Annotated in this window: 47 protein-coding genes and 4 pseudogenes (1 of these 51 only partly in view); 20 read left to right on the top strand and 31 right to left on the bottom strand. The window is 71.0% G+C overall.

The annotated features are described in order from the left end of the window. The first annotated feature begins 183 nt into the window (after window positions 1-183). The gene (locus EF387_RS46715; protein ID WP_155589771.1) at window positions 184-327 is read left to right on the top strand and encodes a hypothetical protein; all 144 of its coding nucleotides are present in this window, start codon (window positions 184-186) and stop codon (window positions 325-327) included. A gap of 186 nt (window positions 328-513) precedes the next feature. On the opposite strand, the gene EF387_RS18350 is transcribed toward EF387_RS46715, so the two are convergent. Beyond that, window positions 514-1,173 carry a TOPRIM nucleotidyl transferase/hydrolase domain-containing protein gene (locus EF387_RS18350; RefSeq protein WP_128377619.1) on the bottom strand — a complete coding sequence of 220 codons (660 nt, stop codon included), beginning with the start codon at window positions 1,171-1,173 and terminating at the stop codon, window positions 514-516. Window positions 1,174-1,313: 140 nt separating this feature from the next. On the opposite strand from EF387_RS18350, the gene EF387_RS18345 reads away from it, so the two are divergent. Together EF387_RS18345 and EF387_RS18340 are read left to right on the top strand one after the other, a co-directional pair. After that, complete coding sequence (locus tag EF387_RS18345; RefSeq protein WP_128377618.1) at window positions 1,314-1,898, top strand: hypothetical protein; 585 nt, start codon at window positions 1,314-1,316, stop codon at window positions 1,896-1,898. 143 nt (window positions 1,899-2,041) lie between these two features. Continuing rightward, a pseudogene (locus EF387_RS18340) lies at window positions 2,042-2,203 on the top strand (helix-turn-helix domain-containing protein); the annotation flags it as partial. 116 nt (window positions 2,204-2,319) lie between these two features. Here the strand turns inward: EF387_RS18340 and hemC are convergent. The 6 genes from hemC to EF387_RS18310 all read right to left on the bottom strand — a co-directional run bounded on the left by hemC (window position 2,320) and on the right by EF387_RS18310 (window position 7,138). Continuing rightward, window positions 2,320-3,267: a hydroxymethylbilane synthase gene (hemC, locus tag EF387_RS18335; RefSeq protein WP_128377617.1), complete on the bottom strand. Its 948-nt coding sequence runs from the start codon at window positions 3,265-3,267 to the stop codon at window positions 2,320-2,322. Window positions 3,268-3,325: 58 nt separating this feature from the next. After that, a complete protein-coding gene (locus EF387_RS18330; protein ID WP_420802590.1) occupies window positions 3,326-4,231 on the bottom strand; it encodes an RNA polymerase sigma-70 factor in 906 nt (301 codons plus the stop codon). A gap of 8 nt (window positions 4,232-4,239) precedes the next feature. Further along, window positions 4,240-5,454 carry an NAD(P)/FAD-dependent oxidoreductase gene (locus tag EF387_RS18325; protein WP_128377615.1) on the bottom strand — a complete coding sequence of 405 codons (1,215 nt, stop codon included), beginning with the start codon at window positions 5,452-5,454 and terminating at the stop codon, window positions 4,240-4,242. Between the two features lie 88 nt (window positions 5,455-5,542). Continuing rightward, window positions 5,543-6,004: a hypothetical protein gene (locus EF387_RS18320; RefSeq protein ID WP_128377614.1), complete on the bottom strand. Its 462-nt coding sequence runs from the start codon at window positions 6,002-6,004 to the stop codon at window positions 5,543-5,545. Window positions 6,005-6,126: 122 nt separating this feature from the next. Beyond that, a complete protein-coding gene (locus tag EF387_RS18315; RefSeq protein WP_128377613.1) occupies window positions 6,127-6,330 on the bottom strand; it encodes a DUF397 domain-containing protein in 204 nt (67 codons plus the stop codon). Beyond that, window positions 6,290-7,138, bottom strand: coding sequence for a helix-turn-helix domain-containing protein (locus tag EF387_RS18310; RefSeq protein ID WP_128377612.1), 849 nt, complete (start codon window positions 7,136-7,138; stop codon window positions 6,290-6,292). The genes EF387_RS18315 and EF387_RS18310 overlap by 41 nt, the downstream gene beginning before the upstream one ends. Before the next feature lie 78 nt (window positions 7,139-7,216). Here EF387_RS18310 and EF387_RS18305 point away from each other — a divergent pair, with 78 nt between their 5' ends. Further along, window positions 7,217-8,449, top strand: a complete 1,233-nt coding sequence (locus EF387_RS18305; protein ID WP_128377611.1) for an amidohydrolase — start codon at window positions 7,217-7,219, stop codon at window positions 8,447-8,449. A gap of 16 nt (window positions 8,450-8,465) precedes the next feature. Here EF387_RS18305 and EF387_RS18300 read toward each other — a convergent pair whose 3' ends face one another. Genes EF387_RS18300 through EF387_RS18285 form a run of 3 tightly spaced genes read right to left on the bottom strand, consistent with a single transcriptional unit; the run spans window position 8,466 to window position 13,155 of the window. Beyond that, window positions 8,466-9,962 carry an extracellular solute-binding protein gene (locus EF387_RS18300; RefSeq protein WP_238431574.1) on the bottom strand — a complete coding sequence of 499 codons (1,497 nt, stop codon included), beginning with the start codon at window positions 9,960-9,962 and terminating at the stop codon, window positions 8,466-8,468. Beyond that, entirely contained in the window at window positions 9,962-12,787 is a 2,826-nt protein-coding gene (locus tag EF387_RS18295; RefSeq protein ID WP_238431573.1) for a vWA domain-containing protein, read from the bottom strand. The genes EF387_RS18300 and EF387_RS18295 overlap by 1 nt, the downstream gene beginning before the upstream one ends. A gap of 5 nt (window positions 12,788-12,792) precedes the next feature. Next, window positions 12,793-13,155 (bottom strand): effector-associated constant component EACC1, encoded by a 363-nt coding sequence (locus EF387_RS18285; protein WP_128377610.1) that lies wholly within the window; start codon window positions 13,153-13,155, stop codon window positions 12,793-12,795. 183 nt (window positions 13,156-13,338) lie between these two features. On the opposite strand from EF387_RS18285, the gene EF387_RS18280 reads away from it, so the two are divergent. Next, on the top strand, window positions 13,339-15,309 hold the full coding sequence (locus EF387_RS18280) for an Ig-like domain repeat protein (protein WP_128377609.1): 1,971 nt from the start codon (window positions 13,339-13,341) through the stop codon (window positions 15,307-15,309). Here the strand turns inward: EF387_RS18280 and EF387_RS18275 are convergent. The 5 genes and pseudogenes from EF387_RS18275 to EF387_RS18250 all read right to left on the bottom strand — a co-directional run bounded on the left by EF387_RS18275 (window position 15,299) and on the right by EF387_RS18250 (window position 20,540). Continuing rightward, a complete protein-coding gene (locus EF387_RS18275; RefSeq protein WP_238431586.1) occupies window positions 15,299-16,654 on the bottom strand; it encodes a hypothetical protein in 1,356 nt (451 codons plus the stop codon). The genes EF387_RS18280 and EF387_RS18275 overlap by 11 nt on opposite strands. Before the next feature lie 108 nt (window positions 16,655-16,762). Next, a pseudogene (locus tag EF387_RS18270) lies at window positions 16,763-17,590 on the bottom strand (integrin alpha); the annotation flags it as partial. A gap of 139 nt (window positions 17,591-17,729) precedes the next feature. After that, window positions 17,730-17,923 (bottom strand): annotated as a pseudogene (locus EF387_RS50035) (hypothetical protein); the annotation flags it as partial. Between the two features lie 407 nt (window positions 17,924-18,330). Next, entirely contained in the window at window positions 18,331-19,059 is a 729-nt protein-coding gene (locus tag EF387_RS18255) for a response regulator transcription factor (protein WP_238431572.1), read from the bottom strand. 251 nt (window positions 19,060-19,310) lie between these two features. Then, on the bottom strand, window positions 19,311-20,540 hold the full coding sequence (locus EF387_RS18250; protein WP_202918307.1) for a PP2C family protein-serine/threonine phosphatase: 1,230 nt from the start codon (window positions 20,538-20,540) through the stop codon (window positions 19,311-19,313). A gap of 267 nt (window positions 20,541-20,807) precedes the next feature. Between EF387_RS18250 and EF387_RS18245 the strand changes: the two genes are divergently transcribed. Both EF387_RS18245 and EF387_RS18240 read left to right on the top strand, forming a co-directional pair. Next, window positions 20,808-21,221, top strand: coding sequence for a hypothetical protein (locus EF387_RS18245; RefSeq protein ID WP_238431571.1), 414 nt, complete (start codon window positions 20,808-20,810; stop codon window positions 21,219-21,221). 201 nt (window positions 21,222-21,422) lie between these two features. After that, window positions 21,423-22,301 carry a hypothetical protein gene (locus EF387_RS18240; RefSeq protein WP_338058112.1) on the top strand — a complete coding sequence of 293 codons (879 nt, stop codon included), beginning with the start codon at window positions 21,423-21,425 and terminating at the stop codon, window positions 22,299-22,301. Here the strand turns inward: EF387_RS18240 and EF387_RS18235 are convergent. Further along, window positions 22,282-23,277: an endonuclease/exonuclease/phosphatase family protein gene (locus EF387_RS18235; protein ID WP_420802589.1), complete on the bottom strand. Its 996-nt coding sequence runs from the start codon at window positions 23,275-23,277 to the stop codon at window positions 22,282-22,284. The genes EF387_RS18240 and EF387_RS18235 overlap by 20 nt on opposite strands. Window positions 23,278-23,748: 471 nt before the next feature. Next, complete coding sequence (locus EF387_RS18230; protein ID WP_128377604.1) at window positions 23,749-24,528, bottom strand: alpha/beta fold hydrolase; 780 nt, start codon at window positions 24,526-24,528, stop codon at window positions 23,749-23,751. A gap of 304 nt (window positions 24,529-24,832) precedes the next feature. Between EF387_RS18230 and EF387_RS18220 the strand changes: the two genes are divergently transcribed. Continuing rightward, the gene (locus tag EF387_RS18220; protein WP_128377602.1) at window positions 24,833-26,173 is read left to right on the top strand and encodes an aminotransferase-like domain-containing protein; all 1,341 of its coding nucleotides are present in this window, start codon (window positions 24,833-24,835) and stop codon (window positions 26,171-26,173) included. Window positions 26,174-26,396: 223 nt separating this feature from the next. Here the strand turns inward: EF387_RS18220 and snpA are convergent, their stop codons facing one another. After that, complete coding sequence (snpA, locus tag EF387_RS18215; protein ID WP_128377601.1) at window positions 26,397-27,089, bottom strand: snapalysin; 693 nt, start codon at window positions 27,087-27,089, stop codon at window positions 26,397-26,399. A gap of 233 nt (window positions 27,090-27,322) precedes the next feature. On the opposite strand from snpA, the gene EF387_RS18210 reads away from it, so the two are divergent. The 4 genes from EF387_RS18210 to EF387_RS18195 all read left to right on the top strand — a co-directional run bounded on the left by EF387_RS18210 (window position 27,323) and on the right by EF387_RS18195 (window position 33,450). Continuing rightward, the gene (locus EF387_RS18210; protein WP_128377600.1) at window positions 27,323-28,267 is read left to right on the top strand and encodes a LysR family transcriptional regulator; all 945 of its coding nucleotides are present in this window, start codon (window positions 27,323-27,325) and stop codon (window positions 28,265-28,267) included. A gap of 208 nt (window positions 28,268-28,475) precedes the next feature. Further along, on the top strand, window positions 28,476-30,395 hold the full coding sequence (locus EF387_RS18205) for a VWA domain-containing protein (protein WP_128377599.1): 1,920 nt from the start codon (window positions 28,476-28,478) through the stop codon (window positions 30,393-30,395). A 160-nt stretch (window positions 30,396-30,555) separates the two neighbouring features. Beyond that, the gene (gene metG, locus EF387_RS18200; protein ID WP_128377598.1) at window positions 30,556-32,274 is read left to right on the top strand and encodes a methionine--tRNA ligase; all 1,719 of its coding nucleotides are present in this window, start codon (window positions 30,556-30,558) and stop codon (window positions 32,272-32,274) included. A gap of 318 nt (window positions 32,275-32,592) precedes the next feature. Next, a complete protein-coding gene (locus EF387_RS18195) occupies window positions 32,593-33,450 on the top strand; it encodes an MHYT domain-containing protein (RefSeq protein WP_128377597.1) in 858 nt (285 codons plus the stop codon). An 8-nt stretch (window positions 33,451-33,458) separates the two neighbouring features. On the opposite strand, the gene EF387_RS18190 is transcribed toward EF387_RS18195, so the two are convergent. Both EF387_RS18190 and EF387_RS18185 read right to left on the bottom strand, forming a co-directional pair. After that, window positions 33,459-33,962 carry an ABA4-like family protein gene (locus tag EF387_RS18190; protein WP_128377596.1) on the bottom strand — a complete coding sequence of 168 codons (504 nt, stop codon included), beginning with the start codon at window positions 33,960-33,962 and terminating at the stop codon, window positions 33,459-33,461. Beyond that, window positions 33,959-34,876, bottom strand: coding sequence for a hypothetical protein (locus EF387_RS18185; RefSeq protein WP_128377666.1), 918 nt, complete (start codon window positions 34,874-34,876; stop codon window positions 33,959-33,961). Before EF387_RS18185 ends, EF387_RS18190 begins: the two co-directional genes overlap by 4 nt. A gap of 264 nt (window positions 34,877-35,140) precedes the next feature. Between EF387_RS18185 and EF387_RS18180 the strand changes: the two genes are divergently transcribed. After that, window positions 35,141-35,800, top strand: a complete 660-nt coding sequence (locus EF387_RS18180; protein WP_128377595.1) for a MerR family transcriptional regulator — start codon at window positions 35,141-35,143, stop codon at window positions 35,798-35,800. A gap of 258 nt (window positions 35,801-36,058) precedes the next feature. Here EF387_RS18180 and EF387_RS18170 read toward each other — a convergent pair. Together EF387_RS18170 and aspS are read right to left on the bottom strand one after the other, a co-directional pair. Then, window positions 36,059-36,406: pseudogene (locus tag EF387_RS18170) on the bottom strand (pectate lyase family protein); the annotation flags it as partial. Window positions 36,407-36,474: 68 nt separating this feature from the next. After that, window positions 36,475-38,238 carry an aspartate--tRNA ligase gene (gene aspS / locus EF387_RS18165; RefSeq protein ID WP_128377593.1) on the bottom strand — a complete coding sequence of 588 codons (1,764 nt, stop codon included), beginning with the start codon at window positions 38,236-38,238 and terminating at the stop codon, window positions 36,475-36,477. Window positions 38,239-38,915: 677 nt separating this feature from the next. Here aspS and EF387_RS18160 point away from each other — a divergent pair. After that, the gene (locus EF387_RS18160) at window positions 38,916-41,093 is read left to right on the top strand and encodes an ATP-binding SpoIIE family protein phosphatase (RefSeq protein ID WP_128377592.1); all 2,178 of its coding nucleotides are present in this window, start codon (window positions 38,916-38,918) and stop codon (window positions 41,091-41,093) included. A 132-nt stretch (window positions 41,094-41,225) separates the two neighbouring features. On the opposite strand, the gene EF387_RS18155 is transcribed toward EF387_RS18160, so the two are convergent. Beyond that, a complete protein-coding gene (locus EF387_RS18155; RefSeq protein ID WP_128377591.1) occupies window positions 41,226-42,203 on the bottom strand; it encodes a pirin family protein in 978 nt (325 codons plus the stop codon). 877 nt (window positions 42,204-43,080) lie between these two features. Continuing rightward, window positions 43,081-43,569 carry an SseB family protein gene (locus EF387_RS18150; RefSeq protein WP_128377590.1) on the bottom strand — a complete coding sequence of 163 codons (489 nt, stop codon included), beginning with the start codon at window positions 43,567-43,569 and terminating at the stop codon, window positions 43,081-43,083. A gap of 212 nt (window positions 43,570-43,781) precedes the next feature. On the opposite strand from EF387_RS18150, the gene EF387_RS18145 reads away from it, so the two are divergent. The 3 genes from EF387_RS18145 to EF387_RS18135 all read left to right on the top strand — a co-directional run bounded on the left by EF387_RS18145 (window position 43,782) and on the right by EF387_RS18135 (window position 47,342). Next, window positions 43,782-45,608, top strand: coding sequence for an acyl-CoA dehydrogenase (locus EF387_RS18145; RefSeq protein ID WP_128377589.1), 1,827 nt, complete (start codon window positions 43,782-43,784; stop codon window positions 45,606-45,608). Between the two features lie 94 nt (window positions 45,609-45,702). Beyond that, entirely contained in the window at window positions 45,703-46,995 is a 1,293-nt protein-coding gene (locus EF387_RS18140) for a M18 family aminopeptidase (protein WP_128377588.1), read from the top strand. Window positions 46,996-47,096: 101 nt separating this feature from the next. Next, entirely contained in the window at window positions 47,097-47,342 is a 246-nt protein-coding gene (locus tag EF387_RS18135) for a DUF6458 family protein (protein WP_128377587.1), read from the top strand. Window positions 47,343-47,377: 35 nt separating this feature from the next. On the opposite strand, the gene EF387_RS18130 is transcribed toward EF387_RS18135, so the two are convergent. Together EF387_RS18130 and EF387_RS18125 are read right to left on the bottom strand one after the other, a co-directional pair. After that, window positions 47,378-49,222, bottom strand: coding sequence for an NHL domain-containing thioredoxin family protein (locus EF387_RS18130; protein WP_128377586.1), 1,845 nt, complete (start codon window positions 49,220-49,222; stop codon window positions 47,378-47,380). 29 nt (window positions 49,223-49,251) lie between these two features. After that, window positions 49,252-49,644, bottom strand: coding sequence for a cupin domain-containing protein (locus EF387_RS18125; RefSeq protein WP_128377585.1), 393 nt, complete (start codon window positions 49,642-49,644; stop codon window positions 49,252-49,254). A 51-nt stretch (window positions 49,645-49,695) separates the two neighbouring features. Between EF387_RS18125 and EF387_RS18120 the strand changes: the two genes are divergently transcribed. Then, window positions 49,696-50,703: a helix-turn-helix domain-containing protein gene (locus tag EF387_RS18120; protein WP_128377584.1), complete on the top strand. Its 1,008-nt coding sequence runs from the start codon at window positions 49,696-49,698 to the stop codon at window positions 50,701-50,703. Window positions 50,704-50,809: 106 nt separating this feature from the next. On the opposite strand, the gene EF387_RS18115 is transcribed toward EF387_RS18120, so the two are convergent. After that, the gene (locus EF387_RS18115) at window positions 50,810-51,613 is read right to left on the bottom strand and encodes a carbon-nitrogen family hydrolase (protein WP_128377583.1); all 804 of its coding nucleotides are present in this window, start codon (window positions 51,611-51,613) and stop codon (window positions 50,810-50,812) included. A 145-nt stretch (window positions 51,614-51,758) separates the two neighbouring features. On the opposite strand from EF387_RS18115, the gene EF387_RS18110 reads away from it, so the two are divergent. Then, window positions 51,759-52,583: a maleylpyruvate isomerase family mycothiol-dependent enzyme gene (locus EF387_RS18110; RefSeq protein WP_128377582.1), complete on the top strand. Its 825-nt coding sequence runs from the start codon at window positions 51,759-51,761 to the stop codon at window positions 52,581-52,583. 177 nt (window positions 52,584-52,760) lie between these two features. Here the strand turns inward: EF387_RS18110 and EF387_RS46710 are convergent, their stop codons facing one another. The 3 genes from EF387_RS46710 to EF387_RS18095 all read right to left on the bottom strand — a co-directional run bounded on the left by EF387_RS46710 (window position 52,761) and on the right by EF387_RS18095 (window position 56,050). Further along, window positions 52,761-53,597, bottom strand: a complete 837-nt coding sequence (locus tag EF387_RS46710) for a hypothetical protein (RefSeq protein ID WP_155589770.1) — start codon at window positions 53,595-53,597, stop codon at window positions 52,761-52,763. A 402-nt stretch (window positions 53,598-53,999) separates the two neighbouring features. Continuing rightward, entirely contained in the window at window positions 54,000-55,379 is a 1,380-nt protein-coding gene (locus tag EF387_RS18100) for an MFS transporter (protein WP_128377581.1), read from the bottom strand. Beyond that, complete coding sequence (locus EF387_RS18095) at window positions 55,376-56,050, bottom strand: GntR family transcriptional regulator (protein WP_128377580.1); 675 nt, start codon at window positions 56,048-56,050, stop codon at window positions 55,376-55,378. Before EF387_RS18095 ends, EF387_RS18100 begins: the two co-directional genes overlap by 4 nt. Before the next feature lie 264 nt (window positions 56,051-56,314). On the opposite strand from EF387_RS18095, the gene EF387_RS18090 reads away from it, so the two are divergent. After that, window positions 56,315-57,220, top strand: a complete 906-nt coding sequence (locus tag EF387_RS18090; protein WP_128377579.1) for a D-alanyl-D-alanine carboxypeptidase family protein — start codon at window positions 56,315-56,317, stop codon at window positions 57,218-57,220. Window positions 57,221-57,404: 184 nt separating this feature from the next. On the opposite strand, the gene EF387_RS18085 is transcribed toward EF387_RS18090, so the two are convergent. After that, a protein-coding gene (locus EF387_RS18085) for a dihydrolipoamide acetyltransferase family protein (RefSeq protein ID WP_128377578.1) crosses the window boundary here: on the bottom strand, window positions 57,405-57,671 show its end. Its footprint extends 1,260 nt past the window's final position; the window shows 267 of its 1,527 coding nt (coding positions 1,261-1,527); its start codon lies off the right edge, out of view — the gene reads right to left on this strand; the stop codon is at window positions 57,405-57,407.

Here is a 57,671-nt window from a genome sequence, read left to right as displayed (position 1 = left end):
TTAACCTGGATCTTAAGCTCACTTCTGTCCTAGGAGCGGTCAACTCCCCAGACGTGACAGTCCAGTTAAAGCATCCGACATGGCACCGGATTCGCGACACGCCTTGCCGCTTCTGCCCGCACGCCCTACGTTTAAGTCACACGTTAAACCTACTTAATCGGTCGCTGACGCAGGGGGTTACTCGTGATCCGTCGCCTGTCCACGCGCTACCTCACCGCGCTGTGTGCCGGCGTGCTGGCCGCCGTCGCCCTGATCACGGCGGCGAACACGGGCCCGGAGGCTTCCGCCGACCCGGCGAAGGTCGACTCGGCGGTGCAGGAACCCTAGGGCCGGGTCTGCGGGGCGCCCGCCGACGGGGCCTCGGTTCCGCGGGCGGGGCCCTTGTGCCGGCCGCCGCGTTCGGGGCCCGCACACACGGCACGCCGCACGCGCCCCGCACCGGGCTGACCATCCGGCCGGCTCCGGGTGGGAACCGTCGCGCCTGATGCGGCACCAGGAACCCGGCTACCGGAATCAGACGTGCGCGAGGAGCCGTTCCAGGGGCCGGGGTATCCGGCCTGAGTCCAGGGCCTCGACGAGTGAGCGCGCGTACTGCGCCTTGCGGCCGGCGTGGGTGCCCATGAAGCGCCGAAGGTGCTGCTCGACGGTCCGTTCCCGCTGGGCGGGCTGGTTCTGGAAGACCCGGAAGGAACGCATTTCGCCCTCCGCCTCGATGACCTGCTGCACGGCGGAGACGCCGAGGGAGCGGATCAGCTCGTCCTCGAGGTCCGCGACGCACATGTGGAAACCGAGCGGTTCCAGGTCGTCCGGGGTGAGGCGGGCGCCGAGACCCACCCGCTCCAGAGCGCGTCGGAAGAAGGGCTCCTCCGCGATGTCGCACAGGCCCGCCAGCTTGAGGTCGAGCCCCGGAGGGCCGCACACGTCCAGGAACCGCCCGATGTTCGTGGCACCTCCGAGCGGCACGACCGCGATGCCCTCCGCCCCCAGGTCGCGGCCGTGCCGCACGGCCAGCGCTTCGAGCGCGGCCTGATCACTGCTTCCTTCGACCAGCACGACCATGCGCACGGTGGCGTCGACCGCCAGCTCCTGTGCTGCTTCGGCGGCCGCCGAGGCCCCCGCACCGCCCGCCGCCCACGCGACGACCGCCCGACGGAATCGCCCCATGTCATCCATGGGCCCAGTCTCGCAATGCGAGCCGCCTGCGGCACCGGATTTACGGGCCGGCGTGATGAAGCCGCCCTTTGACCGGCGTCTACCGGAACCCGCCGACCACTCTCCCGGGCCCCAGTTGCGAACCGGGCAGGAAAGCCGCCGTGCATGACAAGGGACTTCCACCGGCCGCGGCCTTCGACGTCCCGCTCGGGCCGATCATCGGCACCAACATTCTGGAGCGCTTCCTGACGACGGTCGACGCGCCGAATCGGCGTCTCGTACTGTCCCGCCGTGGCGACAGCATCGCCCGTGCCCGGCATCTGGCCCGCCTCGGTGCGGCACAGCACGTGACACCGTTCGGCCTGTGGAGCGATCATCTGATGATCGCCCGCGGTCGCATCGACGAGATCAGTGGCGTCAACCTGTTCGTCGACTCGGGCCTGGTGGCACTCACTCCCGATCAGGGACAGGTGGCGATGCTCGTCCCACGGCGCACTCTCGCCCGGTGGGGAGTGGCCAGGCCGCAGACCGGCCGGTTCGCCGAGCTCCCTGGCACGCTTGCCATCGGCACGGCATCGAGAGAGGGAATGACCGCCTACCCCGTAACGGATCGCGTCTGGCGTGAGTTCGGCCACTGGGGCGGGATCCGCGTGGATGCGCTGATCTCGTGGGGGTACCTCAGCCACTTCGCCTGGACGATCGACTTCGAACGCAGGGAGTACCTGTTCACAGAGGACCAGTCCTGACCGGGATTTCGCGGGACCATAGCCGGATCACAGCCGGGGTCTCGACAACGGCCGAACGCTGACCCTCTGACGACGGATCAAAAGTGACCCACTTGGTGATCTTCGTCTGACCCTGACCTTGGTGATCAAGGTCAGGAGGGAAGGTGATCCTCGTGGAGGACTGGTCAGAGATCCGCCGCCTGCACCGGGCCGAGCAGATGCCGATCCGGGCGATCGCACGGCATCTGGGCATCTCGAAGAACACCGTCAGGCGGGCCCTGGCCAGCGACCGGCCGCCGCAGTACCAGCGGCCGGCCAAGGGATCGTGTCGACGCGGTTGGAGCGTGCCGGGCGTCGCGACGGGGCGCACGTCGCCTGTCGGGGCACTAGAGCGGCTGAGCGCCGGGCGGAGTGACCGCCCGGCGCTCAGCCGTCCGTGGGCTCAGTGGGCGATGCCGTCGATCAGGTCGCGGGCGCCCTGGCGGAGGAGGGCCACGGCGACCGAGGTGCCGAGGGTGGCGGGGTCGAGGCGGCCCGCCCACTCGTGGGCGTTCAGGACCGTCTTGCCGTCGGGGGTGAAGACGCTTGCGCGCAGAGAGAGTTCGCCGCTTCGTGCCGTCTTCGCGTAGCCCGCGATGGGGGAGTTGCAGTGGCCCTGGAGGACGTGCAGGAACATGCGCTCGGCGGTGGCCTCGCGGTGCGTGTTGGGGTCGCCGAGGTCGCTGACCGTGTCGATCACGGCCGTGTCGCCCTCGCGGCACTGCAGGGCGAGGATGCCGGCGCCGATCGGCGGCATCATCGTCTCCGTCGACAGGACCTCGCTGATCACGTCCGTGCGGTTGATCCGCTCCAGGCCCGACACGGCGAGCAGCAGCGCGTCCGCCTCCCCCGCCGCCAGCTTCTCCAGGCGTCGGTTGGCGTTGCCCCGGAACGGTACGCACTCCAAATACGGGTGCGAGGCGGCGAGTTGGGCGATCCGGCGCACGGAGGACGTGCCGATGCGGGTCCCCGCCGGGAGTTCGTCGAGCGTCAGCCCGCCGGGGTGGACCAGCGCGTCACGGATGTCGTCGCGCTTGAGGAAGGCCGCGAACGTCGTCCCCGCCGGGAGCGGGCGGTCGGCGGGCACGTCCTTGACGCAGTGCACCGCGAGGTCCGCCTCCCCGGCGAGCAGCGCGGCGTCCACCTCCTTGGTGAACGCGCCCTTGCCCTCGACCTGGGACAGGTCACCCATCCACTTGTCGCCGGTGGTCTTCACGGGGACGACCTCGGTGCGGATACCCGGGTGCAGCGCGGCCAGCTCGGCACGCACACGCTCGACCTGCGCCAGCGCCATGGGCGAGTCACGGGAGACGATGCGGATGAGTTCGGGGGCCGTTTCTGAGGCGGACATACCGTCCACGATAGACCCGTGCGGCCGGTGCTCCGGACCGTCCCGGCGAAGTCCCCGGCTACGCACCGATGTCGTGCCTGGTCCCGTCGGCGACTGCCCGCAGTTTGTCGGGGTTGGCGACGTTGTGGATGGCGGTGATGCGGCCCTCGGTGTCGAAGTCGAAGGTGACGGTGGCGATCACACGGTCCGGGGCGCTGAACAGCAGGCCCGGACCGCCGTTGATCTCGACGAGTTCGGCGTTCATGTCGGCGGGTTCGACGCCCTGGTAGGTGACGGTGCCGATGGCCCCGAACCAGGCGGCCACCGTCTGTGCGCCCACGACCGGACGCAGGGCCTGACGGACCTTGCCGCCGCCGTCGGTCCACAGCGTGACGTCCGGGGACAGCAACTCCATCAGGGTGTTGATGTCACCGCCGGTCGCGGCGGCGAAGAACCGCTCGGTGACCTCGCGTTGCCGGGACCGGTCCGCGGCGAAACGGGGCCGGCGGGCCCGTACGTGCTCGCGGGCCCGGTGCGCGGCCTGGCGCACCGCGGCCTCGGACCGCTCCACCGCCTCCGCGATCTCCGCGTGGCTGAAGCCGAAGACCTCCTTCAGCACGAACACGGCACGTTCGAGCGGGCTCAGCGTTTCCAGCACCACCAGCATCGCCATCGACACCGACTCGGCGTCCATGACGTCGTCGGCGGTGTCGCCGCCGGTGAGGATGGGCTCCGGCAGCCACGGGCCCACATACGTCTCCCGCTTGTGCCGGGTGGAACGCAGCCGTTCCATCGCCAGGTTCGACACGATCCGCGTCAGATAGGCCTTGGGGTCGGCGACCTGGGAACGGTCGTCGGCCGACCACTTGATCCAGGCGTCCTGGACGGCGTCCTCCGCGTCAGCGGCGGTGCCGAGGAGGCGGTAGGCCACCGAGAACAGCAGGCCACGGTGGTCGTCGAACACCTGCTGGTCCTGATCCGACAACGGACGGCTCACCGCGTCCCCCGCACCCGGGTGAAGCGGCCGCCGCGCGGCCAGAACGCGCCCGAGGCGGGCATCTTCTTCATACGGCCGTAGGTCGGCCAGGGAGAGGCGCTCACCGTCTCCTTGTACCAGGCGGCCTTACGGCCGGTCAGGCAGATTTTCCGGGGGCTGTCGTCGGGGTGGGTGAACTGGACGACCGCGTCGCCCCGCCCCAGGCTGACCGGCGTGTGGTAGTAACCGAAGCGGAACGGCTTGGGCTCCTTGCCCTTCAGCGCCCGGACGATCGACACCGCGGCGTGCACACCGGTCGGCATGCCGCCCTGGCAGGTGCCGTGCATGACGCCGTAGGCCTGCCGGATCGCTGCGGCGTCGCCGACGGCGTACACCTCGGGGTGCGACACCGACCGCAGCGTGGTGTCGGTGATGATGCGGCCGCGTTCGTCGACGCTCAGCCCGGCGGCCGCCGCGAGTGGCGACACCCGGGTACCGCTCGTCCACAGGACGACGTCGGCGGCCACGCTCTCCCCGTCCGCCAGCTCCACCGAATCGGGAAGCACCTTCACCACCTCGGCCCCGGCGCGCACCCGGACACCGAGCCGGTCGAGCGCGGACCGCAGATACGCCCTGGCCTTGGGGTTCATGGCCGCGCCGGGCTCCTGCCGGCCCAACAGCACGACGTCCAGTTCCGGGTACCGCTCGGCGATCTCCGCGGCCGCCTCGACGCCGGTCAGCCCACTGCCGCCGACGACCACGGTGCCGCTCCCCAGCCGCGCCAACCGTCCGGCCAGCAACTCGGCCTCCTGTGCGCCGTTCAGCGTGTGCGCGTGTCCCTCCACTCCGGGCACCGCCGTGTCGGCCACGCTCCCCAGCCCGTACACGAGCGTGTCGTAGTGCAGCACCCGCTCGTCGTCGATCCGCACGGTCCTCGCGTCCGCGTCCACCGCCGTCACCCAGCCGCGCACGAACCGCGCGCCCGTGCCCCGAAGCAGCTCCGGGATGCGCATCTCGGCGAGCTGCTGCCCGGTCGCCGCCATGTGCAGCCGCAGCCGCTCCGTGAACGATTCCTGCGGGTTGACCAGGGTCACCTCGACGTCCTCACGTCGCCCGACCCTGGCCGCGAGCTGGATCGCCGCCGCCATGCCCGCGTACCCGGCCCCGAGGATCAGAACGCGGTGGGTGGTCGCCGTACCGGCCTCGGCTTCGTGCTCATGCTGTGCGCTCATCGTGCCGCCCTCTCCGCTCTCCGCTTGCTGACGACCCCCAGACGCAAGCTGATCGACGGTTCGTGACACGAGAGCGATGTGATGCGCGTCACGCGGGGCGGACCGCGTTACGGGGATACCTCGTGTGGGTCAGGAACGCCTCGATCACGTCCGGTGCGGGACGGTGCGGGGGTGCCGCCATCAGGACGGCGTCGTCCTTGCCGGGCAACGGCGGTGCGAGCAGGGCGACTTCGTCTCCGGACCGCAGGGTCAGTACGAGTCCGCGCAGACCTGACTCGTCCCCGGGTACGTCGCGCAGGCGGGCGAACAGCGGGTACTGCGGCGACAGGCGTACATGGGCCAGGAGCGTCCCGCGCCGGAACTCCTCCCAGCGGTCCAGCCCGAGGGAGCGGTAGGGCGGCTCCTGCCAGGGCCGGAGCTCGTCCAGCCGTTCCAGGACCCGCCGCAGGAAGTCCCGGATCTCCGCCTCACCGTGCGGCTGCCAGGACAGGTCCTGCTCCCAGACGTCCGCGTCGAGTGCGGCCTTGATCCCCTCGTACTGCTCCCGCACGGTGAGGTCGTAGATGGGCCGCTCCAGGATCGTGCGGCTGGTCGACTCGACTTCCTCGTCCCCCAGTTCACGCCGGAAGATCAGGCCGTAGAGGACCCCGGCGACCAGCCCGGAGTGCGTGCTCAGAGGACGCCCTGCGCCGCAGCCGCCACGAAGGCCCCGAACGCGGTCGGCGAGACGACGAAGGTTCCGACTTCGGGGTTCTTGGAGTCGCGGAGGGCGATGTGGGCGGGGAGGTGTGCGACTTCTACGCAGTCGCCGCCGCTGGTACCGCTGTAGCTGGACCTACGCCACACCACGGACGTCAGGTGCTCGCTGGTCTCCATAGCGTTCCTCCATCACGCGGGCGATCAGGCTTGCCGAGTCCTCGAGAGAGTGGGCCGTGGCCTGCAAGCGAGCGTATCCGACCGAGCGCTCCCTGATGACCTGCGAATTGGCAGTCATGTGACCGAAGTCGTACGACTCGGCGTAGAAGAGGTCGGGGTCGCTGTCGAAGCGCAGGAGGTTGAACGAGCCCATCAGTCCGGTATGAGCTCCGACCGCGAAAGGCAGTACCTGGATGTTTACCCAGGGCCGCTCGCTGAGCGCCAACAAATGGGCCAGTTGGTTGCGCATGACCTCCGAGCTGCCCACTTCCCGGAGCAACACGGACTCGTCCAGCACCACCCATAGAACAGGCGGATGTTCGCGCTCCAGAACGCGTTGACGATCCAGCCGCGCGGCGACCATCTCGCTGACCTTCTCCGGGTGATCAACATTGAGCAACGCCTGTGCGTACTCCCGCGTCTGAAGAAGCCCGTACACCAACTGAGCCTGATACGTGGAGATATAGGTAGCCCGCGCCTCCATCTCCGCGTACTGCTGGAACCAGGCCGGCAGTTGGCTGCGCAGCACCAACCCCACCAACCGTGAGAAGAACCCCTCCGTCAGCAGCGCCGCGTCCGCGCGTTCCGCGAAGTCCCGGGTCGGTACCTTGTGGGCCGTCTCGATCTGGCCGACCAGGGAACCCGTGCAGAACATGGACCTGCCCAACTCGCCCTGGCTGAGCCCCGCCGCCTCTCTCAGGCGGCGCAGCTCCGAGCCGAAGTAGTCCAACGGGGATGCGCTGGGATCGAGTTCACGAATGCCGGGCACATAGCTGAGCGTAACCGAGCAGATCCGCTCCGGAGGCGTCATTCACGGAGTCGGGCGAAGACACCTACCCTGACCGACGTGACCCCCGCACGCATCGCGCAGGACCTCACCGCCGACCTCCCCGTCCCCGCCCTCGAGGACCTCTACCGCGACCTCCACCGCCACCCGGAGCTGTCCGGCCAGGAGCACCGCACCGCCGCCGTGCTCGCCACGCGGCTTCACGCCGCCGGTTACGACACCGCGGAGGGCGTCGGCGGCACCGGAGTCGCCGCCGTGCTGCGCAACGGTGACGGGCCCACCGTCCTCCTCCGTGGGGACATGGACGCCCTCCCGGTCACCGAGGAGACGGGGCTCGAGTACGCCTCGGGGACCCCCGGGGTCATGCACGCCTGCGGTCACGACCTGCACATCACCTGGCTGACCGGTGCCGCCGAGGCGCTCGCGGCGGGGCGTGAGACCTGGTCCGGCACGCTGGTCGTGGTGGGCCAGCCCGCCGAGGAGACCGGCGTCGGTGCCCGCGCGATGGTCGCCGACGGACTGTACGAGCGCGTCCCGCGACCCGATGTGCTGCTCGGGCAGCACGCCGCCCCCGGCCCGGCCGGGCTCTACGCCCACGTACCGGGGCTGATCATGTCGGCGACCACCGATGTCGACATCGTCATCCACGGGAAGGGCGGGCACGGTTCGCGGCCCGAGTCGACCGTCGACCCCGTCGTCACCGCCGCCTACCTCGTCACCCGGCTCCAGACGGTCGTCAGCCGGGAGATCGCCGCCCGTGAGTCCGCCGTGCTGACCGTCGGGCGGATCGAGGCGGGCGCCCGGCACAACATCATCCCGTCCGAGGCCCGCATCGGCCTGAACCTGCGGACGCAGTCCGTCGCCGTCCGCGACCGGATGCTCGCCGCGATCCGCCGTATCGCCGAGGCCGAGTGCATGGCGGCGGGCTGCCCGCGGCCGCCGGAGATCACCGCGAGCGGTGACTTCCCGCTCACCGTCAACGACGCCGAGACCGACGCCAGGATCGCCGCGGTGCACCGGGAGGTGTTCGGCGAGGGGACTGTCATCGACCCCGGTCCGGCCATGGGCAGCGAGGACTTCCCGCACCTCGCGGAGGGCGGGATCCCCTACTCCTACTGGTTCGTGACGAGCACCCCGCACGAGGTGTGGGAGCAGGCCTCGGGCGCGGACCTCCACGAGATGCTGGCCTCCGTCCCGGGCAACCACAGCCCGCTCTTCGCGCCGGACCTGTCGACGGTCGGGCCGGGCGTGCGGACCCTGGTGTCCGGAGCGCTCGCGTACCTGGCGGCCTGATCCCGGCCGCGGGTGATCAGTCGGGCAGTGCGCGGCGCAGCGCCCGGTCCAGCCGCTCGGCCAACTCCTCGTCGTCCGGGGGGTCTTCGCCGAACAGCGCACCCAGTTCCGCGCTGAACGTCTGGGTGAACGCGCCGTAGAGAGGGGTGCGCGGGCGCTGCACGGCACTGCGGAGGGACGGCAGCAGGACGCTGCGGGCGTAGGCGGGGCGGCCCTGCTTGTCGCGCGGCATCCGGTCGGCGCCCTCGCCGGTGGGCGAAGCCGAGGGCGAGGCGGAGGGCGAAACTGAGGGCGAGGCGGAGGGCGAGGTGCCTGATGCCCGGGCGGACTTGCAGGTCAGGTCGTCGTCCAGGTACGCGGACTGGCGGGTCGCCGCGAATCCCGCGTCCAGCAGACAGCGTTCGCTCTCCTTGCTGGTGAGGAACCTGATCAGCTCGGCCGCCTTCCCGGCCCGCTGCGATTCCTGGGTCACCGCGAGGTTCTGGCCGCCGAGCACGGCGCGGCCGGGCAGTGGTGCCACGCCCAACTGGTCCTTGGTGAGCGACTGGTGCAGGGTGCGGTACGCGTACGGCCAGTGCCGCAGGAACGCGGTGCGGCCCTCGGCGAAGTCGCCCAGCGAGGTGGCCTCGTCGGAGCGGACGGCGTCCTTGAGCATGTACAGGGGGTCGGTGCGCCGGCGCAGCTCCGCAAGGCCGTCCGCCAACTCCCCGACCGTCGCGGTGTAGTGGCCTTCGGCGTTCGTGAGGGCGAAGTCGTCGTCGTTGGCCGACGCGAACGCCTCGACCGCGTTGACGGTGCGCCCCTCGTACGCGCGGAGCTGCGTGGTCCAGCTCCTCACATACCCCGGGGGCGGGCGCTCGCCGAGGATCTCGCTCAGTTCCTGGAGCCGCGACCAGTCGGCGCCCTCGCGCAGGTCCGCCTCCTGGACATCCGCCTCGACGCCCGCCTTGCGCAGGTGGTCACGCCGGTAGTAGAGCAGCCCGACATCGCTGTTGAACGGCACCGCGTACACCTGGCCGTCCCACTCCGCGGTCCCGGCGACGGATTCGATGACGTCGTCGCGGTCGATCGCGGAGTCGGGCAGCCGCCGGATCAGCCGGGCGGCGGCGAACTCCGGCACCCAGGTCACATCGAGGTTGACCACGTCGTAGTCGGCGCTGCCGGACTGCAACGCGCCGAGGAGCTGGCTGCGTTGTTCGTCGGCGGAGCCGGGGAGTTCGACCAGGCGGGCGCGGTAGCCGGTGCCGTCCTGGTCCTGCTGCTGGTTCCAGGCGTCGATGAGCTGCTGCCGGATGCCGTTCTTGCCGGTCACGTCCCGGCCGCTGGCGATCACGATGTCGCCGGGGGCGTCGTCGGCGGGCGTGGGCGTCGCGCCGGGGCCCTCGCCCGTGCAGGCGGTGACCGCGGTGGCCATGAGCAGCGCCAGCGTGCCGAGCAGGCGCAGACCGTGCGGGCGCCCGCGGTGGCGCGGGCGGCGGCTCCGCGTGGTGGCCGGCCGTCGTGCCGTGCCCATCAGTCGTCCCCCGTTCCGGTGCGGGCGACCTCGTCCTGGAGCCCCGCGCCGAGGTCGTCGTCGGTGTCCAGGCAGCGTCCGCCGCTCGCCTCGCTGATCCGGGCGTCCGGCCGGCCACTGTCGCACCCGCCGTTCTCCAGGGACACCATGGTCACCGGCACCTTCGCCGAGCGTGCCCGTTGAAGCACCTCGTCCAAATCGCGGCCGGTCATCCTTTCGTTGTCCTCGTCGTCGGTGAGGTACACGATCAGCTGCGGGCGTTCGTCGTCGTTGCCGCGGCCCGACATGTCGTCGAGCGCCGCGAGCAGGGCGGCGTGCGGATCGGCCTCGGCGTCCCGTACCACTGCCTTGTCGTCGATGGTGCGTTCCGCCGCGTCGCGCGGGTGGCGGCCGAAGGGCAGCAGGACGCTGTGCGGCCGGTCGGCCCCCGGCGCGGACGCCACAGCCCACACGCCGTACTCGTCCTGGTCGCCGAGCCCGCCCAGTGACTGCTTGAGGATGCCGGGGCCGCCGCTCGGCCCCTCCCACAGGCTTCCCATCGAACCGGAGCTGTCCAGCAGGAACAGCACCCGGCCGGACCCGCCCGCGCTGCGATACGCGTCCAGGGCCGCGTCGACCGTTTCCGGACCGGCCGCCCGGGCGAGCGGCCGGGGGGCGGTCAGGATCCCCTTGCCGTGCTCGGTGCCGAGCAGTGCGCGGTCGCCCGAGGCGGCGCGGAAACCGGCCCGCGCGAACACCTCCAGGCCCTGCTTCCCGGTGAGCCAGGTGCGGAAGTCGCTGATCGCCTCGCCGCGGTCGGGCTCGTCGCGCTCGGCGCCTTCCCAGCGGACGCGGACGAAGGTCGGTTCGAGACCGGGTACGTCGTCGGGGTACTCGGCCATCCGCGCGGTCCGGGTCGAACGGTCGCAGCCGACCCCGCTCGTCAGCAGGAACTCGGGCACGAGGGCGGCGGTGCGGTCGTCCACCTCGTCGTCGTCGGGCAGTGTGCACAGCAGATCGGCGGCCGTGGATGAGGGCGGACCGGACTGGGCGACCTGCCGTTCGGCACCGCCCACGTCATCGGCCGTGCCCGAGCCGGTGCCGTACAGGCCCGTCGTCGCCAGCAGTGCCGCCGTGGTGAACTCCGGGTCGGGACGGCGGACCTGGCCGCCCTGCCGCTCCACATCGGCCAGCAGTTCGGACAGCGGGCGGCCGGTCCGGTCGCGCAGGCGGTCCCTGGCGAGGTTCTGCGGGACGGCGAGCACGATCGGGGAGTACGCGATGGGTGGGCCGGCCGGCTCCAGTCTGGCGAAGACACGGTCGTCCTGGTCGGCCGTGACGCGGTCGACGTCCGCGGTGGACGCCGGTATCCAGATGTCCGGCTGCGGCCCGATGTCCCGCTGCGGGTTGTCGTCCTCGTCGAGCGGCTCCTGCCAGGCGCTGCTCCGCTCGTGCAGGGCGGTGACCGTGTCGGCGGCGCCCGCGCTGTGGACGGTGATGCCACTGCGGCGGCAGCCCCGGCCGTCGGTGTTGCCGTCCGACGTCAGATACGCGTTCGCCGCGGCGCGGACCGTCAGTTCGAGGTCGGGGTCGGTGAGCAGGCGCAGTTCGAGGGGCGGCGCGCACGACGAGCGGCCGGGCGCGAGGAGGGTGACGCCCCCGTAGGCCAGTGCGGCCACCACGCACAGGGCGAGGGCGCCGACCATGAGCCGGGCGACCGTGCCCAGACCGCCCAGCCAGCGGCCGAAGGTCTTCAGGCCGTCGCCCGCCTTCTTGGCGGCGTCGCGACCGGCCTTCCAGACCCCTCCGGCCTTCCGCGCCGCTCCGGCGAGCCGGCGGCGGCGCCATCCGGGCTTCCGTCCCGGCGGAGGGGAGGACTCGTCGAAACCGGGGCCCGAGGGCGCCTCGAGGCTCAGCTGCGGCGCAGGGGACAGCAGGCTCCGCGTGCCCTCGTCCTCGGCGCCCCCGCCCCCACCCTCCGCCGTACTCCCGGCCGCAGCCTCCGCCATGCCACCGGCCGCACCCTCCGCCGTACCCGCGGCCGCATCCCCCGCCGTGCCCGGGGCCGCACCCTCCGCCGTACCCCCGGCCGCACCCTCCGCCGTGCCCACCTGCGGAGCGACCAGCGTCACGTCCAGGTCCCGGCCCACTCGGATCAGTGGTTCCCACGGGTCGCCGCGCAGCGTCCTGTGGTGCTCCTGCATGTACGTCCACAGCGGCTTCTCGAGGTCCCGGAAGCTCACCGTCCCGCCCCGCTCCAGGACCCGCACGAGCCGGTCGGTGAACGGTGTCGGGGTCGCCTCGTCGCCCATGTCGACGCGGTGGTTGGCCTGCACGCCCATCAGCAGCAGCACCCGCTGCCAGTCGGACTCGGCCTCCCACAACTGGGCCGCATTGCCCGCGAAACAGCAGTCGAGGATCACCACCACCCGCCGCGCCCGGCTGCCCGCGAGCACGGTGAGCACGTCGGTGAAGGCGTCCGCGCCGCGGAAGACCGCGTGGCCGCCCGCGACGACGCGCGCGTTGCGCATCTGCAGGAAGAGCTGGTCGGCCGCGCTCGGGATGGCCCCGTGACCCGCGAAGTAGAACAGCAGCAGGCCCTCGGCCGCGTCGGCGGCCCTCTCCAGCACATCGTTGAAGTCGTCCAGGGACGGCGACCGGCAGACGGTGATCTCCTCATCCCGGAACATCCCGCCGGCCCGCAGAGCGCGGTGCAGCCGGATGAGGTTGTGCTCGACGGCGGGCAGGTCGTCGGGTACACCGTGCGGTGTCTCCGTGTTCTCGTACTCGGACACGCCGACCAACAGCGCCCGGTTCACCTGTCCGCGCGGGTCGAAGCGGGCCACCGGCACTACTCCGCGTCGGGGTCCACCGGATTGACGGTGCCGTTGGGCGGATCACCGCTCTCCACCTGGCGGCGGTTCTCCCTCCAGGCCTCGACGGCCTGTCTGACGTCGCGGATCACCTCCGCGAAGACAGCGGCGCCGGCGCAGTTCACCAACGTCAGCAGGATGTCCATGCCCGCCCCCATCGGGGTGCCCTGCTCGTCGGTGCCGGCCCGCTCCTGGATCCGCAGTTCGCCCCTGCGGACCCGGTCCTCCAGTTGTTTCTCCCGCTCCAGCCACTTCTTCAGAGCGCCGACATCGCTCTGGGTCGCGGTCCCGTCCAGTCGCACCAAGATCGCCTGGTTGGCCACACCATCCCCCTCAGCCATGACTCCCCATCATGACACCGCGGTCGGCCGCGGGGGACCCCCGTGAACAGTGCTGAAGCCCGCCGCCCGTAGAGGAGTTGGGGTTGTCAGTGACATGACTTAGTCTTCGCTCACGCGTCGCACAAGACGTTCACAACTGTCGCGGCGCCCTCACATGTTTCGTACCGGGGGGTTCGAATCTTCGTGCGTATCCGCACTCTTCCTCTGGCCACGGCGTGCGCGGTGCTCTTCAGCTCCGCCGCCATGGCCGTCGGCACAGCGGGCTCCGCCGCGGCCGACAGCAGCAGGGCACTGCAGGTCAAGAGCAGTGCCGACGTCGTGGTGGACGGCGTCCACCAGCGCGTCTTCGTCAGCGACCCGGCCGGCGGCAAGGTCGTCGCCACCACCTACGGAGGGACCGTGGTGGGTACGGTCGCCTCCCTGCCGGGCGTCACCGACCTCGAACTGTCCGCCGACTCCGGCACCCTGTACGCGGCCTCACCGGGCGCCGACGCCATCGTGGCGATCGACACGACGACCGTGAAGGAGGCCGCGCGGTACGCCACGGGCGCCAACACCGACCCGAAGTACCTGGCCCTCGCGGGCGGCAAGCTCTGGTTCGGCTACACCTCCGACATCGGTTCGCTCGACCTGTCCGGTGCCGAGCCCGTGATCACCCTCGCCCAGGACACCCAGAACACCTGGTCCGGCGCCGCCCCCATGCTGGACGCGGCGGGCGGCGTCCTGGTGGCGGGCATGCCGGTGCAGAGCCCGGCCGAACTCGCCGTGTACGACGTCACGTCGGGCACCGCCACCCGTACCGCGCACGCCACCGTCGACGGCGGCAACATGGGGGACCTCGCCGTCACACCGGACGGCAAGCAGGTCGTGGTGGCCAGCGCCGCCCCGTACCACCACGCGGTGTACAAGACCTCCGACCTGACCGCGGACGGCGCATACGCGAGCGACGCGTATCCGAACGCGGTGGACATCGCGCCGGGCGGGGCGGTAGCGGCTGGCATCTCCGGCTCGTACGAGCCCGACGTGTACGTCTACAAGCCGGGCGCGACGACCGCGGTGCGGACCTACGACTTCCCCAACACGGGTCAGAGCAGCGGCTCCGACCTGCTGCAGTCCGCGAGCCTGGCCTGGGCGCCGGACGGCTCCCGGCTGTTCGCGGTGTCGAGCAACTCCGAGGGCGTCTACTCGCTGCGCGTGCTCGACGATCCCACCAAGGCCGCCACGAACATCTCCGTGAGCGCCCCGGCCAAGGCGACCCGCGCCAAGAAGCTCACGGTCACCGGGAAGGTGCGGGCCACCGTGCCGCTCCCGGCCGGCGCGCAGCTCGCCGTGAAGCGCACCGACGTGGAGTCGCCCGGCGGCAGGTCGCTCGCGTCCGTGACCGTGAAGGCCGACGGAAGCTACTCCTTCACCGACACCCCGCCGGCCGGCGGCAAGGTGACGTACACCGTCTCCTTCGCGGGTGACGCCGCGCACGCGGCGGGCTCCGGCAAGGACACCGTCGACGTCTCGCGCACGGCGACCTCGCTGACGCTCAACAACAACGGCAAGGTCTACTCGTACGGCAGCGACGTGAAGTTCACGGCGCGGCTCGGCAAGACGTACAAGAACCGGACCGTGGAGATCTGGGCCGACCCGTACGGCGGTGACAAGCCGAACAAGCTGGTCAAGAAGGGGACGGTCAGCAGGGGCGGCTATCTGTCCGTCACGCTCGACCTGAAGCGGGACACCAAGGTCACCGCGAAGTTCGCGGGCGACGCCCGCTCGGCGTCGAAGTCCGTGAGCAGCGTCGCGGGCGCCAGGGTACGCGTCTCCACGTCGGTCAGCGGTCACTACAAGACCAAGTCGGCGTGGGGCCAGAAGTACCACTACGTCCGCAAGTCGAAGGACCCGTCCTTCACCACGACGATGACGTACTACAAGGGACGCAAGCAGCGGCTGCAGATCGAGGCCTACTACCAGGGGGCCTGGCGGGACGCCGGCTGGGAGTACTTCGAGCTGGGCACGTCCGGCAAGTCCGAGGTCACCCTGACGGGCACACCGACGACGAACGTCCGTTTCCGGCTGCGCTCCTCCTATATCGACAGGTCCTCGGGCGACAACGTCAACTCGACGACGCACGGCCCGTGGAAGTACTTCATCTTCACGAGCTGAGGACCTGCGGGGCACTCGGAGCGCTTTGCGCGCCCTGTGCCCCCTGTGCCCCCTGTGCCCCCTGTGGCCCCCGTGCCCGCTGGACTCCCTGGGCTCGCTGGGCTCCCTGCGCTTGCGCTCCCTGCCCGAGTTCACTGAGCCGCCGCCGGATGTGCTGCAACGCACCCGTGCGGCGGCCCGGCACATTCCGGCGCAACTCCTCCAGCGGACCGGCCAGTTCACGGGCGCGCGCCGGGTCGGTGATGGTGCCCCACTGGTGGTGGGCCCGATCGGCGGCCGCCTCCAGGTCGGGGGTGCCCGGCTGCTGCCCGGCGGCGAGCCGCGCCGAGGCCACCGCCAGCCAACCCTGGCAGCTGCGCACGGCGTCCCCCGCGAACATCGCGAGATCGGCGCGCACCTCCATCCAGTGGATGACCTCCGCGGAACCCGGCCCGTGCGTGCGCAGCGCGGCCTGTTCCCACTCGGCGGCGAGCGCGGCGGCCTCCGTGTGCCGCCCGGCTTCCACGGCAGCGGTGATCAGGGCGTGGGCGCCGGGGACGGGTGGCTCGGGGGAGACCACTGCCACGGGGTTGGCCGGTGCCAACGGGTTGACCGGTGTTGTGAGGTTGGCCGGTGTCGTGGGGTTGGCCGGTGTCGTGGGGGACGCCGGTGCAGTGGGGGAGGCCAGTGCCGTGGGGCGTGTCATGGGGCGCGTCGTGGGCTGTGCCGGGTCCGCGGCGAGTACCAGGTCCCGTGTGCCGCCGCCCGGTTCCTCGCCCGCCAGCCGCGCCAGCGCCTGCTGGTGCAGGGCGGCGAGCGGGGGACGGTGGCCGCTGCGGAGGATCGTGGCGACGGCTTTCATGTACGAAGGTGAAGCCAGTGTGCGTCTCGGCGGGGGCGGTGCGACGCGGCCGTACAGCGTGACGCCGGGCCCGGCCGTCAGCGGATGGGACTCGACGTACTGCCAGGTCTCCGCGTCCGCGTGCACATCGGCGATGAGCGCCGTGCTGCCCGGGGCGCGCAGCCGGAGTTCCTCGATGATCCAGTGCCAGGGGAAGGCCGTGTAGCGGACCGTCGCGGGCGTGGTGCGGGCCAGCGCGAGGTGGGGCAGGTGCTGGCGGCGGTCGAGCTGGAGCTGTCCGGTGAGGAACACGGTCAGCGGGCCGGGCGCGGCCGCCGCGGCGCGCAGCCGGGTGAGCACCGCCTGCGGCTGGAGCGGGTCGGCCAGTTCCACGACGTTCGCGGTGTCCGTGCCCGCCAGCACGGGTGGTGACACGGCCGCGAGTACGGGAAGCACCGACGCGGCGTCGACCAGACAGCCCTTGCCCGCCGGCGAGGCGGCGAGCAGCAGCACGGTCCCGGGCATCGTTACCTCCCCCTCACCTTCGGTCACACCAGCACCGTAGCCGCTGCGGGTGCAAAGAGGTGAGCGGACCGGCCCGCACAACGGGGTGCGGGCCGGTGAACGCGGCACTCAGTCCGCGAAGTTGACGCCGAAGGACGGGGTGCCCGTGGTCGAGACGCCCGAGGTGCTCGGGGAGATCGTGCGGGAACCGGTCGTGGTGATCTTCGTGCCGCTGGAGGGCAGGTACAGGACCTGGCCGTTGCCCGCGTTCTCGTAACTGCCCGCCAGCAGGTCGGCCTTGCCGTCGCCGGTGACGTCGTCGAGCTTCACGTCCGCGCCGAGCGCGTCGTCGGTCTCGTCGTCGCCGGGGACGCCCGCCGTGCTCTGGGCGAAGTACTGCGCGCCGGAAGTGGTGTTGATGCCGGTCGCCGAGCCGTACAGGACGGTGACCGCGCCCGTGGCGACGACCCCGTTCAGGCTCTCGCCCGCGGCGCCGACGACCAGGTCCTGGTAGCCGTCGCCGTTGATGTCGCCCAGGTCGAGTTCGTAGCCGAAGAAGTCGTCCTTCTCCGAGGAACCGGGAACGTTCCCGGTGTTCTGGGTGATGCCGGTGGTGGCGGCGGGGCCGTTCGCCGAGCCGTAGGTGATGTTGACCTTGCCGCCGTAGGCGGAGTCCGGGATCGTCTGGCCGTCGCCCGTCTTGTTGTCCCAGTACGCGCCCGAGACGACGTCGCCGAAACCGTCGCCGTTGACGTCGCCGATGGCCGTGATCACACCGGGCTTCAGGACCTTCGCGGACGACACCTTCAGACCGGTCGCCGTGCCCGGCACGTAGTAGTTGGTGTTCCAGCCGTTGTCGGTCTGCGTCTCGAAGCCGTCGACCACCAGGTCGGTCTTCTTGTCGCCGTTGACGTCACCAGCGGTCAGGTTGATCGGGCCGCGCGCGCTGCCGCCGGACTCGCTGAGGCATCGCCCCTGACGGGCCGGCATACTTCCCCACGTCCGCGTCGCATGATTTGCGCCCTTTGCACACACGAAAACTGCCCCTGGGGGGAGTAACAGGGGCAGTTCCGCGTGGACGTCCCTCCCGGCCCCAGGGGGCCGGCACCTCGGAAAGAGGGATTTCCACATCGGTGACGGCGTCTCCGCCCGCACCGAATCCAGGCTCCGCTCGAACGCTGTTGGCGGAGTTCAGCAGCGCGTTGGCCTGCGGGGTTCCGCACTCGACGTTGCGCAACCAGAGCCTTCCGTCGGGAGTCCCGTTCTTGAGGACCTGCGGATAGCCTTGTGCTTGGTCCGGGAGCCGCTGAGAAAGCCGAACAGCCCTCCGCCACCGCCCTGTTGCGTGACGGTGTACTTGCCCTCGCCCTGGGCCACCGTCGCCGACCAGCCGATCGACACCGACGCCGGTTCGGTCGCACCGGGCTCGCAGTTCGGGAAGTCGACACCCGTCGCGAGGGCAGCTCCGATCGCCACGAGGCGAATCACCTTGGCCATCAATTGTCCTGTCTTTGGCGTTCTCTTTGAACTTCCCTCAGGGAGTATGGGGGCTCCCCGGAGGCCGCCGACAGAGACAAATATCCCTACTGCAGGGTCACTTGACACGGATCCCGGGCGATCCGTACACGGCGTCCGGAGCGCACCAGGTTTGCGAACGCCATCGCCCGAGGTCCCGCCGACGTACGGCAGCACGGACCTCAGACGAGAGAGCCGGGCATCGCCCGCACGATGCCCAGCCACATCAGGACCGCGTCCGTTCCGCCCCTCGCGCCCAGCTTGGCGTACACGTTGCTGAGGTTGTTCCGAACGGTCTTCTCGCTCAGACACAGCCGTCGGCCGATCTCCGAGGCGCCGAGACCGATCGACATGAGCTCCATGATCTGGCTCTCCCGCGGTGACAGCAGGGCCCGCAGCCGCGCCGCACCCGGCCCGCCACCTCGGGCCCCCGGGCCGCCCCCGCCGTGATCCGGCCGCTGCGCCGCCTCCGTCAGGGCCTCGCAGGCACGCGGCGAGAGCGCGCTGTGCCGCAGCGCCGTGCCCTGGAGCGCCTGGGTGAGTCCGCCGGGTGTGTAGTCCGCGTCGACGAGATAGCTGACGGCGCCCTCCCGCAGCGCGCCGACGACCTGGGCCGGCTCGTCGACCGGGCTGATGACCAGCACCGGTGGCGGTTCTGCGCCCAGGGCGGCCAGCAGCGCGGGCAGTTCGTCGAGCGGTTCCCCGCAGCGCAGCACCACGACGTCGGGGGTACGGGGGAACCAGCGCGGTTCGTCGTACGGGGGCGGCAGCAGATGGGCAGAGACGGGGTCGTACGGACCGGGCCAGTCGTCGTGCGGCCAGTCGCCCTCGGCACAGGCGAGGGCGGCGGTCAGGTGGGCGAGTGGGGGGTACTCGCGGTGATGCCGGGAGGTTCGTGCTTCCCGTGTCACTTTCACGTGTCCTTCCGCCAAGTTCATGACATCCATACCTACGCACCCCACCCTGGACATGTTCAAATTTTCAAATGTATCCAGGTCAGGCTGTCAGACAGGTTGCGGTCACCCTCCGTACCGACTGGTTGGACCGGACGTCACCGAGCAGGCGGACCAAGACCGTCATACGGACGGACGTCACCCGAGGCGGACGTCACTCGATGCGGCACCCGCGGCGACGGCGAAGCGGATGTCACCCGAGGCGGACGTCACCGAGGTCCGGGTCGGACCGCGAAGATCGTCGTGTCGTCGCCGAGCCGACCGCCGCAGTGGCGCAGGGTGCCGTCGCGGACCAGCCGCACCAGGTCCCGCGGGTCCGGGGTGACCGGGCCACGGGAGAGCGCGGCGACCAGCGGGAAGAAGGCGCCGTCGGCGTCCCGTGCCTCCGTCACCCCGTCGGTGACCAGCAGCAGCGTCTCCCCCGCGGCCAGCGGCACCCGCTGCGAGCTCACCTTGGCCGTACCCTCGGCGCCTTCGATGCCTTCGGCGCCTTCGATGCCTTCGGCGCCTTCGATGCCCTCTGCGCCCTCGATGCCCTTGCCCCCCTCGGCCAGGTCGCCCAGGCCCAGCGGCAGACCGTCGCCGGGCGGCAGCTGCCGTACACCCGAAGCCCCCACCACAAGCGGCGGTTCATGGCCGAAATTGACGACGTCGACGTACTCCTGCGCCGAACCGGGCGGCGGAAAACCCACCAGCACCGCCGTCGCGAACCGCTCCACGGCGGCGCCCTCCCCGCCGAGCGCCCGGACGTAGCCCCGGTGCCGCACCATCCGTGCCTCCAGCCGGCGGGCCACCTCCGGAAGATCCGGCTCGTGGTAGCCGGACTCGCGGAAGGCGCCGAGCAGGGACGCCGCGGCGGCCACCGCGCCCAGTCCCTTGCCCTGGACGTCACCGAGCAGCACCCGGGTGCCGTGCGGGCTCGGCTGGATGTCGTAGAAGTCGCCGCCGACCCGGGCCTGGACATCGGCGGCGAGATAGACGGCGGCGTGGTCGAGCCCGCCCCAGCCGGGCGGCAGCGGGCGCAGCACCGTGCGCCGGGTGGTCTCGGCGACGTCGCGCATGTGCAGCATCAGCCGCTCGCCGCGCACCCGCACCACACACGCCGCGGTGGCGAGCACCCCGCCGACCGCGACCAGGATGAAGTCCGGCAGCCCGGTCTGGAACTGGTGCGGCCAGGCCCGGTCCGTGGCGACGTAGGTGACCAGCGCGAGCACCGCGAACACAGCCGTGCCCCAAACCCCGCAGATCGCCGCCGCGATGCCCGGCACCAGCACGATCCAGGAGATGACCCGGAACTCCCCCGAGGTGTTCCAGTCGGCCACCGCGATACCCACGAGCAGCAGCAGTGGCGCCACCCAGCCGATGCTCCGACCTCGCACCCGCGGCACCGGCCGCCGCGTCGGGGGGCCCACCTCGTCGTCGACCGGATGCGCGGTCAGTTCCGCCGCGGACCGGGCACCCGCCTCGCTCGCGGACGGGGGGCGCTCGCTGCGCAGGTACGGAAACCGCCGACCGGCCACCGCGCAACCGTACCGGGAACCACGGGAAGCCCGCGAAACATGCCAAACCTTCCGCGTTCATGCCCACCGACTTGCCGACCGCACCGCGCAGGTGTGGCCTGGAAGACAGGGAGACGAACCAGGGAGGCGGGGACAGGCACAGGGACAGGACAGGGCAGGGCAGGGCAGGGAGGAAAGGAGCCCGACATGGCTCAGGCGGCACCTGCATCCAAGACCACGAAGTCCGGCGGCAGGCGCCCGGGCGCGGCGGCGCTCGCCCGGAGCCCGTTCGCCCGGCTCGCCGTCGTCCTGGCCGTGGTCTACGGCCTGTGGACGGCGGAAATCGGCCGGGACGCGGGGCCCATCACCGGCTACAACGTCCTGCTCGGCGTGGTCGCCGGGATTCTGTTCGGCGTCTGCTTCCTGGGACTGCACCTCGTCGGGCACCGCCTGCAGCGCGAACTGCGCGCCATGGCGTGGGCCGCCTTCACCGGCGTCTCGTTCGGCTTCATGTACAGCCTGTCCGGGGCGAGCGTCCTGCGGTCCACCGGCATGGCCCTGGGGGTCGCGGCCCTGGCCTTCGCCGCGACGTTCTACCGCTACTACTCGACCGAGCGCTGACGGCGCGACCGCGTGATCCCGGGATCCAGCTGATCCGCCTGACGACCACGTGATCGCGGGTCCGAGGGGCCCCGGTTCCCGGGCACCAGGGCCCCGTTCGGGTTGCCGCGTGCCCCGGATGCAGTCGGACCGCTCGCGCCTCCCACCCCCGCGGCCTCTGCTGGAAGGGTGTTGCCCCGGGTACGGAGCCTTGCGTCGGCGGTGCTGATCGGCGTCGCCTGTGTCCTCCTGCCGCTCGGGACGATGTCTTCCTGGGCGACGTACGAGTTCGGCGGCTCGGACCGGTACGTCGCCACGATGGCTCCGCTGGCCGGCGACCCGGACGTGCGCACCGCCGTCGCGGACGCCGTCACGGACGGGATCATGGCGGAACTGCACGTCGGACCGCTGCGGGACCGGGTGCGGGCGTTCGTGCACGAGGCGGCACGCTCGTTCACGGGCACGGAGGCCTTCCGCACGGCGTGGGACACCGCGAACCGGGCGACGCACGACGCGGTGCTGGAGGCGCTGCGCAGCGAGCACGAGGGCGGGGTGACGCTGGACGCGGCGCCGCTGACCCAGGAGCTCAAGGACCGGCTTCACGACGACGGCGTCCCGTTCGCCCACCGGATCCCCGTCGAGCACACGGAGGTCACCGTGCTGCGGCCGACGGAGCTGGCCACCTTGCGCGAGGGCTTCGGCATGCTCGAACTCGCGGACTTCTGGCTGCCCGCGGCGGCCCTCGCGCTCGCGGTGGCAGGCATCGCGGTGGCGGCGTGCCGCCGCCGCGCGGTCACGGCGACGGCCCTCGGCATGGCCCTGGGCGCCGCGCTGCTGCTGGGCGCGGTCGGCGTCACCCGCGAACTGACCCTCGCCGGCCTGCCCCCGGAGATTCCCCGGGCGGCCGCCGCCGCGGTCTACGACACCCTGACGGCCACGCTCCGCACCGCGTCCTGGACGATCCTCGCCCTGGGCCTCACCGCCGCCCTGGCCACCCAGGTGACCCACCGGGTGCGGCGCCGGCGCCGCGGGCCGACAGCGGACGCCGGCTCCCGGCCGCCGCCCGGCCCCGGAGGACCGGTCAGCCCTGGAACAACGTGAGGTCCGCCAGCACGGCGCGGTGATCGGTGTCCTTCAGGTCGAGGAACGTCACCTCGCGGGACAGGAACTGCCGGGAGACCAGGATGTGGTCGATCTGCGCGCCCAGGGGCGGTGCCGTCGCCGTGGGCCAGGTGGGGGTGCGGGCCTCACCGGCGAGGCGGGCCGCGTCCCGCAGGCCCGTGTCGAGGATGCGGCGGAAGGCCGCGTGGTCCTGGGAGGCGTTGAAGTCCCCGGCGAGGATCGTGGGGCCCTTGGTCCGCGCCGCGTACGCGCGCAGCGCCCCGAGCTCACTGCGCCACAGCCGGAGCTGGTCGGGCAGCGGCGGCATGGGGTGCGCCAGCTGCAACCGCACCTCGCGCCCCTCCACATCCGCGACCGCCCCGGGCATGCCCATCGTCCCCGGCACCCCGTCGGTCGCCTTCAGCGGATACCTGCTGAGGATCACGGAGCCGTCGGAGCCCTGCCCCTCGACGGCCTGCCGATACGGGTAGGCGTCGTCCGCAAAGGCCTTCTTCAGCGCGTCGGAGCAGGTGTACTCGCACTCCTGCACGAAGACGAGGTCCGGTCGCTGCCGCTGCACGGCCGCGATCAGTGACTCGGTCGCCTGTCCGAACTTCACGTTCGACGTCAGCACCCGCAGCTCCGCCACGGCCGTCCCGCCGACCTCCATCGTCTTGCCGTACGGCTCGCTGAACCAGGCGAGCAGCGCGAGCGTCACCATCGCCCACAGCATCCCGATCCGCCACCGGGCGAGGAACGCCAGCAGCAGCGCCAGCCCGGTGGGGGCGAGCAGCCACGGCAGGAAGGCCAGCAGCTGCGGCACGGGCGTGATCCCGTCGGTGTCGGCGAGCCGGCAGCCGACCACGGCACCGACCCCGAGGAGCAGCAGCCCGGCGATCCAGGCCCAGTAGACCCGTCCGCCGTGCCTCTCGACGCGCTCGACGGTTTCCTCGTACGCGACCCTCGAACTCTCCAAGATCCGGCCTTCCGCTCGCCCGGCCTCCCCTTCACTCAGGTGAGCCACCCGAAAATCCTCCCTCAAAGACGGAGCGGGCGGGGGGAAGGTTGCCGGTGGGGCAGGCGGTGATTCGGGGGACAGGACCGGGGATCCACGCACTCGGGTCTGGGGATGCACTCGCCCTGGTCTGCGAGTGCACTCGCCGAGGCGCGGGGATCCACGCGCCGTGAGCCCCAGGTACCGAGGGGTCCGCTCGCCGGCCGCACGCCTCGGGATCCACGCGCCGTGAGCCCCAGGTACCGAGGGGTCCGCTCGCCGGCCGCAGGCCCGGGGATCCACGCGCCGTGAGCCCCAGGAGCCCAGGGGTCCCTGCTCGCCGCCCGCAGCCCCAGGGGGCCGCTCGCCAGACGCAGGCATGGGTGCCCGCTCACCGGCCACAGCCCCAGGGGGCCGCTCGCCAGACGCACGCCTGGGAGTCCGGTCCCAGGCCTAGTCGTCCACTCGTCGCAGGAAGTCCGCGAGCGCCGCGTTGAACTCATCGGGACGCTCCAGGTTCGGCATGTGGGCGGCTCCTTCGATCACATGGAGTACGGAGTCGGGCAGCGCCGCGTGCATCTCCCGGGCGTCCGCCACGGGGGTGTACTCGTCGTCCGCGCCCACGACCACCAGTGCCGGGACCGCCACCCGGCGCAGCAGACCGCGGTAGTCGGGCCGCTGGGCCCGGCCGCGCAGGGCCGCCGCCGCGCCCTCGGGGCTGGTGGCCGTCATCATGCGGTGCACATGGGCCGCGACCTCGGCGTCGGCGTACGGCGCCACCATCTTGTGCAGCACCTCGTCCGCGTACCCGCGCATGCCCTCGCGCAGCAGACGGTCCGCCGTCACGGCGCGGGCGCGGACGCCGTCGGGTGTCTCGGCCGCGGGGAACGTGTCGGCCAGCACCAGCCCCGCGACGCGCTCCGGGAACTGCCGGTAGCACTCCATGACGATCTGCCCGCCCATGGAGAGACCGCCGAGCACGAAGCGGTCCACGCCCAGTTCGTCCAGCAGCTCCGCGACGTCCCGGGCGAAGACCTCCAGGGGGGTGATCCCCGGCACCACCGGGGAGGCGCCGTAGCCGCGCAGGTCCGGCGCGATCAACCGGCGTGTGGGGGAGAAGGCCGCGAGCTGGGGAACCCACATCGTGCGGTCGAACGGATGGCCGTGGATCAGGACGAGCGGCAGCCGGGAGTTTCCGGCGCCTTTGTCCTCGTATGCGAGGTAGCAAGCCATGCTCCGTGACCTTAGGCGGGGCCAACTGATCGGTGCAATAAAATCTTTGCCCTCGGTGCAATGTGCCGCACCGGGGCCGCGGTGGGCGCGGGCTGGGGGCTGCGGACTACGGCGGGCGCGGACTCCGGACTACGGCGGGGGCAGGCGCGTGCCGAGGACTGCGCACTGCGGCGGCGTGTACCTCGGGCTGTGGCGGGCGCGGGCTGCAAGATGCGGGCTGGGGTCTGCGGTCTGCGGTCTGCGGTCTGCGGCGGACAACGCAAGGGCGGGCCGCTCAGGGGCGAGAAGGGGAGGTACCGGGTCGGTGACCGAGGACTACCGGCGGATCGCGGACCGGATAGCGCGCGACATCACGTCGGGCCGGCTGAAGCCTGGCCAACGGCTGCCCCCGCAGCGGGTGTTCGCCCGGCGGCGCGGTATCGCGGGTTCCACGGCGGGACGGGTGTACGGGGAGCTGGTGCGGCGCGGACTGGTGGTCGGCGAGGTCGGCCGGGGCACCTTCGTACGGGCCGCGCCGCCCCCCTCGGGCCGCCCGCTCACCGAGCCCACGACCACTGCACCCGTGAACCTGGAACTCAACTACCCGTTCGCACCGGGCCAGTCGCAGCTGCTCGCGGCCGGTCTCGCACCCCTGCTGCGGGCCGACGTACTGGCGGAGTCCACCCGCCCGGCCCCCGCCTCCGGCACCCCCGCGGCCCGCTCGGCCACCGCCGGACTGCTGGCCGTACCCGGCTGGCGCCCCCTGCCCGAGCAGCTCCTGTTCGCCGGGAACGCGCGCCAGGCGATCGCGGGCGCGCTCGCCGCCCTGGTGCCCCCCGGCGGCCGGGTCGCCGTAGAAGCCCTCACGTATCCGCTGGTCAAGGAGATCGCGTCGCGGATCGGCATCACTCCGGTCGCCGTACCGACGGACGGGGAGGGCCTCCTGCCGGACGCCCTGACCGCCGCCCACCGCTCCGCGCCGCTCGCCGCGGTGTATGTCCAGCCGACGCTGCAGAACCCGACCTCGGCGACGGCGGGCCACCGCCGCCGTGACGAACTGGCCACCGCGGTACGGGAACTGGACCTGCCGGTGGTCGAGGACCGGATCTGGGCGTTCCTGCGCGACGAGGGCCCGCCACCGCTGGCCGCCTACGCCCCTGAACGCACCTATGTCGTCGACGGGTTGTCCAAGCGGGTGGCCCCCGGTCTCACCGCCGGGTTCCTCGTCGTACCGGACGACCGGGCCGAGCCCGTCGCCGCGGCCCTGCGCTCCGGCGGCTGGACGGCCGGACGTTTCGCGCTGGAGGCCGCCGTGCGCTGGATCGAGGACGGGACCGTGGCCCGGCTGGTCGCGGCCAAGCGCGAGGACGCGGCGGAACGGCAGCGGGTGGTGGCGCGTGAGCTGGCGGGATTCACCGTACGGGCCGACCCGCGCGCCTACTTCGCGTGGTGGGAACTGCCGGGCGGCTGGCGGGCCGACACCTTCACGGCGGCGGCCGCGTCCCGGGGCATCGCGGTGACCCCCGCGACGGCGTTCGCACCGGGCCGAAGCGCCCCGGACGCCGTCAGACTCGGCCTGGCGACCGCTGCGCTGCCTGAACTGACAGCTGCCCTGGACGAGTTGGCGGGCATCGCGAGGGCGGGATCCGGCCCGGCAGGCACTTGAGGCAAGGACGCCAGGAAGCCAGGGGGAAGCAGACAAGGCAGGGAGCCAGGAGCAGACAGGCAGGGAGCCAGGAAGCAGACAGGCAGGGAGCCAGGAAGCAGATGTGTCGGGTCAGGCCCTGACCGGACAGGGCGGTGCGGGCCGCCCCGTGCAGGGAGGCGGCCCGCACCAGTGGGGGGTGGGGCTGTGGGACTGCGGGACTGTGCTGTGGTCGCCGCGCGTGTTACCGGGTGGACTTGGTCAGGGCCTTGTCCAGAGCCTCGTCCATGGCCTTGGCGAGGCCGTTGGCCCAGAGCCGCTCGACCCGGGACCGCTCGGCGGCGTTGGGGTTGGCGTTCCTGCAGGACGGGCCGGGGCCGCCGCCCGACATCAACTCGCTGCACGGTCCGGAGTAGTGGTCCGGCAGACCGAGCACGTGCCCGGTCTCGTGCGCGGTGACGCGGGTCGAGTCGTACTGCTGGTTCTGCGCGTGGTCGAGGAAGATGTAGCCGCTGCCGTGGCCGTCCGTGGAGGCGTACGAACCGCGCGGGTCATTGCCCTCGCGGTAGCTGAAGTCGGCGTTCGCGGCCGAGCCCGCCTGCAGCTTCACGTTGCCGACCGAGCTGTTCCATATCTGCGTGCTGCGGGCTATCACCGAGCTGAACGAGGGTGCGCGAGAGGCGTCGTAGACCACGGTCACGGCCGCGGTGCCCGTCGGGTTCGCCGCGCGTTTCTCGGCCACCGACCGCAGCACGGCGTCGAAGAACGCCTCGTTGGCCTCGGCCTCCGCGACCGAGCCGGTGTAGCCGGAGTAGCCGGCGTGACCCGGGTACGGTGCCGCGGGCGGCGTCACGGCGGACGCCGACGCGGTCCCCAAGGCGGCGGCGGCCAGGGCCAGTACCACGGCCGACGAGACCGTGCGGGGAGACACTCCCATGTGATGACTCCTCGTGTGGGGGGTGAAGTCGTCATCGGTGAGTGTCGGCGGCCGGGCGGCGGCTGTGATGATGGCAAAGGGCGATAGGACGGGGTTATCACCGCGTCACCGCGGTTGCCCGGGGGCGCCGCCGCAAAGGCCGGGACGGTGACCCTACTCCGGGTAACTCGCCCGGTTCGGTCGGGGTTTGTGCGTCTGGTGAAAGCCGTGGGTCCGCTTTAGGGTGAGCGGGCATGGAGCTTGAGGTCAGGCACCTCCGCGCGCTGTGCGCCATAGCGGACACCGGCAGCCTCCACCGGGCCGCCCGCCAGCTCGGCGTCGCGCAGCCCTCGTTGAGCACCCAGCTGAAGCGGATCGAGCAGGCCCTCGGCGGCCCCCTGTTCACCCGCGAACGCTCCGGCTGCCGGCCGACCCCCCTCGGCCGGGTGGTCCTGGGCCGCGCCCGCCCCCTGGTGGCCGAGATGCGCGCCCTGGTCGCGGAGGCCCGCGCCGCCGCGGCCGACGGCCCCCAGGTCCGCATCGGCTCCACCGCGAGCCGGGCCCTCAGCGGCTGGCTGCGCAGACTGCGGGTACGAAGACCGAGGACCGAGCCGATCCTGCAGATGGACGTGTCCCCCAACGCGTTGCTGCGCATGGTCGCCGAGGGACAGCTCGACGTCGCCTTCGTCCACGAGGTGGAGGGGTGTCCGCTGAAGGTGCCGGAGGGGCTGCGGCTGCGGGTGCTGATCGAGCGCGAGCCGCAGTTCGTCTCCCTCCCCACGGACCACCCGGCCGCCGCCCAGGACGTCGTCCACCTGTCCGACCTGGCCCAGGACCGGTGGATGGTGGACCCGACGGTGGACGGCGAATGGGACGCCGTGCACCGGATGCTGCGCGCCGCCGGGCTCAACCCACGCGTCCTGCACGGCGACTACCACACGGCCGCGTTCCTGGTCGCGACCGGCGAGGTCGTCACCATCTGCCAGCCCACACGGCCCTCCCGGCCCGAGGCGGCGGTGCGCCGGCTGCACGGGGACCCGCTCGGTGTACGGCTGCTGCTCGCGGCCCGCTCGGAGGAGGAGCTGGACGCCGTCTTCCCCGAGCTGGAGGAGGCGTACTGGGAGATGGCCCGCCAGGCTCCCGGCTATCGGGCATGGCTGGAAAGCAGCGCCTCGGAGACGTTCGTCGCAGCTCATTGACGTATAAGTCGCAGCTTGTCGAGGTGTATTGAGTCGCGGGGGCCCGCGTCCGGTGTACTAGGAGGGGCGGGCGGGCCGGGACGCGTCCGCGTACGGGTGGATGCGGGGCTCCTACCCTGCCGAAGATCGCCATCTGTGACCGCTAACCTTACGTGTCCGTCCTGGCCAGGGATTGACGGGAATCAACTCACGCGAAGGGTTGCCGCACATGGGCATTCGTAGTCTCCTGCGGAACGTGTTCGGGCGGGGGCGCAAGGGCCCTGCCGCCGACGCGGGGACCGGTAGCGCCGAAAACTCCGTTTCGGCCGAGCCGGAGGTGAGCGAGACGGCCGCCGAGCCCGCGGCGGCCGGCACGGTGGCCGAGGCCACGCTTCCTTCGCCCTCACCGGAGCCGAAGCCGGAGTCGAAGCCGGCGCCGGAGTCGAAGCCGGCGCCGGCGGCGCAGCCGGAAGCGGCGTCCGCTCGCGCACACGCTCCCGCGTCCGCCCGGCGGGCGACGCCCACCATGGCCGACGACCTGGTCTCGGCCGCGTTCGACAACGTGACGGTTCCGAAGCAGACGCCGCCGCGGGCCGCCGACACGGCAGCGGACGAGCCCACCGCCGCCGCCCCCGCGACGGAGAAGCCCGCCGCCGAGGAAGCGCCCACCGCGCCCGAACAGGCGACCGAAGAAAACGCGCCGGAGGCCACGGCGGCAACGGAGGAGACGCCGAGCGCGCCGGAGACCACCGCGAAGCCGGAGGAGTCCGAGCCCGTCGCGAAGGCCGAGGAGCCCGAGGCCGCCGCCGAGGTCGAGGAGACCCCGGCCGCCGAGGAGTCCGCGCCCGTCGCGAAGGCCGAGGAGCCCGAGGCCACTCCCGAGGTCGAGGAGACCCCGGCCGCCCCGGAACCGGTTGCCGCCGCCGAACCCGAGCCGAAGCCGGAACCGGCGTCCGCCGCGGAACCCGAGCCGGAGCCCGCCGCCGAGGAGTCGGCCCCTGCGGCGCAGGAGCCCGAGCCTGCCGCCGCGGCGCAGGAGCCCGCCGCGAAGACCGACGAACCCGAGGAGCCCAAGGCCACCGCCGAGGCCGAGGAAACCACGGCCGCCCCGGAACCGGTTGCCGCCGCCGAACCCGAGCCGAAGCCGGAACCGGCGTCCGCCGCGGAACCCGAGCCGGAGCCCGCCGCCGAGGAGTCGGCCCCTGCGGCGCAGGAGCCCACCCCCGAGCCGGAGCCGGAGCAGCCCGCCACCGAGCCGGCTGCCGAGGAGCCCGTCTCCGCGCCCGCCCCTGAGCCCGCACCCGCGCCCGAGTCCACGGACGCCCCGGCCGAACCCCGGCCCGAGCCCGTCCTCGCCGCCGCCGCGGACGAGGCGACGGTTGACGCGGCCGAGCCCGCCGCTGCCGAGGAAGCCCCTGTGGCAGCGGCACCCTCCGAGGCGACCGAGGGCCCCGAGCCGACGGAGGCGACCGAGGCGACCAAGGTCCCCGGCAAGCCCGCGCTCACGCTCGCCCGGGTGAAGTCGCGTGCCCCGGAGCTGGTCGGCCCCTACAAGGCCGCCGACGCCGTGCTCAAGGAGCGGGGTCTCACGGGCGCCCGCGCCCGGGTCTACCTCGTGCTGGACCGCTCCGGCTCCATGCGCCCCTACTTCAAGGACGGCTCCGCCCAGGCCCTCGGGGAGCAGGTGCTCGCGCTCGCCGCGCACACCGACCCCGACGCCACCGTGCACGTCGTCTTCTTCTCGACCGAGCTCGACGGCACCGGCGAGCTGACGCTCGACGCGTACGACGGCAAGGTCGACGAACTCCACGCGGGCCTCGGCCGCATGGGCCGTACCAGCTACCACGCCGCGATCGAGGCGATCGTCGCCGACTACGAGAAGTCCTCCACCACCGGCCCGGCCCTGGTCGTCTTCCAGACGGACGGCCCGCCGGACGCCAAGGGCCCCGCCAACCAGGCGCTCGCGGACGCGGCGAAGCACCCGATCTTCTTCCAGTTCGTCGCCTTCGGCGACCACGACGCCAAGGGCTTCGACTACCTGCGCAAGCTGAAGGCCGACAACGCCGCCTTCTTCCACGCGGGCCCCGCCCCCCGGGAGCTCACCGACACCGAACTCTACGAAGGCGTCCTCGCCACCTGGCGCCCGTGAACCCGTAACCCGTAACCCGGAAGATCACCACGGCCGTCCGTCTCCCACCCCGTAAAACGGGAGGCGGACGGCCCACCCATGTCGGCTACGATTTCAAGGTTCGTAGACGGATCGAAAGTGGAATCCGTCACCCCACGTAACGACCTGGGAGCAGCCCGCGATGGCTCGACACCTCATCACCAGCGCCCTTCCGTACATCAACGGGATCAAGCACCTGGGCAACATGGTGGGGTCCATGCTCCCGGCCGACGTGTACTCCCGGTACCTCCGTCAGCGCGGCCACGACGTGCTCTACATCTGCGCGACGGACGAGCACGGCACCCCCGCCGAGCTGGCCGCCAAGGAGCAGGGTCTGCCCGTCGACGAGTTCTGCGCGCAGGCGCACGACGCGCAGAAGGCGGTCTACGACGGCTTCGAGCTGGCCTTCGACTACTTCGGCCGCAGCTCCTCCCCGCAGAACCGGGACATCACGCAGGAGATCGCCCGCGAACTGAAGTCGAACGGCTTCATCGAGGAGCGGGCCATCCGCCAGGTGTACTCCAACGCCGACGGCCGCTTCCTGCCCGACCGGTACATCATCGGCACCTGCCCGCACTGCGGCTACGACAAGGCCCGCGGCGACCAGTGCGAGAACTGCACCCGCGTGCTGGACCCGACCGACCTGATCGAGCCGCGCTCGGCGATCAGCGGCAGCAGCGACCTGGAGGTCCGCGAGACCAAGCACCTCTTCCTCCTGCAGTCGGCCCTCGCCGGCGAAGTGGAGGCGTGGGTCGACGAGCGCGCCGACAACTGGCCGGTGCTGGCCTCCTCCATCGCCCGCAAATGGCTGACGGAGGGCCTGCACGACCGCGCGATCACCCGTGACCTGGACTGGGGCGTCCCGGTCCCGGCCGACACCTGGCCGGACCTGGCCGCCGAGGGCAAGGTCTTCTACGTCTGGTTCGACGCCCCGATCGAGTACATCGGCGCCACGAAGGAATGGGCGGACCAGGACCCGGAGAACCGTGACTGGCGTTCGTGGTGGTGGGAGTCGGACGCGGACGTCCACTACACGCAGTTCATGGGCAAGGACAACGTCCCCTTCCACAGCGTGATGTTCCCGGCGACCCTGCTGGGCACCCGCGCGCCGTGGAAGAAGGTCGACGTCATCAAGGCCTTCAACTGGCTGAACTACTACGGCGGCAAGTTCTCCACCTCGCAGAAGCGCGGCGTCTTCACGCACGACGCGCTCGAGGTGCTGCCCGCCGACTACTGGCGCTACTTCATGATGGCCAACGCCCCCGAGTCCGACGACTCGTCGTTCACCTGGGAGCACTTCACGGCCACGGTGAACAAGGACCTGGCGGACACCCTCGGCAACTTCGTCAACCGGGTCCTGTCCTTCTCCCGCAAGCGCTTCGGCGACGCGGTCCCGGCGGGCGCCGAGCCCGGCGAGGCGGAGGCGAGGCTCGGCGAGGAGATCGCCCGGCTGCTCGCGGAGTACGAGGGCCACATGGAGGCCATCCAGTTCCGCAAGGCGGCGGCTGCTCTTCGTGCCCTGTGGTCGGCCGGCAACTCCTACCTGGAGGAGAAGGCCCCCTGGCTGGAGATCAAGACCGACAAGGACGGCGCGGCCCTCACCCTGCGCACGGCGATGAACCTGATCCACCTCTACTCGGTGGTCTCCGAGCCCTTCATCCCGGCCTCGTCCCGCGCCATGCGCTCGGCCTTCGCGCTGGAGAACGACACGGCGGCCTGGGTCTCGCCCGAGGAGGCCCGCTCCCTGACCGCGGTCCCCGCGGGCACGGCCTTCACGGTGCCCCCGGTCCTCTTCGCCAAGATCACGGACGAGGACCTGGCGGCGTACAAGGAGCGCTTCGGCGGCGAGCCGGCGGAGTAAGCCCGCCGTCGGCATGAAGGCCGGCCGACCGGCCGACCGCCCGACCTGAGTCACCGAACCAGCTGGACCGGCCGGACGACGTCACATGGACGCCGTCCGGCCGGTCCTTTTCAATGCGGCGGTTCCGTCACGTTCCCCCACGTGCGCTCAGAGTGACCTCGCAGTGCCCTCAAGTTCCACCACGTTCCCTCGTGTCCGCCCCGCCCTTTGCACCCCCAAAAGATCACTTTCCTTCAATTCGGCCACAATGGCTTGTTCTGATCACTGGCCGCCCATATCGTCTGCATCCGCAATGGATGTTCCAGGGGGGACACGGAGATGCATACTCTTGCCGCCGCGATCAACTACGGTGCCGTCACTCCCGTAGCGGCTTATATGATGGCCTGTCTCGGCAGCGCCCTGGGGTTGCGATCGGTCGCGCGGTCGCTGCGGTCGGACAACGGATGGCGCGCCGGCTGGCTGGCGCTCGGCGCGGCCTCGCTGGGCTGCGGCATCTGGACCATGCACTTCATCGCCATGGCCGGCTTCGAGGTCGAAGGGTCACGCGTCAGCTACGACATACGCCTCACCCTGATCAGTCTGGGTGTCGCCATCGCCGTGGTCGCCGTCGGCATCTTCGCCGTCGGATACCGCGGAGCCGGCCCTGTCACACTGCCGACCGCGGGCGTCTTCACCGGACTCGGGGTCGCTGCCATGCACTACACCGGCATGGCGGCGATGCGTCTGCACGGTCACCTCGAGTACGACACCACGATCGTGGTCCTCTCCGTGGTGATCGCCGTGGTCGCGTCGACCGCGGCACTGTGGGCGGTCGTGTCGATCCGCTCCTTCCTTGCCAGCATCGGCGCGTCCCTGGTCATGGGCGTTGCGGTGACCGGCATGCACTACACGGGCATGCTCGCCGTGACCGCCCACGCGGACCAGGGCGTCTCCGCATCGATCGGTCCGTCACCGGTCTCGCTGCTGCTGCCGATGCTCATCGGCCCGATCGCCTTTCTGATCCTCGCCACGGCGGTGGTCATGTTCGACCCGATGCTGGTCCTGGGCGACGACGGGTGGAACAACGACACCCAGAACCGCTCCGGGGCCCCGGTGCGCACCGAGCAGCCCGACCTCTTCCAGCCCTCGGACAACTTCGAGCACCGGGGCCACTTCGGGCAGTACAACAGCCACTGACCAGGGAGTCAGTCGACCGCCCGTCCGGCAGACGCGCCCGGCACCGAACCCCGGGTGCCGGCCACGACCGACTGTCCCGTGCCGTCGCGGGTCGAACGCCGTGATGTCGCCGTGCGCAGCGCCAGGAACAGCAGCAGTCCGAACGGCGACAGCAGGATCGTGAACACCAGCAGTGGCCCCATCAGCAGGGCGGATATCCCCAGCCGTCTGGCCTCCCGGTACATCCACTGCCCGATCAGCAGGTCCCAGGCGATGACCTGCGCCCAGACGGCTCCCGCGCCGTCCGGGTGTGCCGTCAGCTCGCGGAAGGTGTCGATGTCCGGGCTGCTGACCGCGGTCCAGAGTTCGGGGAACACCGGGACGGCGAGAGCGACATAGACCAGCAGCACGGGCACCACCGTCAGCGGCGACCCGGCGATGCGGCCGGTCGGGCCCCACGCCGGGGCGAAGATCATGAGCAGCCAGACCGGTGCGGCCAGCCAGAAGGAGAGCTCGAAGAGGAACCCGGTCATGACACGGGCTCCTTCGCAGCGGTCGCGTCGGCGGCGGCGGTTGCCTCAGCCGCACGGCGAGTCGCCGTCCGCAGGGATGCGTACGTGCCGAGAACGGTGGCCGCCAGGATCAGGCCGGCCGCCCCCAGAGTCGCACCGTCCGGTTGGAGCAGAGCCTGACCCCGCAGCGCCTGCCAGAGCACCAGGGCGAAGGTGGCGGCGTACGTACCCGAGGCGAGCAGCACCAGGCGCAGCCGCACCCGTTCGTCGGCGAGGCGGGCGAAGCGTGGTGCGAGGGCGGTCAGCACCATGACCAGCAGCGGGAGGAGCTGAAGCGCGTGCATGCCGACGAAGTGCGGGATCCTCAGGTCGCCGCCGGTCGTCGACCAGCCCGTCAGCGGCATCGAGGGACCGCCGTCGGGCACGCCCACGCTGTGCGCGCCGACCACGTCGGAAGCGCCGCGCTGCTGCCCCGGCGCGGGCTGCGTCATCAGGAATCCGACGGCGGCCCCGACCAGCGCCAGGATGATGCCGGAGCGTATCGCCCAGGCGGACGCACGGTCGGCGATACGGGTGCGGAGCAGCAGCACGGCGACGGCGAGCGTGCCGAGCCACAGGATGACGACCGTGACGCCCATCGCGGTGAACAGTGCCTCGTCGAAGGGGGTTTCACGGTTGAAGTGGCTGCGCTTCCCGCGAGCCACCTGCCCGATGATGATCACCATCTCGACCAGGCTCGCCACCGCGACGACCGTCCCCGTCCACCAGCCCACGCGTCGGCCGCGTCGGAGCAGTGACAGCATCCAGGCCAGAGACAGGCAGTACGCCACGAATGACACCGCGAACTTGAAGGGTTTGAACCAGATCGGCGCACCCACCAGGACGCGATCGTCGACGACCAGCCCCACGCCGGAACCCACCGCCGTGACCGCCATCGCCACCGCGAACAGCACCAGCGGTCGATGCCATGACCGCCATGGGGCCGCATGCGACCACGACGACGGAGACCATGCAGACCACGCGGACCACGCAGAGCGTGGAGACGATGAAGACGGGCGCGTTGACGACACAGCTATCCCCCTGAGCCAATTAGATAGTGGCGCTATCCGCTATCTGATAGTGCCACTATCTATGATGGGCGGCAGGTCGGCAAGGGCCGACGCGGACGGGCAGGGCGTAGGTCGAGGAGTGAACCGACGGTGCGTATCGGAGAGTTGAGCCGCCGAACCGGGGTGCCGGTGCCGACGATCAAGTACTACGTCCGTGAGGGCCTGCTGCCTCCTGGCGAGCTGACCAGCCCGAATCAGGCGACGTACGACGAGAAGCACGAGCGTCGGCTGCGACTGATCCGGACCCTGCTCGATGTGGGCGGCCTGAAGGTGGCCGAGATCTCGGAGGTACTGGCGGCCATCGATGATCCGGAGCGCTCGCTGCACAAAGTGTTCGGCGCCACCGCGGAGGGCTTCGGCACCGCACACAGCGAGCACGACGACGCCGAGTCGGTGGCCGCGCACGCCGTCGTCGCCGATCTCGTCTCCCGGCGCGGCTGGCGGGCGCATGCGTCGGACCCCGCCGCCGCCGACCTGTCGAAGGCCCTTGCCGCCCTGGATCGACTGGGCCACGGGGCGTTCGTCGACGTGCTCGACGCCTACGCGGACGCCGCCGAGCAGGTCGCCCGCGCCGACCTCGAGTACGTGGACCGGCAGGTGGTGGTCGAGGACATGGTGGAGGCCGTGGCGATCGGCACCGTTCTGGGCGAGGCGGTGTTCAGCGCGTTGCGCCGACTGGCCCATGTGGACGCCTCGGCGAAGCTGTACGGCGCGGACGGGCCGCCAGGAGGTGACTGTCCCCGGACCTGACCCGGGGAGGGTGAACCGACAGCACCGGAACCGGCCCGCACCGGCGGCACGGCTCCACCGGCCCCACCGGCCCCACGGGACACATCGGCCCACCGGCCCCACCGGACGCATCGGCGCCACCGGCCCCACGGGACACATCGGCGCCACCGGCCCCAACGGACACATCGGCGCCACCGGCCCCACCCGCGGCCACGGGCCCGCGCCTGCACCAGGGCGGTGGGGCCGACGGCGGTGGGGCCAGGGCCGGTAGGGCCGGCGTTACTTGACGGTGCCCACCGCGGTCAGCACCCCGGCGCCCGTCGTGGACGCCAGTTCCGTGGCCAGGTTCTTCGCCGACGTCTGGAGTCCGGCGGTGAGCGCCGGCTTCCAATTGACCGTCGTCTTCGGCTTCTTGCAGTTCGCGGCGTTGTACGCGGCGACGAGGTCGGTCGTCGTCCCGTTGCCGAGGTTGCCGCCGCCCGCGACCGAGCCCGTGCCGTCACCGCTCAGCAGCTTCGCCGCCTTCGCGCCGGACGGCAGCTTCCACGCGTTGTGCTCGGCGACGACCTGGGCCTTGGCGCGCGAGTCGATGCTGTACTTGGGCGCGTACCCGTTGAGCATCGTGGAAAGGGTGCCCGGGAACGTCGTCTCCCGGGCACCCTGCGTGCGAGAAGCGGACGGCAGGCGCCAGGCCCCTACTTGGGCTGCGGCTTCCGCACCGTCAGGTGCAGCTCACGCAGCCGCGCCTCGTCCAGCTCCGTCGGTGCGCCCATCATCAGGTCCTGGGCGTTGCCGTTGAGCGGGAACGCGATGGTCTCGCGGATGTTGGGCTCGTCGGCCAGCAGCATCACGATGCGGTCCACACCCGGCGCGATACCGCCGTGCGGCGGGGCGCCGAAGCGGAAGGCGCGCAGCATGCCGGCGAACTCGCGCTCCACCGTCTCGTTGTCGTAGCCCGCGATCTCGAAGGCCTTGAGCATGATGTCCGGCTCGTGGTTACGGATGGCGCCGGAGGACAGCTCGACGCCGTTGCAGACGATGTCGTACTGCCAGGCCAGGATGTCCAGCGGGTCCTGGGTCTGGAGCGCCTCCATACCGCCCTGCGGCATCGAGAACGGGTTGTGCGAGAAGTCGATCTTCCCGGTGTCCTCGTCCTTCTCGTACATCGGGAAGTCGACGATCCAGCAGAACCGGAAGACGCCCTCCTCGAAGTGCCCGGCCCGCTTTGCGGCCTCGACGCGCACCGCGCCCATGATCTTGGAAACCTCGTCGAACTCGCCCGCGCCGAAGAACACGGCGTGCCCGGAGGCCAGCGAAAGCCGCTTGGTCAGCTCGGCGACGTTCTCCTCGGTGAGGAACTTGGCGATGGGACCGCTGAGGGAGCCGTCCTCGCCGACCCGTACCCAGGCGAGGCCCTTGGCGCCCTGCTCGACGGCGTACTCGCCGAGCTGGTCGAAGAACTTGCGGGGCTGACCGGAGACGTCCGGCACCGGCAGGGCGCGCACGTGCTTGCCCGCGAACGCCTTGAACTCCGAGTCGGCGAAGATGTCGGTGATGTCCACCAGCTCCAGCTGGGCCCTGAGGTCCGGCTTGTCGGAGCCGTACTTCAGCATCGCCTCGCGGAACGGGATCCGCGGGAACGGCGAGGTGACGTGCCGGCCGCCGCCGAACTCCTCGAAGATCTCCGTCATCAGCTGCTCGATCGGCTGGAAGACGTCCTCCTGCTCGACGAAGGACATCTCCACGTCGAGCTGGTAGAACTCGCCCGGCGAACGGTCCGCGCGCGCGTCCTCGTCACGGAAACAGGGCGCGATCTGGAAGTAGCGGTCGAAGCCGGAGATCATCAGCAGCTGCTTGAACTGCTGCGGGGCCTGCGGCAGGGCGTAGAACCTGCCCGCGTGCAGCCGGGAGGGCACGACGAAGTCACGCGCTCCCTCGGGGGAGGTGGCAGTGAGGATCGGCGTCGCCATCTCGTTGAAGCCCAGCGCGGCCATCTTGTGACGAATGGCCGAGATGACCGCCGTGCGCAGCATGATGTTGCGGTGCATGCGCTCGCGGCGCAGGTCCAGGAAGCGGTACTCCAGGCGCCGCTCCTCGTTCACCCCGTCCTCGGTGTTGATCGTGAACGGCAGCGGGGCGGCGGCGCCGAGCAGTTCCACCTCGCCGACCTCGACCTCGACCTCGCCGGTGGGCAGGTCCGGGTTCACGTTCTCGGTTCCACGTGAAACAACCTTGCCGTCTACACGGACCGTGGACTCCTTGGAGACCTTGTCCAGCGCCTCGTAGGCGTCCGTGCCGGGACGGGCGACGAGCTGCGTGATGCCGTAGTGGTCGCGCAGATCGATGAAGAGGATGCCGCCCAGGTCGCGCCGATTGTGCAGCCAGCCGCTCAGCCGGACGTCGGTGCCGACGTCAGAGGCGCGGAGCTCGCCGCAGGTGTGGGACCTGTACCGATGCATCGTCGTTCATCCAGTCTTCGCGAATGGGGGTCCGCCCGGGGAGGCTCGCCATCCCGGGCTTTCCGGGCCGTCCCCGGAGGTGTCCGGGCCGACGCCCGGATTTCCCAAGGGTACCGGCCGCCTCAAGATCGCCGCCCGCAATAGTCACGGGGACGCCGCCGCGGGGGACGGGGGCGGACCTTTCCCGGGCCGGACGGAAGCTTTCCGGCCGGGGACGGGCTTCCAGAGCAGGGACGGAAGCAGCTTCCCGGGCCAGGACGGACTTCCAGAGCAGGGACAGAAGCAGCTTCCCAGGCCAGGACGGACTTCCAGAGCAGGGACAGAAGCAGCTTCCCAGGCCAGGACGGACTTCCAGAGCAGGGACAGAAGCAGCTTCCCAGGCCAGGACGGACTTCCAGAGCAGGGACAGAAGCAGCTTCCCGGGCCAGGACGGACTTCCAGAGCAGGGACAGAAGCAGCTTCCCGGGCCAGGACGGACTTCCAGGGATGGGGAGACCTTCCCGGGCTGGGGAGACCTTCCCGGGCTGGAGCGGATTTTCCGGGCCAGAGCGGACTTCCGGGGCCGGGGCGGATTCCCCGTCCCTTCCGCCCCCGCGGCCCCCTCGCCTCCCCATTCACCGAAAAGTGCGCACCCTCCTCACTGGCATCCACAGACTCCCTCTCCATAAAGTGGGGCAATGCGCACCGAGGATCCCGCCCAGGTCAAGGACGGCCTCCTGCCGCCGGCGCGGGAAGTTCTGGCGGCTCTGGCCACCGGACTGTGGAGCTGGGACAACGCCGCCGGAACCGTGACCGTCGACGCCGAGGCGGCCCGGCTGCTCGGGTTTCCCGCCCGCCCGGCGACCCTGCGCGAGTCGGTGGTCCGCGCCCGCTTCCACCCCGTCGACTGGAACGAGATCGACGGCATAGTGCGCCTCGCCGTCAGCGAGGGCACCCTCGCCGAGGCCCGGATGCGGATCATGAACGAGCACGGCCGGGTGGTCCGTATCGTGCGCAGCCGCTCCAAGCCCACCGTGGACCCGGCCACCGGTGACTACGCGCTCGTGGGCTCGCTCCAGGAGGTCAGCGAGCCCGCACCGGGCACGGCCGCCCGCACCCCGGTCACCGGCGACTGGCGGCGCTCGCGGGAGGCGTTCCTGCTGGACGCGGGGCGCGCGCTGGCCGAGGCACGGTCCACCGCGGAGGTGCTGCGGGTCGCCGCGGGCCTGTCGATGCCGGGCTTCTCACCGGACGGCCTCGCGGTCTTCGGCGCACAGGGCGACCGGCTGACGATCATCGGTCAGCACGGTCAGGAACACGGCGCCGAGAACCCGTACGTGGCCATGCCGCTGGACACCGACTACCCGGCCGCCGAGGTCGTCCGCACCGGGCGGGCCGTCTATCTCTCCTCGCCGGAGCAGTACCGGTCCCGCTTTCCCGCCGCCTGGCCGCTCGCCGCCCCCTTCGGCCGGCACTCCTGGGCGTTCCTGCCGCTGGTGGTCGCCGGTCGCACCATCGGCGCGTGGATGGCGGGCTTCTCGTATCCCGTCTCGTTCACCCCCGACGAACGGTCCGTGCTGACCACGGTGGCCCGGATGCTGGCCCAGGCCCTCTCCCGGGCCGGCGCGGCCGAGTCCGAGCGGGAACTCGCGGACGGGCTCCAGCGGTCGATGATGCCGCTGCTCGGCCCGGGCATTCCGGGCATGAACGTGGCGGCGCGCTATGTGCCGACCGGCGGCGGACTCCAGGTCGGCGGCGACTGGTACGACATGATCCCGCTGCCCGGAGGCACTTCCCGGGCGAAGTCCGGCGGAGGCCGCTTCGCGCTGGTCATCGGCGACGTCCAGGGGCATGACGTACGGGCGGCCTCCCTGATGGGCCAGCTCCGGATCGCCCTGCGCGCCTACGCCTCCGAGGGCCACCGCCCCGACGCCGTGCTCTCCCGAGCGTCCCGCTTCCTGTACGGGGTCACGGACTCGGTCACGTCCGACGGCACGAGCATGGACCACCGCTTCGCGACCTGCCTCTACGTGGAGGTGGACCCGGCGACCGGAGTCCTCGACATCGCCCGCGCCGGTCACCCCGACCCCGCGATACGCATGTCCGACGGCACCGTACTGACCCGGCCCACGGCCGGCGGGCTGCCGCTGGGCATCGACCCGGACGCGGACTACCCGACCACCCGGCTCGTCCTGGAAGCCGGCGAGACCATGCTCATCTGCACCGACGGTCTCATCGAGACCGGCGGTCACGACCTCGACACCGGCTGGCAGCGGATCCGCACGATCCTGGAGAACCACGACACCAACAACGACGGCGGTCTGGAGGGCCTGGCCGACGCCCTGGTCGGGGCCGTGCACGGGCCCACCTCCCACTACACGACCGGCCCGCTGGTGGACCGCCGCGAGGACGACATCGCGGTCCTGCTGCTGTCCCGCCCGGAACCGGGCCACGAGGACGCGGCCACCGTTCGGTCACCGCTGCGCCGCACCATGCTGACCATCGGCCAGTCCGAGCCCGAGCGGGTCGCGGGCGCCCGGCAGCAGCTGCGCGAACTCCTGCACGACTGGGGCAACGACGACCAGGTCGACTCCGCCGTGCTGCTGCTGTCCGAGATGCTGACGAACGTCCTGGTCCACACGGACGGGGACGCGCTGCTGGTGGCAGAGGTGACGCCCGACCGCGTCGGACACGGCCGCCGGATGCGCGTGGAGGTCACCGACGCCAGCGACGACCTCCCCCACAAGCGCCACCCCGGCGAACTGGCCTCCTCCGGCCGCGGCCTGGTCCTCATGGAACTCCTGGCGGACAACTGGGGGGTGGATCCGCGCGGCGAGGGCAAGAGCATCTGGTTCGAACTCGCGGAGCCGGGCTGACGGGCTGACGGGCTGACAGGGAGGTTCGTCCGCACCCAGCACTCGCCCCCCGGCCCCTCCCCACACCGGCACAGGGCGAGGCCCCGCCCGGAAGATCCGGACGGGGCCCGAGGTACCCACGGAGCGGGCGGGTCAGGACTGCGGACCCGACGGGGTCATCCCGTGCACCGCCGGGATCGTCCCCAGCCGGCCCTTCTGGAAGTCCTCGAAGGCCTGCTGGAGTTCGGCCTTGGTGTTCATCACGAACGGGCCGTAGTGCGCCATGGGCTCACGGATCGGCTGCCCGCCCAGGAGCACGACCTCCAGGTCCGGCGTGTGCGAGTCCTGCTTCTCGTCCGCGCGGACGGTCAGCGACGAACCGGAGCCGAAGACCGCGGTCTGCCCCATGTGGACGGGCCGGCGCTCCGCGCCCACCGTGCCACGCCCGGCGAGGACGTACGCCAGACCGTTGAAGTCCTCACGCCACGGGAGCGTGAGCTCGGCGCCGGGGGCCAGCGTCGCGTGGATCATCGTGATCGGCGTGTGCGTGATGCCGGGACCCTCGTGGCCGTCCAGCTCACCGGCGATGACGCGCAGGAGCGCGCCGCCGTCGGGTGTGGTGAGCAGCTGGACCTGGCCGCCTCGGATGTCCTGGTAGCGCGGCGCCATCATCTTGTCCTTGGCCGGCAGGTTCACCCACAGCTGGAGACCGTGGAAGAGTCCGCCGGACATGACCAGCGACTCCGGCGGCGCCTCGATGTGCAGGAGGCCCGAGCCCGCCGTCATCCACTGGGTGTCGCCGTTGGTGATCGTGCCGCCACCGCCCTGGGAGTCCTGGTGGTCGAAGATCCCGTCGATGATGTAGGTGACGGTCTCGAAGCCACGGTGCGGGTGCCAGGGGGTCCCCTTCGGCTCTCCGGGCGCGTACTCCACCTCGCCCATCTGGTCCATCATGATGAACGGGTCCAGATAGCGGTAGTTGATCCCGGCGAACGCACGGCGCACCGGGAAGCCCTCGCCCTCGAACCCGCTCGGCGCGGTGGTGACGGCGAGCACGGGACGCGCCACCGCGTCCGCCGGCGCGATCACCCGCGGCAGGGTCAGTGGGTTCTCGACGGTGACTGCAGGCATGTCGGTACCTCCTTGTGCTCCGAGTTTAGTTGACGATTGAACTTTCTGCTACCCGGAACACGAAACGCCCGGAGCTCATTCCCTCCGGGAGTCCCGGGTGGCAGGCGGCACTTGCGGCGGTGCGCAGGCCCAACTACCGGAACCGGCACCGCCCGTGCCGGCGCGGGCCACGACCGTGCGACGGCGGGACAACCACGACCGCACGACGACACTCGACCGCACGCCGGACCGCCTCGGCCGGGCGCACTGGGCGGCGCCCCACCCGACGCAATGGGCGACGGCGCGTCAGCGGCGGGGTGTGTGGGGCGGCAGCGGTACGTCGGCCGCGACTGAACGGCGTACGTCGGCGTCGCGACTGGACTGCGGCGCGGGGGGCCGCGTTTGGGCGCCGGGCCATCGGACGCCCTGGGCGACGGCGGCACGCCGACCGCGGCGGGGCGGGGCGGGGCGGGGCGGGGCGGGCAGGGCGGCGGCGTCGGCCGCAAACTGCACGTCTGTGCCCGGGCCGCGCCGGGCCGCCTCAGCCGGACGGCGAGGCGGCGTCCGCGTCAGCCGTAACGGGGCGGCAGAGCGGTGGCCTCGGCCGGGGCGGCAGAGCCGCTGCTCGCGGCGGCGTCAGCCGTACGGCGCGGCGGCGGCCGGCGGCTGTAGCAGCCGGCAAGGCGGCAGCCTCCGACCGGCGGCAGCACATCCGGCGGCCGTAGCGGGCCGGCAAGGCGCCGGCCTCGGCCCGGCGGCGGCACGCCGGGCGCGCCGAAGGCGGCCATATCGGGCGCACAGATCGGCGGCGTCGGCTGTGACTGAGCGGCGCGCGGGCCGGGCGGCGCGGTGGCGGCCGTGGCGCGACTACGGCCTCCGCGCGGCTACGACGGCCGCGTCAGCCGTACATGCGGCGCATCGCGAACTCCACCATCTGCTCGACTGCCTTCGCATCGAACACCATCCGGTGCTCGCCCTCCATGTCGAGGACGAAGCCGTAGCCGGTCGGAAGGAGGTCGATCACCTCGGCGCCGGTGATGACGAAGTACTTGGACTCCTTGCCCGCGTACCGCCTGAGTTCCTTGAGCGAGCTGAACATGGGGATGACGGGCTGCTGGGTGTTGTGCAGCGCCAGGAACCCGGGATTGTCCCCGCGCGGGCAGTACACCTTCGAGGTGGCGAAGATCTGCTGAAAGTCCTCGGCGGACAACGACCCCGTGGTGAACGCGCGCACCGCGTCCGCGAGGGACGGGGGCGACGGCTCCGGGTAGAGCGGCGGCTGCTGACCGTACCCTCCGCCCATCTGCTGCGACTGCGCGTACTGCTGGTGCTGCTGATGCTGCTGCCCCTGGGCCGCACCGCCTGCGTGCTGGTCGTAGCCGTACATGCGCGCAAGCGTACCGACAGGACCGGGGCGACGCGGCCACACGGGCGAGGTAGACCCTCGTCACACTTGGCCGGTTAGGGGTTGTTTTTTATTACCCACGGGTAGCATCATCGGAGCTACTTGCTGGTACTGACTGGAACTTTTTTGTGTACGAGGCCCTGGGGTCCCACAGGAACCCACCGGCCTCCCTGATCCCTTACGGAGTCGTCGCCATGGGGCACTACAAGTCGAATCTCCGCGACATCGAGTTCAACCTCTTCGAGGTGCTCGGGCGCGACAAGCTCTACGGCACGGGCCCGTTCGCGGAGACGGACGCGGACACCGCCAAGAGCATCCTCGAGGAACTCACCCGACTTTCGGAGAACGAACTGGCGGAGTCCTTCGCGGACGCCGACCGCAACCCCCCGGTGTTCGACCCCGAGACCAACACCGCACCGGTACCGGAGTCGTTCAAGAAGTCCTACAAGGCCTTCATGGACTCCGAGTACTGGCGCCTCGGCCTGCCCGAGGAGATCGGCGGCACCACCGCGCCGCCCACGCTGATCTGGTCGTTCGCGGAGCTGATCCTGGGCGCCAACCCGGCGATCTGGATGTACTCCTCCGGCCCGGCCTTCGCCCGCATCCTCTTCGAGGAGGGCACCGAGGCCCAGAAGAAGATCGCCGAGATCGCGGTCGAGAAGCGGTGGGGTTCCACCATGGTGCTCACCGAGCCCGACGCCGGTTCGGACGTCGGCGCCGGCCGCACCAAGGCGATCCAGCAGGAGGACGGCTCCTGGCACATCGAGGGCGTGAAGCGCTTCATCACCTCCGGTGAGCACGACATGGAGGAGAACATCCTCCACTACGTCCTCGCCCGCCCCGAGGGTGCCGGTCCGGGCACCAAGGGCCTGTCCCTCTTCCTCGTCCCGAAGCACCTCTTCGACTTCGAGACCGGCGAGCTGGGCGAGCGCAACGGCGTCTACGCCACCAACGTCGAGCACAAGATGGGCCTGAAGGCCTCCAACACCTGCGAGATGACCTTCGGCGACCGCCACCCCGCCAAGGGCTGGCTGATCGGCGACAAGCACGACGGCATCCGCCAGATGTTCCGCATCATCGAGTTCGCCCGCATGATGGTCGGCACGAAGGCGATCTCCACGCTCTCGACGGGCTACCTGAACGCCCTCGAGTACGCCAAGGAGCGCGTCCAGGGCACCGACCTGGCGAACTTCATGGACAAGGCCGCGCCCAAGGTCACCATCACCCACCACCCCGACGTGCGCCGTTCTCTGATGACGCAGAAGGCGTACGCGGAGGGCATGCGCTCCCTCGTCCTCCACACCGCCGCCGTCCAGGACGAGATCGCGGTCAAGGAGGCGGCCGGTGAGGACGCGTCCGAGCTGCACGCGCTGAACGACCTGCTCCTGCCGATCGTCAAGGGCTACGGCTCCGAGAAGGGCTACGAGCAGCTCGCCCAGTCGCTGCAGACCTTCGGCGGCTCCGGCTTCCTTCAGGAGTACCCGATCGAGCAGTACATCCGCGACGCCAAGATTGACACCCTCTACGAGGGCACGACCGCGATCCAGGGCCAGGACTTCTTCTTCCGGAAGATCGTCCGCAACCAGGGCACCGCGCTGAACTCGCTCGCCGAGGAGATCAAGAAGTTCCTGGCGCTCGGCACGGGCGGCGAGGAGCTGGCCGGCGCCCGCGACCACCTCGCCAAGGCCGCCGTGGAGCTGGAGGCCATCGTCGGCCTGATGCTCACCGACCTCGCGGCCACCGAGCAGGACGTCAAGAACATCTACAAGGTGGGTCTGAACACGACCCGTCTGCTGCTGGCCTCCGGTGACGTGGTCGTCGGCTATCTGCTGCTGAAGGGCGCCGCGGTCGCCGCGGAGAAGCTGCCGACCGCCTCCGCCAAGGACAAGGCGTTCTACACCGGCAAGATCGCGGCCGCGAAGTTCTTCGCCGCCAACGTCCTGCCGGGCGTGACCGGCGCGCGCAAGCTCGCCGAGGGCGTCGACCTGGACCTGATGGAGCTGGACGAGGCCGCGTTCTAGTACCGGTCGTACCGGTCCGCACATTCGAGCGCCTGTGCGAGGGCCCGCTCCCGGCCACCGGGAGCGGGCCCTCGCACGTCGTTAAGGTGAACACATGCGCACACCCCCACGCTTCGATCGCGGTCACACCGACGATCTGATGACGTTCCTGGCGGCGAGCCCGTCGCCGTACCACGCCGTGGCCAACACCGCCGAGCGCCTCGAGAAGGCCGGCTTCCGGCAGGTCGTGGAGACCGACGCCTGGGACAACGGCAGCGGGGGCCGGTACGTCCTGCGCGGCGGCGCGATCGTGGCCTGGTACGTGCCCGAGGGAGCGGAGCCCCACACCCCGTTCCGGATCATCGGCGCACACACCGACTCCCCCAACCTGCGCGTCAAGCCCCTGCCCGACAACGGTGCGCACGGCTGGCGGCAGGTCGCCGTGGAGATCTACGGCGGACCCCTGCTCAACTCCTGGCTCGACCGCGACCTGGGCCTGGCCGGTCGGCTGTCCCTGCGCGACGGCACCACACGCCTCGTCAACGTCGACCGGGCGCTGCTACGGGTGCCCCAGCTCGCCATCCACCTCGACCGCTCGGTGACCGCCGAGGGCCTCAAGCTCGACAAGCAGCGCCATCTGCAGCCCGTGTGGGGGCTCGGCGAACCGCGCGAGGGCGAGCTGATCCGGTTCCTGGAGGCGGAGGCCCAGCTCGCCGAGGGCGACGTCGTCGGCTGGGACCTGATGGTGCACTCCATCGAACCGCCGTCCTACCTCGGACGCGACAAGGAACTCCTCGCGGGCCCGCGCATGGACAACCTGCTGTCCGTGCACGCCGGCACCGCCGCGCTCACCGCCGTCGCCGGCGCGGGCAAACTGGGTTACGTCCCCGTCCTCGCGGCCTTCGACCACGAGGAGAACGGCTCGATGTCGGACACGGGCGCGGACGGGCCGCTGCTCGGCAGCGTGCTGGAACGGTCCGTCTACGCCCGCGGCGGCTCCTACGAGGACAAGGCACGCGCCTTCGCCGGGACCGTCTGCCTCTCCTCCGACACCGGTCACGCCGTGCACCCCAACTACGCGGAGCGCCACGACCCCACGCACCACCCGCGCGTCAACGCCGGACCGATCCTCAAGGTCAACGTCAACAACCGCTACGCCACGGACGGTTCGGGGCGCGCGGTGTGGGTCGCCGCCTGCGAGAAGGCCGGTGTCCCCTTCCAGTCCTTCGTCTCCAACAACTCGATGCCGTGCGGCACCACGATCGGCCCGATCACCGCGGCCCGGCACGGCATCCGGACCGTGGACGTCGGCACGGCCATCCTCTCCATGCACAGCGCCCGCGAACTGTGCGGCGCGGACGACCCGTTCCTGCTGGCCAATGCGCTGACGGCCTTTCTGGAGGGCTGACGCCGCGTCAACTCGAAGCTCCCGCATGGCTCCGCGCAGCCGGGGTACCCGGGGTTGCGGCCGAACAGCAACCGTAGAGACGGGACAGGGAGGCGAGAGCCATGGGCCTGGGCGGGTGCATCATCCTGATCGCTGTGGGTGCCATTCTCACGTTCGCGACCGACTGGGACATGCAGGGAGTCAACCTCGATCTGGTTGGGGTCATCTTCATGGCCGTCGGACTGATCGGAGTGGCGACCTTCACCAGCATCGCCAAGAGGCGGAGGGTCGTCGTGCCGCAAACGCCGGTGGTCTCGGCCGACGAGCCCCGTCACCGGGGCCCCGGTGACGGGTACGGCGGATACTGAGCCAGGGCCTCAGAGCAACGAACAAGGGGGACCGGTCACTCGGCGTCCATGCCGGCCAGCACGAGCGGCAGCCGGTCGGCGCCCGACCCCGTGACCCGGATCGGAACACCCCAGTCCTGCTGGTGGACGTGGCAGGCCGGGTACTCGTTGGTGCCCGCGGCGGAGCCGCTGCCGGATGCGGTGTCGTCGCAGGAGGCCGCCATCGCGGAGACGTGCAGCACTCCCTCCGTGATGCCGGGATCGAGGGTGAGGGTGCGTCCGAGGTCCGTGCCCGCGCCCTCGCCTTCCACCAGCAGCTCCGGTGGGGTCGAGGAGACCAGCAGCCGGGTGGAGGGGCCGTACCGCTCGTCGAGCTTCTGCCCCGGCGGCGCTTGGAAGATCACGTCCAGCCGGAGCCGTCCGGGCGCCACTTCGGTGGCCGCCCTGCGGGTGCGGTGGGCCACGGGGTCGACCCGCAGCGCCTCCTCCGGCAGCCGCAGCCGGGTCAGCCGGTGCCGCGCCGACTCCACGACGACCAGATCACCGCCGACGAGCACCGCGTCGCTGGGCTCCCGAAGATCGGTGGCCAGCGTGGTGACCTCACCGGTCGCCGGGTCGTAGCGCCGCAGGGCGTGGTTGTAGGTGTCACTGACCGCCACGGACCCGTCGGGCAGCGCGGTCACGCCCAAAGGATGCTGGAACAGGGCCTGATCGGCGGCCCCGTCACGGTGCCCGAAGTCGAACAGCCCGGTACCGACGGCGGTGTGCACGACGCCGTCCCTGTCCACCCACCTGAGCGCACTGGTCTCCGAGTCCGCCAGCCACAGCCGGTCCTCGGTGGCGGCCAGCCCGGACGGCTGAGCGAACCAGGCCTCGGCACCGGGCCCGTCGACCAGCCCTTCGTTGGTCGTCCCGGCCGCGACGGCGACGGTCCCCTCGGCGGGGTCGTACGTCCACAGCTGGTGGACGCCGGCCATGGCCATCCACACCCGGCCGCCGAACAGGGCCACGTCCCACGGCGAGGACAGATCGATCTCGCCCGCCGGACCGGACGTCGGGGACCCCTGCCACCACTGCTTCCCGGTACCGGCGAGCGTCGTGACCTCACCGGTGGCGAGATCGAGCCGACGCAGTGCGTGATTGACGGTGTCGGCCACGACGACCGTGCCCTCGTCCAGCAGCGCCAGGCCCTGCGGCTCGTTGAAACCGGCGCTCGTGGCACCGCCGTCCGCGAAGCCTCGCGTGCCGGACCCGATCCGCCGCACGACCGTCTCCCCGTCCGCCCCCAGTTCCACCAGCTGATGCCGCGTGGTGTCACTGACCAGCAGATTCCCATTGGGCAGGGCCAGCACCTTCCCGGGGAAGCGCAGCACGGTCGGCTCAGGCTCCGGCGGCACGTACGGCCCGTCACCCCTGCGCAGGGTCCCCTTGGCCGCATGCTCGGCCTCCAGCTCGGTGACCAGCCGCTCAATGGCGTGCACATGCCCCTCACCGGCGTGCTGGGCCACGACGTACCCCTCGGGGTCGATCACGACGAGCGTCGGCCAGGCCCGCACCGCGTACTGCTTCCAGGTGGCGAGCTCGGGGTCGTCGAGGACCGGATGTTCGACGCCGTACCGCTCGACGGCGTCGACCACGGCCTGGTGCTCGGCCTCGTGCACGAACTTGGGCGAGTGCACCCCTACGACGACGACCGTGTCCCGGTGCTTCTCCTCCAGCTCACGCAACTCGTCGAGGACGTGCAGACAGTTCACGCAGCAGAAGGTCCAGAAGTCCAGGACGACAATGCGTCCCCGCAGGTCGGCGAGGGTGTACTGGTGCTCACCCGTGTTCAGCCAGCCACCCTTGCCGATCAGCTCGGGGGCACGGACACGGACGCGACGGGGTGCGGAGTCTGTCATGTGTCCAGGGTGCCAGGAGGGACGAGCACTCAGGTCAGCCTGTGGCCCGTGGTGGCGTCCACGTGGGACGGGACCGCGTCGTGGCGGTCGCCGACCGTGAGGGTGCCGGTGGGTTCGAAGAGGAGGATCGATGCGCCCTCCGGGGAGACCGGCTTGTGCTCGGTACCGCGTGGGACGGTGAAGACCGCGCCCTTGGGAAGGGTGACCGTGCGTTCGCCGCCGGGCTCGCGCAGGACGATCCGCAACTCCCCGGCCAGGACCAGGAAGAACTCGTCGGTGTCGTCGTGCACGTGCCAGATGTGCTCGCCCTCGACCTTCGCGACACGGACGTCGTAGTCGTTGACGGCGGTGACGATGCGCGGGCTCCACAGCTCGTCGAAGGAGGCGAGGGCTTCGTCCAGGGAGATGGGTTCCGGTGTCATGAGGTCATCGTCCGGGGTACGGCCCCTTGCCACGAGTGCTAGAAATCGCTCATGCCGCAAGGATCCTCTCAGCAGGGGCCGACGAAGCCGCACCGAGCGAAGACGCACCGGGTCCTCGTGATCGTTGACGAGTCCACCAACCCCTTCGAAGTGGGGGTCGCGACTGAACTGTTCGGGTTGCCGCGGCCCGAACTGGACCTGCCAGGACCGCTGTACGAGCTCACCCTGTGCACGCCCGCCCCCGACGTCCGGATGAACCACGGCTTCTTCGTGATGACCGGGGCACCCGGGCTCGAGGCCGTCGAGGACGCGGACACCCTGATCGTGCCCGGCCGCCCCGACAACGTCGTACCCCGGGCCCCCGCCGTCCTCGACGCCGTCCGGTACGCCCACGCCCGCGGCACCCGGATCGTCAGCTTCTGCACCGGCAGCTTCGCGCTCGCGGAGGCCGGGCTGCTCGACGGACGCCGGGCCACTACTCATTGGCGCTGGGTCGACGAATTCCGTTCCCTGCATCCGAAGGTGCTGCTGGAACCCGACGTCCTCTACGTCGACGAGGGCGAGATCCTCACGGCGGCGGGCAGCGCTGCGGCGCTCGACCTCGGGCTGTATCTGATCCGCCGCGACCACGGCGCGGAGATCGCCAACTCGGTGTCCCGCCGGCTGGTCTTCGCCGCCCACCGCGACGGCGGTCAGCGGCAGTTCGTGGAACGCCCGGTGCCCGACGTGCCGGACGAGTCGCTGGCCCCGCTGCTGGCGTGGGCCCAGGAGCGGCTGGGGGAACCGCTCACCGTCGCGGACCTCGCCTCCCGCGCCGCAGTCTCGCCCGCCACCCTCCACCGCCGTTTCCGCGCCCAGCTCGGCACGACGCCGCTGGCGTGGCTGACCGGTGAGAGGGTGGCACTCGCGTGCCGGCTCATCGAACGCGGCGAGACCCGCCTGGACGTGGTGGCCCAACGCTGCGGCCTGGGCACCGCCGCCAACCTCCGGAACCGCCTACGCCGGGAGACAGGCCTCACCCCGTCGTCCTACCGCCGCCGCTTCGGCCTCCCGGCGTGACCGCGCCCCTGGGCTGTCAGGTGCAGGCCGACAGGGGCGGCCTGTGCGTACCGACAGGGGCTCGGGGAACCTCGCAAGCCGCCCTGCCCTCAACCCCCGCACGGGCTCACCGCCGAGGCGGTGCCGTGAGTCCCAGCATGCGGTCCTTCAGCGCGGGGAACTGCTCCCGGGTCTTCGCGACCCGCCCGGGGTCGAACTCCACCGTGAGCACCTCTTCGCCGGCCCCGGCCTCCGCCAGGACCTCGCCCCACGGGTCCACCACGATCGAGTGACCCGCCTGCGGGACCCGTGCGTGCGTCCCGGCCGTGCCGCAGGCGAGGACGTACGCCTGGTTCTCCACCGCCCGCGCCCGGGCCAGCAGCGTCCAGTGCGCCAGCCGGCGCTCCGGCCAGCCCGCCGGGATGACCAGCGTCTCGGCCCCCACGTCGACCAGGCCCCGGAAGAGCTCCGGGAAGCGCAGGTCGTAGCAGGTGGCGAGGCCCAGCGTGGTCTCGGGCAGACGGGTGGTGACCAGTTCGGCCCCGGCCCCCATCAGCACGGCCTCGCCCTTGTCGAAGCCGAAGCGGTGGATCTTGCGGTAGGCCGCGGCCAGTTCGCCGGAGGGGGAGAAGACGAGAGAGGTGTTGTAGAGCGGGCCCTCGGGGTCCCGCTCCGGGATGGACCCGGCGTGCAGCCACGCTCCCGCGTCGCTCGCCGCCTTGGCCATCACCTCGTACGTGACTCCCTCGAGCGGTTCGGCCTCCGCGGCGAACGACTCGTATGCGAACGCACCGGTCGTCCAGAGCTCGGGAAGAACGACCAGATCCGCGCCCTCCCGGCCCGCCTCACGGACCAAGGAAGCAACACGTTGCCTGCGGTTTTCGACCGATTCGTCATCGGTTACGCCGATCTGGATGAGCGAGGCGCGCACACTACCACCGTCCTGGCATTCGAGATGCGAATACGGGCTCTACGATCGTCACACGAAAGCACTGCCGGTGTGCCTCTCAGCAGCGTAACTTAGCGTTCCAAGACACCCATCTGCCCGCGTACCGACCGCCCGAGGGGTCCCGTTCGTGAGTCTGCATCCCAGTCTTCAGTCCTACGCCGACGCCTGGACCCACTCCATCGAAGCGATAACCGAGCTGGTGTCACCCCTCGTCGAGGGTGAGTGGAACCGGCGCACTCCCTGCCCGGCCTGGTCGGTGCGCGACGTCGTGTCGCATGTCATCGGCATGGAGTGCGAGATGCTCGGCGACCCGCGGCCCATCCACACCCTGCCGCGCGACCTGTTCCACGTCACGAACGAACATCAGCGCTATATGGAGATGCAGGTCGACGTCCGGCGCCATCACACCGCGCCGGAGATGACCGCCGAGCTGGAGTACACGATCATCCGGCGGATGCGTCAGCTGCGCAACGAGTCGCGGGAGCCGGACGCCAAGGTCCGCGGGCCCCTCGGCCGCGAGGAGACCCTCGAAGGGGCCATGCGCAGGCGTGCCTTCGACGTGTGGGTGCACGAGCAGGACCTGCGGACCGCGCTCGCTCAACCGGGGAACCTGGACTCGCCGGGCGCGTATGTCGTCCGGGACGCGCTCCTGGAGGCCCTGCCGAAGGTGGTCGCGAAGGACGCGGGTGCTTCGCCGAACTCGGCGGTCGTGGTGGACGTGCACGGCCCGGTCGAGTTCCTGCGAACGGTGCGGGTTGACGCCGAGGGCCGCGGCTCGATCGACGGTGCGCCGTCCCTCGGCCCAGCGGCCGCCCTGAACCTCGACTGGGAGACGTACGTCCGCCTGGCCTGCGGCCGGGTGACGCCCGAGGGGGCGGCGGACCGCATCAAGACGGAGGGCGATCCGGCGCTGACGTCGGCGATCCTGAACTCGTTCGCGGTCACGCCGTAGTCGCTGTGCGCCGTGCGCCGCGAACCAACGAACCGAAGAACCGTAGAACCGAAGAACCGAAGAACCAACGCAACCGACTACGTGCGCCGTAACCAGCTGTCGGTGAGGCCGTGACGAACGAAGCGGTGGCCCGGGGGGTGAGCCCCCGGGGTGGCCGTCCAGCCGCCGTACGCCCGCTCAGTGGTTGTCGGTGATCGTCGTGGCGATCCCATTGCTGATCTTCACCTCGGCGTCGAAGCCCTTCTTCGCGGCGGCCTCGAGCTGCGCCTCGGTGCACTGCTCGGCGGCCTGCCCCTCGGCGTCCCCGCAGATGTCGCCGGCGCCCCAGATCTTGGTGTCCTCGGCGACGAAGAACGCCTGCTCCACGCCCTTCTGGTCGGAGACCGTGTACTTGCCCGGCGCCAGGTAGGACACCGCGCCGAACCAGGTGCCGTTCACGCCCTTGCCCTTGTTGATGCCCTCCAGGGTCGTGTCGCCGGAGCCGGAACCGGAGGAGCCGGAGCCGGAAGAGCCGGAGCCGGAAGAGCCGGAGCCGGAGGAGCCGGAGCCGGAGGAGCCGGATCCCTGGGAGGCCCGGCGCTCGAAGATCTTCGTCGCGACCCCGTCCTTCATCGTCACGTCCGCACCCACGGCACCCTTCTTGGTGGCCGACTCCAGCTGGTCCAGCGTGCACGGCGCGTCGACCTTGGAAGGCGCCTCTCCGCATATGGTGCCCACGCCGTAGACCTCGGTGTCGTCGGCGACCCAGAACTGCTGATCGCTCTTGCCCGGAACGGACACGATGTACTTGCCCGGAGCGAGGTAGGTGACCTTGCCTCCGCTGAACGTGCCGCTGACGCCCTTGGACTTGGAGGTCTTGGAGTCCGCCGCGTTGTTCGCGACCGGGGCCGAGTCGCTTCCGCCCTTGCCGGACGACGAGTTGCCGGTCGCGGAGTCGTTCTGGCAAGCGGTCATCAGCAGGCCGGCGGTGATCGCGGCGGTGACGACGACGGCCTTGCGCAGGTGGCGGTTCATAACGGGAGGTTCCTTCCGATGTGGGGACCAGCGGGATGTCGGCGGCTTTTCCGCCGCGTTCCCGCCACTTGATGACTATGAGGGCTCGACGAGCCCTCAGGTCACACCCGTCCTCGCTTCAGGACATCGCCGTCGCACGGCTGTGACACAGCAACATTTCCGCTGCTCAGCCACGTTCCCCGAGGAGCCGCCTTGCACCGCACGGAAGAAGCGCGAACCACCGGGCGGGGGAATGCGCCCTGCACCCACGAAAGAAGCGCCAACCACGGGGCCGGGAAAGCGCCCTGCACCGCACGGCGACAGCGCCTTCCACCGGGCAAGCGCCCTGCACCGCACGGCAACAGCGCCTTCCACCAGGCATGCGCCCTGCACCGCCAGCAACAACGACGGCAACAGCAAGCCTCAGGCCGGCACGTGCACCGTCTCCACCCGGCTCGCCACCAGCCGCTCCCGCTCCCGGCGTGCGGCCCTGTCGCGCAGCCGCAGTATCTGGCTGAGGCCCAGCGCCTGAAGGACGAAGACCGCCGAGAACGCGATCCGGTAGTTGTCGCCGGTCGCGTCCAGCAGGATGCCGACCGCCAGCAAGGTCGTCATGGAGGCCACGAAACCGCCCATGTTGGTGATGCCGGAGGCGGTGCCCTGACGTGTCGGCGGGTTCGCGGGCCGCGCGAAGTCGAAGCCGATCATCGACGCCGGACCGCACGCGCCGAGCACCGTGCACAGCACGATCAGCAGCCACATCGGGGCGTGCCCGCCGGGATACGCCAGCGTCGCCCCCCAGACCGCCGCCGTGGTGCCGATCGTGCCCAGCGCCAGGGGGAGCCGGGCCGCGTGGTGCCGGGCGACGATCTGCCCGAACACCAGGCCGATCGTCATGTTCGACAGCACGACCAGCGTGAGCAGTTCACCCGCGCCGGCCCGTGACAGCCCCTGGGTCTCGACCAGGAAGGGCATGCCCCACAGCAGCAGGAACACCATCGCCGGGAACTGCGTGGTGAAGTGCACCCACATCCCCAGGCGCGTCCCAGGCTCCCGCCAGGCGGCCAGGATCTGCCGTCGTACGTACGCGGCCCCCTGGTGCGGGAACGGTTCGGGTTCGTGCCCTTCGGGGTGGTCCTTCAGGAACAGCAGCAGCAGTACGAGAACGACGACGCCCGCGACCGCGCTGCCCCCGAAGGCCGCGGTCCAGCCGATCCCGTGCAGCAGCCGGGCCAGGACGAGCGTGGAGACCAGGTTGCCCGCCATGCCCACGAGACCCGCGAGCTGTGCCACCAGTGGTCCGCGCCGCGCCGGGAACCAGCGTGTGCCCAGCCGCAGCACGCTGATGAACGTCATCGCGTCACCGCAGCCGAGCAGTCCGCGCGCGGCGAGGGCCATCCCGTAGGACGGCGAGAGCGCGAACCCCAGTTGCCCCGCGGTGAACAGCACCGCCCCGAGCGCCAGCACCTTCTTGGTGCCGAGCCGGTCGACCAGCAGGCCCACCGGTATCTGCATGCCCGCGTAGACGAGCAGTTGGAGGATGGAGAAGGTGGACAGCGCCGAGGCGTTCACCTGGAAGCGGTCCGCGGCGTCGAGACCGGCAACCCCCAGCGAGGTGCGAAAGATGACGGCGACGAAGTAGACGGCGACACCGACGGACCACACGACGACCGCGCGCCGGCCACCGGGGGGATCACCGGGCAGCGAGACTCCGGAGCCGGAGGACCGGGAAGAGCGGGAGGAGGGGGACCTGCGGGAGGGGCCGGAGGATCCTGAGGAGTCCGGTGAGGCGGAGGAGCTCATCGGACGTCGCCCCGCGCGAGGTGGGAGAACCAGCCGATGTGCCGGGAGACGACCGCTACCGCCGCGTCCGCGTCACCGGAGCGCAGCGCGTCGAGGATCTCCTCGTGTTCGCTGAGCCCCTTGGCGATCCGGTCGGGGTGCGAGTGCATGATCGCGACGCCCATCCTGAGCTGCCGGTCGCGCAGTTGGTCGTAGAGGCGGGAGAGTATCTCGTTGCCTCCGCTGCGCACGATCTCGGCGTGGAAGCAGCGGTCCGTGACGGCGGCCCCGGCGAGGTCCCCCGCGGCCGCCTGGGTCTGCTGCCGCTGGAGGAGTTCGGCGAGCCGCTCGACGAGCTGGGGTGAGGCGGGCACCGCCTTGCGGATGGCGTGCTCCTCGACCAGCAGCCGGGTCTCCACGACATCCGCGATCTCCTGCGCGGAGACCGGGAGGACCAGCGCGCCCTTCTTCGGGTAGAGCTTGATCAGCCCCTCCACCTCGAGCCTGAGCAGCGCCTCGCGTACCGGGGTCCGCGAGACCCCCACGGCCTCGGCGAGCTCCCCCTCGGTGAGCAGGGTGCCGCCCTCGTAACTCCGGTCCAGGACGCCTTCCTTGACGTGCTGGTAGACACGGTCGGCGGCGGGCGGCTGCTTGACGGGCCGAGGGGCGGTCGGAGACGGGGCTGAAGGCATGCGCACATCTTAGATACAACACGTACGCATGGTCGTGGGTCGTCCATCATGCGGACGCCAGAGGAGCGTGGACCGAACGCCCGTCCGACCGGCCACCCGGCCGCCCTGCCCCCACGGAAAAGGCTCTCCCAGAGATGTAACGCACGTCACGGAACCAACACCCGACTGCCGTGCATCCCTTTCTGTTGTTCGAGAGTCTTCCGACCGACGGCACTGTCATGTGTCGTTTTCGCAGGGGCATTTGACGCATTCGGAGCGTTCACTTTGATTACCGGCATTAAGGGCACGCGTATCGGCAGAGCCGCCATCGTCTCCCTCACCGCAGGAGCCATGGCCGCCGTCGGCACCCTGACGACGTCCGCGCAGGCCGCCACGGTCGCCAAGCCCACCATCGCCGCCAAGGGCGGCTACGTGATGAACAGCGCCACGGGCAAGACGCTCTTCACCAAGGCCGCGGACTACCGCCGTTCCACCGGCTCCACCACGAAGATCATGACCGCGCTGGTCGTGCTCGGACAGTCGAACCTGAACCTCGACAGCAAGGTCACGATCCAGAAGGCGTACAGCGACTACATCGTCGCCAACAACTACGCCTCCAACGCCAAGCTGATCGTGGGTGACAAGGTCACCGTCCGCCAGCTGCTGTACGGCCTGATGCTGCCGTCCGGCTGTGACGCCGCGTACGCGCTGGCCGACAAGTTCGGCAGCGGCACCACTCGCGCGGCCCGTGTGAAGTCCTTCATCTCCAAGATGAACACGAAGGCCAGGAACCTCGGTCTGACGAACACGCACTTCGACTCCTTCGACGGCATCGGCCGCGGCGCCAACTACTCGACGCCGCGCGACCTGACGAAACTCGCCCGTGCGGCACTGAAGAACACCAACTTCCGCGCGATCGTGAAGACGAAGTCGTACACGGCGAGGACGATCACCAAGACCGGCACCACCCGCACCATGGCGCCGTGGACCAACACCAACCCGCTGCTCGGGACCTACACCGGCGCCATCGGCGTGAAGACCGGTTCGGGCCCGGAGGCCGGGTACTGCCTGGTCTTCGCCGCCACCCGCAACGGAAAGACGATCATCGGTACGGTCCTCGCCTCCACGTCGGCCACCGCCCGTGCGACGGACGCCAAGAAGCTGCTGACCTACGGCTTCCAGGTCGGCTGACCCACGGCCGGCAACGTCGGCTGACCCACGGCCGGCAAGGGCAACTGACCCACGGCTTCGAGGTTGGCCGGCCCGCCGGCCGTGCCGGCCACAACGGCCGTGCCGGACGCACCGGCAGGAACGACCGCAGTGAGGAGGGGCCCACCGCGAGTGCGGTGGGCCCCTCCTCACTGCGCGCGGCCGGCTACGCCCAGGTGATCAGCCGCTTCGGCTGCTCCAGGAGCGCCGCCACATCGGCCAGAAGCCTGGAACCCAGCTCGCCGTCGATGAGACGGTGGTCGAAGGACAGCGCCAGGGTGGTGACCTGGCGGGGCTTCACCTTCCCCTTGTGGACCCACGGCTGGAGCTTGATCGCGCCGACCGCGAGGATCGCGGACTCGCCGGGGTTGAGGATGGGCGTTCCGGTGTCGACACCGAAGACACCGACGTTGGTGATGGTGACCGTACCGCC

The sequence above is a fragment of the Streptomyces cavernae genome (genome assembly GCF_004023625.1).
Classification (GTDB): Bacteria; Actinomycetota; Actinomycetes; order Streptomycetales; family Streptomycetaceae; genus Streptomyces; species Streptomyces cavernae.
This window is presented reverse-complemented; position numbering and strand designations above follow the sequence as displayed.

Bases quoted from the DNA above. Each gene is read 5' to 3' on its own strand.
- EF387_RS18350 (WP_128377619.1), bottom strand. From the start codon at position 1,173: ATGGATGACATGGGGCGATTCCGTCGGGCGGTCGTCGCGTGGGCGGCG.
- hemC (WP_128377617.1), bottom strand. From the start codon at position 3,267: ATGTCCGCCTCAGAAACGGCCCCCGAACTCATCCGCATCGTCTCCCGT.
- EF387_RS18325 (WP_128377615.1), bottom strand. From the start codon at position 5,454: ATGAGCGCACAGCATGAGCACGAAGCCGAGGCCGGTACGGCGACCACC.
- EF387_RS18315 (WP_128377613.1), bottom strand. From the start codon at position 6,330: ATGGAGACCAGCGAGCACCTGACGTCCGTGGTGTGGCGTAGGTCCAGC.
- EF387_RS18300 (WP_238431574.1), bottom strand. From the start codon at position 9,962: ATGGGCACGGCACGACGGCCGGCCACCACGCGGAGCCGCCGCCCGCGC.
- EF387_RS18285 (WP_128377610.1), bottom strand. From the start codon at position 13,155: ATGGCTGAGGGGGATGGTGTGGCCAACCAGGCGATCTTGGTGCGACTG.
- EF387_RS18275 (WP_238431586.1), bottom strand. From the start codon at position 16,654: ATGCCCGGGACCGTGCTGCTGCTCGCCGCCTCGCCGGCGGGCAAGGGC.
- EF387_RS18245 (WP_238431571.1), top strand. From the start codon at position 20,808: ATGGCTCAGGCGGCACCTGCATCCAAGACCACGAAGTCCGGCGGCAGG.
- EF387_RS18230 (WP_128377604.1), bottom strand. From the start codon at position 24,528: ATGGCTTGCTACCTCGCATACGAGGACAAAGGCGCCGGAAACTCCCGG.
- snpA (WP_128377601.1), bottom strand. From the start codon at position 27,089: ATGGGAGTGTCTCCCCGCACGGTCTCGTCGGCCGTGGTACTGGCCCTG.
- EF387_RS18210 (WP_128377600.1), top strand. From the start codon at position 27,323: ATGGAGCTTGAGGTCAGGCACCTCCGCGCGCTGTGCGCCATAGCGGAC.
- EF387_RS18205 (WP_128377599.1), top strand. From the start codon at position 28,476: ATGGGCATTCGTAGTCTCCTGCGGAACGTGTTCGGGCGGGGGCGCAAG.
- metG (WP_128377598.1), top strand. From the start codon at position 30,556: ATGGCTCGACACCTCATCACCAGCGCCCTTCCGTACATCAACGGGATC.
- EF387_RS18195 (WP_128377597.1), top strand. From the start codon at position 32,593: ATGCATACTCTTGCCGCCGCGATCAACTACGGTGCCGTCACTCCCGTA.
- EF387_RS18190 (WP_128377596.1), bottom strand. From the start codon at position 33,962: ATGACCGGGTTCCTCTTCGAGCTCTCCTTCTGGCTGGCCGCACCGGTC.
- EF387_RS18185 (WP_128377666.1), bottom strand. From the start codon at position 34,876: ATGGCGGTCACGGCGGTGGGTTCCGGCGTGGGGCTGGTCGTCGACGAT.
- aspS (WP_128377593.1), bottom strand. From the start codon at position 38,238: ATGCATCGGTACAGGTCCCACACCTGCGGCGAGCTCCGCGCCTCTGAC.
- EF387_RS18160 (WP_128377592.1), top strand. From the start codon at position 38,916: ATGCGCACCGAGGATCCCGCCCAGGTCAAGGACGGCCTCCTGCCGCCG.
- EF387_RS18155 (WP_128377591.1), bottom strand. From the start codon at position 42,203: ATGCCTGCAGTCACCGTCGAGAACCCACTGACCCTGCCGCGGGTGATC.
- EF387_RS18150 (WP_128377590.1), bottom strand. From the start codon at position 43,569: ATGTACGGCTACGACCAGCACGCAGGCGGTGCGGCCCAGGGGCAGCAG.
- EF387_RS18145 (WP_128377589.1), top strand. From the start codon at position 43,782: ATGGGGCACTACAAGTCGAATCTCCGCGACATCGAGTTCAACCTCTTC.
- EF387_RS18140 (WP_128377588.1), top strand. From the start codon at position 45,703: ATGCGCACACCCCCACGCTTCGATCGCGGTCACACCGACGATCTGATG.
- EF387_RS18135 (WP_128377587.1), top strand. From the start codon at position 47,097: ATGGGCCTGGGCGGGTGCATCATCCTGATCGCTGTGGGTGCCATTCTC.
- EF387_RS18130 (WP_128377586.1), bottom strand. From the start codon at position 49,222: ATGACAGACTCCGCACCCCGTCGCGTCCGTGTCCGTGCCCCCGAGCTG.
- EF387_RS18125 (WP_128377585.1), bottom strand. From the start codon at position 49,644: ATGACACCGGAACCCATCTCCCTGGACGAAGCCCTCGCCTCCTTCGAC.
- EF387_RS18120 (WP_128377584.1), top strand. From the start codon at position 49,696: ATGCCGCAAGGATCCTCTCAGCAGGGGCCGACGAAGCCGCACCGAGCG.
- EF387_RS46710 (WP_155589770.1), bottom strand. From the start codon at position 53,597: ATGAACCGCCACCTGCGCAAGGCCGTCGTCGTCACCGCCGCGATCACC.
- EF387_RS18100 (WP_128377581.1), bottom strand. From the start codon at position 55,379: ATGAGCTCCTCCGCCTCACCGGACTCCTCAGGATCCTCCGGCCCCTCC.
- EF387_RS18095 (WP_128377580.1), bottom strand. From the start codon at position 56,050: ATGCCTTCAGCCCCGTCTCCGACCGCCCCTCGGCCCGTCAAGCAGCCG.